The sequence below is a fragment of the Streptosporangium sp. NPDC051022 genome, from assembly GCF_040683035.1.
GTDB lineage: Bacteria > Actinomycetota > Actinomycetes > Streptosporangiales > Streptosporangiaceae > Streptosporangium.
The window spans coordinates 223799-280921 of sequence record NZ_JBFBCF010000004.1; the positions used below are offsets into that span (position 1 = coordinate 223799).

The 57123-nt window shown below is 71.8% G+C and carries 52 protein-coding genes and 1 riboswitch (2 of these 53 only partly in view); of the genes, 28 read left to right on the forward strand and 24 right to left on the reverse strand.

Features of this window, described 5'->3' with window-relative positions:
• The 3 genes in view from AB0N02_RS10240 to AB0N02_RS10250 are tightly spaced (at most 45 nt apart) and all read left to right on the forward strand, a layout consistent with a single transcriptional unit that may run on beyond the window.
• Positions 1 to 1016: the 3' portion of an N-acetylneuraminate synthase family protein gene (locus AB0N02_RS10240; protein WP_363944594.1), read on the forward strand. Its footprint begins 1042 nt before the window's first position; 1016 of the gene's 2058 nt are visible here — the last part of the coding sequence; the start codon falls outside the window, past its left edge; the stop codon is at positions 1014 to 1016.
• Between the two features lie 45 nt (positions 1017 to 1061).
• Positions 1062 to 1991 carry a glycosyltransferase family 2 protein gene (locus tag AB0N02_RS10245; protein WP_363944595.1) on the forward strand — a complete coding sequence of 310 codons (930 nt, stop codon included), beginning with the start codon at positions 1062 to 1064 and terminating at the stop codon, positions 1989 to 1991.
• Positions 1988 to 3274: a polysialyltransferase family glycosyltransferase gene (locus AB0N02_RS10250; RefSeq protein ID WP_363944597.1), complete on the forward strand. Its 1287-nt coding sequence runs from the start codon at positions 1988 to 1990 to the stop codon at positions 3272 to 3274. Before AB0N02_RS10245 ends, AB0N02_RS10250 begins: the two co-directional genes overlap by 4 nt.
• A gap of 110 nt (positions 3275 to 3384) precedes the next feature.
• On the opposite strand, the gene AB0N02_RS10255 is transcribed toward AB0N02_RS10250, so the two are convergent.
• Both AB0N02_RS10255 and AB0N02_RS10260 read right to left on the reverse strand, forming a co-directional pair.
• Positions 3385 to 4569, reverse strand: a complete 1185-nt coding sequence (locus AB0N02_RS10255; protein WP_363944599.1) for a DUF6716 putative glycosyltransferase — start codon at positions 4567 to 4569, stop codon at positions 3385 to 3387.
• 11 nt (positions 4570 to 4580) lie between these two features.
• Positions 4581 to 5618 carry a hypothetical protein gene (locus AB0N02_RS10260; protein WP_363944600.1) on the reverse strand — a complete coding sequence of 346 codons (1038 nt, stop codon included), beginning with the start codon at positions 5616 to 5618 and terminating at the stop codon, positions 4581 to 4583.
• A 151-nt stretch (positions 5619 to 5769) separates the two neighbouring features.
• On the opposite strand from AB0N02_RS10260, the gene AB0N02_RS10265 reads away from it, so the two are divergent.
• From AB0N02_RS10265 to AB0N02_RS10300, 8 genes are all read left to right on the forward strand, one after another.
• Positions 5770 to 5910, forward strand: coding sequence for a hypothetical protein (locus AB0N02_RS10265; protein WP_363944601.1), 141 nt, complete (start codon positions 5770 to 5772; stop codon positions 5908 to 5910).
• A gap of 366 nt (positions 5911 to 6276) precedes the next feature.
• A riboswitch (cyclic di-AMP (ydaO/yuaA leader) is annotated at positions 6277 to 6436 on the forward strand.
• Positions 6437 to 6452: 16 nt separating this feature from the next.
• Entirely contained in the window at positions 6453 to 7172 is a 720-nt protein-coding gene (locus AB0N02_RS10270) for a CHAP domain-containing protein (RefSeq protein ID WP_363944602.1), read from the forward strand.
• Between the two features lie 350 nt (positions 7173 to 7522).
• Positions 7523 to 8875: an ABC transporter substrate-binding protein gene (locus AB0N02_RS10275; RefSeq protein ID WP_363944603.1), complete on the forward strand. Its 1353-nt coding sequence runs from the start codon at positions 7523 to 7525 to the stop codon at positions 8873 to 8875.
• Between the two features lie 77 nt (positions 8876 to 8952).
• Complete coding sequence (locus AB0N02_RS10280) at positions 8953 to 9942, forward strand: sugar ABC transporter permease (protein ID WP_363944605.1); 990 nt, start codon at positions 8953 to 8955, stop codon at positions 9940 to 9942.
• Positions 9939 to 10814, forward strand: coding sequence for a carbohydrate ABC transporter permease (locus AB0N02_RS10285; protein ID WP_363944607.1), 876 nt, complete (start codon positions 9939 to 9941; stop codon positions 10812 to 10814). The genes AB0N02_RS10280 and AB0N02_RS10285 overlap by 4 nt, the downstream gene beginning before the upstream one ends.
• A complete protein-coding gene (locus AB0N02_RS10290) occupies positions 10811 to 12235 on the forward strand; it encodes a GH1 family beta-glucosidase (RefSeq protein ID WP_363944609.1) in 1425 nt (474 codons plus the stop codon). Before AB0N02_RS10285 ends, AB0N02_RS10290 begins: the two co-directional genes overlap by 4 nt.
• A gap of 31 nt (positions 12236 to 12266) precedes the next feature.
• Positions 12267 to 13274 (forward strand): LacI family DNA-binding transcriptional regulator, encoded by a 1008-nt coding sequence (locus AB0N02_RS10295; RefSeq protein ID WP_363944611.1) that lies wholly within the window; start codon positions 12267 to 12269, stop codon positions 13272 to 13274.
• A gap of 144 nt (positions 13275 to 13418) precedes the next feature.
• Positions 13419 to 14315 carry an aldose 1-epimerase family protein gene (locus AB0N02_RS10300; protein ID WP_363944612.1) on the forward strand — a complete coding sequence of 299 codons (897 nt, stop codon included), beginning with the start codon at positions 13419 to 13421 and terminating at the stop codon, positions 14313 to 14315.
• Positions 14316 to 14419: 104 nt separating this feature from the next.
• Here the strand turns inward: AB0N02_RS10300 and AB0N02_RS10305 are convergent, their stop codons facing one another.
• Entirely contained in the window at positions 14420 to 15289 is an 870-nt protein-coding gene (locus AB0N02_RS10305; protein WP_363944613.1) for an anti-sigma factor, read from the reverse strand.
• Complete coding sequence (gene sigK, locus AB0N02_RS10310) at positions 15286 to 15843, reverse strand: ECF RNA polymerase sigma factor SigK (protein WP_363944893.1); 558 nt, start codon at positions 15841 to 15843, stop codon at positions 15286 to 15288. Before sigK ends, AB0N02_RS10305 begins: the two co-directional genes overlap by 4 nt.
• Positions 15844 to 15969: 126 nt before the next feature.
• Between sigK and AB0N02_RS10315 the strand changes: the two genes are divergently transcribed.
• Complete coding sequence (locus tag AB0N02_RS10315) at positions 15970 to 17172, forward strand: FAD-dependent oxidoreductase (RefSeq protein WP_363944615.1); 1203 nt, start codon at positions 15970 to 15972, stop codon at positions 17170 to 17172.
• A gap of 73 nt (positions 17173 to 17245) precedes the next feature.
• Positions 17246 to 18619 carry a class II 3-deoxy-7-phosphoheptulonate synthase gene (locus AB0N02_RS10320; protein WP_363944616.1) on the forward strand — a complete coding sequence of 458 codons (1374 nt, stop codon included), beginning with the start codon at positions 17246 to 17248 and terminating at the stop codon, positions 18617 to 18619.
• Between the two features lie 74 nt (positions 18620 to 18693).
• Here the strand turns inward: AB0N02_RS10320 and trxA are convergent, their stop codons facing one another.
• Complete coding sequence (trxA, locus tag AB0N02_RS10325; RefSeq protein ID WP_363944617.1) at positions 18694 to 19065, reverse strand: thioredoxin; 372 nt, start codon at positions 19063 to 19065, stop codon at positions 18694 to 18696.
• 246 nt (positions 19066 to 19311) lie between these two features.
• Positions 19312 to 21759 carry an ExeM/NucH family extracellular endonuclease gene (locus AB0N02_RS10330; protein ID WP_363944618.1) on the reverse strand — a complete coding sequence of 816 codons (2448 nt, stop codon included), beginning with the start codon at positions 21757 to 21759 and terminating at the stop codon, positions 19312 to 19314.
• A 246-nt stretch (positions 21760 to 22005) separates the two neighbouring features.
• Between AB0N02_RS10330 and AB0N02_RS10335 the strand changes: the two genes are divergently transcribed.
• Positions 22006 to 23430, forward strand: a complete 1425-nt coding sequence (locus tag AB0N02_RS10335) for a pentapeptide repeat-containing protein (RefSeq protein WP_363944619.1) — start codon at positions 22006 to 22008, stop codon at positions 23428 to 23430.
• Between the two features lie 298 nt (positions 23431 to 23728).
• Positions 23729 to 24412: a permease prefix domain 1-containing protein gene (locus AB0N02_RS10340; protein ID WP_363944620.1), complete on the forward strand. Its 684-nt coding sequence runs from the start codon at positions 23729 to 23731 to the stop codon at positions 24410 to 24412.
• Here the strand turns inward: AB0N02_RS10340 and AB0N02_RS10345 are convergent.
• Positions 24384 to 24803: a helix-turn-helix transcriptional regulator gene (locus AB0N02_RS10345; protein WP_363944621.1), complete on the reverse strand. Its 420-nt coding sequence runs from the start codon at positions 24801 to 24803 to the stop codon at positions 24384 to 24386. The two genes, AB0N02_RS10340 and AB0N02_RS10345, sit on opposite strands and share 29 nt — an antisense overlap.
• Positions 24804 to 24897: 94 nt before the next feature.
• Between AB0N02_RS10345 and AB0N02_RS10350 the strand changes: the two genes are divergently transcribed.
• The 4 genes from AB0N02_RS10350 to cydC are packed head-to-tail and all read left to right on the forward strand — an operon-like array spanning position 24898 to position 30358.
• Positions 24898 to 26079, forward strand: coding sequence for a cytochrome ubiquinol oxidase subunit I (locus AB0N02_RS10350; protein WP_363944623.1), 1182 nt, complete (start codon positions 24898 to 24900; stop codon positions 26077 to 26079).
• 49 nt (positions 26080 to 26128) lie between these two features.
• Positions 26129 to 26896 carry a cytochrome d ubiquinol oxidase subunit II gene (locus tag AB0N02_RS10355; RefSeq protein WP_363944625.1) on the forward strand — a complete coding sequence of 256 codons (768 nt, stop codon included), beginning with the start codon at positions 26129 to 26131 and terminating at the stop codon, positions 26894 to 26896.
• A gap of 7 nt (positions 26897 to 26903) precedes the next feature.
• Positions 26904 to 28682, forward strand: a complete 1779-nt coding sequence (gene cydD / locus AB0N02_RS10360) for a thiol reductant ABC exporter subunit CydD (RefSeq protein WP_363944627.1) — start codon at positions 26904 to 26906, stop codon at positions 28680 to 28682.
• Positions 28679 to 30358: a thiol reductant ABC exporter subunit CydC gene (cydC, locus tag AB0N02_RS10365; RefSeq protein WP_363944629.1), complete on the forward strand. Its 1680-nt coding sequence runs from the start codon at positions 28679 to 28681 to the stop codon at positions 30356 to 30358. Before cydD ends, cydC begins: the two co-directional genes overlap by 4 nt.
• A gap of 225 nt (positions 30359 to 30583) precedes the next feature.
• Here the strand turns inward: cydC and AB0N02_RS10370 are convergent, their stop codons facing one another.
• The gene (locus AB0N02_RS10370) at positions 30584 to 31903 is read right to left on the reverse strand and encodes a trypsin-like peptidase domain-containing protein (protein ID WP_363944630.1); all 1320 of its coding nucleotides are present in this window, start codon (positions 31901 to 31903) and stop codon (positions 30584 to 30586) included.
• A gap of 285 nt (positions 31904 to 32188) precedes the next feature.
• On the opposite strand from AB0N02_RS10370, the gene AB0N02_RS10375 reads away from it, so the two are divergent.
• Positions 32189 to 32497 (forward strand): hypothetical protein, encoded by a 309-nt coding sequence (locus AB0N02_RS10375; protein ID WP_363944632.1) that lies wholly within the window; start codon positions 32189 to 32191, stop codon positions 32495 to 32497.
• Between the two features lie 97 nt (positions 32498 to 32594).
• On the opposite strand, the gene AB0N02_RS10380 is transcribed toward AB0N02_RS10375, so the two are convergent.
• The 9 genes from AB0N02_RS10380 to lon form a co-directional block, all read right to left on the reverse strand.
• Positions 32595 to 33095, reverse strand: coding sequence for a hypothetical protein (locus tag AB0N02_RS10380; protein WP_363944634.1), 501 nt, complete (start codon positions 33093 to 33095; stop codon positions 32595 to 32597).
• Positions 33096 to 33177: 82 nt separating this feature from the next.
• The gene (locus tag AB0N02_RS10385; RefSeq protein ID WP_363944635.1) at positions 33178 to 33540 is read right to left on the reverse strand and encodes a hypothetical protein; all 363 of its coding nucleotides are present in this window, start codon (positions 33538 to 33540) and stop codon (positions 33178 to 33180) included.
• 268 nt (positions 33541 to 33808) lie between these two features.
• On the reverse strand, positions 33809 to 34606 hold the full coding sequence (locus AB0N02_RS10390) for a DUF732 domain-containing protein (RefSeq protein ID WP_363944637.1): 798 nt from the start codon (positions 34604 to 34606) through the stop codon (positions 33809 to 33811).
• Between the two features lie 563 nt (positions 34607 to 35169).
• Positions 35170 to 35433: a hypothetical protein gene (locus AB0N02_RS10395; RefSeq protein ID WP_363944639.1), complete on the reverse strand. Its 264-nt coding sequence runs from the start codon at positions 35431 to 35433 to the stop codon at positions 35170 to 35172.
• A gap of 127 nt (positions 35434 to 35560) precedes the next feature.
• Complete coding sequence (locus AB0N02_RS10400; RefSeq protein WP_363944641.1) at positions 35561 to 37081, reverse strand: acyl-CoA synthetase; 1521 nt, start codon at positions 37079 to 37081, stop codon at positions 35561 to 35563.
• Positions 37082 to 37325: 244 nt separating this feature from the next.
• Positions 37326 to 38165, reverse strand: a complete 840-nt coding sequence (locus AB0N02_RS10405; RefSeq protein ID WP_363944643.1) for a MetQ/NlpA family ABC transporter substrate-binding protein — start codon at positions 38163 to 38165, stop codon at positions 37326 to 37328.
• Positions 38166 to 38281: 116 nt separating this feature from the next.
• Complete coding sequence (locus AB0N02_RS10410) at positions 38282 to 38938, reverse strand: methionine ABC transporter permease (RefSeq protein ID WP_363944645.1); 657 nt, start codon at positions 38936 to 38938, stop codon at positions 38282 to 38284.
• A gap of 73 nt (positions 38939 to 39011) precedes the next feature.
• Positions 39012 to 39974, reverse strand: coding sequence for an ATP-binding cassette domain-containing protein (locus AB0N02_RS10415; protein WP_363944647.1), 963 nt, complete (start codon positions 39972 to 39974; stop codon positions 39012 to 39014).
• A gap of 498 nt (positions 39975 to 40472) precedes the next feature.
• Complete coding sequence (gene lon, locus AB0N02_RS10420) at positions 40473 to 42842, reverse strand: endopeptidase La (protein ID WP_363944649.1); 2370 nt, start codon at positions 42840 to 42842, stop codon at positions 40473 to 40475.
• A gap of 352 nt (positions 42843 to 43194) precedes the next feature.
• Between lon and AB0N02_RS10425 the strand changes: the two genes are divergently transcribed.
• The 4 genes from AB0N02_RS10425 to AB0N02_RS10440 all read left to right on the forward strand — a co-directional run bounded on the left by AB0N02_RS10425 (position 43195) and on the right by AB0N02_RS10440 (position 46523).
• Positions 43195 to 44091, forward strand: a complete 897-nt coding sequence (locus tag AB0N02_RS10425) for a DMT family transporter (RefSeq protein ID WP_363944651.1) — start codon at positions 43195 to 43197, stop codon at positions 44089 to 44091.
• Positions 44088 to 44966, forward strand: a complete 879-nt coding sequence (locus AB0N02_RS10430) for a DMT family transporter (RefSeq protein WP_363944653.1) — start codon at positions 44088 to 44090, stop codon at positions 44964 to 44966. The genes AB0N02_RS10425 and AB0N02_RS10430 overlap by 4 nt, the downstream gene beginning before the upstream one ends.
• 113 nt (positions 44967 to 45079) lie before the next feature.
• Positions 45080 to 45733 carry a biliverdin-producing heme oxygenase gene (locus tag AB0N02_RS10435; protein WP_363944655.1) on the forward strand — a complete coding sequence of 218 codons (654 nt, stop codon included), beginning with the start codon at positions 45080 to 45082 and terminating at the stop codon, positions 45731 to 45733.
• Positions 45734 to 45929: 196 nt separating this feature from the next.
• Positions 45930 to 46523, forward strand: coding sequence for a TetR/AcrR family transcriptional regulator (locus AB0N02_RS10440; protein WP_363944657.1), 594 nt, complete (start codon positions 45930 to 45932; stop codon positions 46521 to 46523).
• Positions 46524 to 46538: 15 nt separating this feature from the next.
• On the opposite strand, the gene AB0N02_RS10445 is transcribed toward AB0N02_RS10440, so the two are convergent.
• Together AB0N02_RS10445 and AB0N02_RS10450 are read right to left on the reverse strand one after the other, a co-directional pair.
• Positions 46539 to 47246 carry a hypothetical protein gene (locus AB0N02_RS10445; protein ID WP_363944658.1) on the reverse strand — a complete coding sequence of 236 codons (708 nt, stop codon included), beginning with the start codon at positions 47244 to 47246 and terminating at the stop codon, positions 46539 to 46541.
• 104 nt (positions 47247 to 47350) lie between these two features.
• The gene (locus AB0N02_RS10450) at positions 47351 to 47701 is read right to left on the reverse strand and encodes a hypothetical protein (protein ID WP_363944660.1); all 351 of its coding nucleotides are present in this window, start codon (positions 47699 to 47701) and stop codon (positions 47351 to 47353) included.
• Positions 47702 to 47846: 145 nt separating this feature from the next.
• Here AB0N02_RS10450 and AB0N02_RS10455 point away from each other — a divergent pair, with 145 nt between their 5' ends.
• From AB0N02_RS10455 to AB0N02_RS10470, 4 genes are all read left to right on the forward strand, one after another.
• Entirely contained in the window at positions 47847 to 49829 is a 1983-nt protein-coding gene (locus AB0N02_RS10455) for a histidine kinase (RefSeq protein ID WP_363944662.1), read from the forward strand.
• The gene (locus AB0N02_RS10460) at positions 49817 to 50458 is read left to right on the forward strand and encodes a response regulator transcription factor (RefSeq protein ID WP_363944664.1); all 642 of its coding nucleotides are present in this window, start codon (positions 49817 to 49819) and stop codon (positions 50456 to 50458) included. The genes AB0N02_RS10455 and AB0N02_RS10460 overlap by 13 nt, the downstream gene beginning before the upstream one ends.
• A 160-nt stretch (positions 50459 to 50618) precedes the next feature.
• A complete protein-coding gene (locus AB0N02_RS10465; protein WP_363944665.1) occupies positions 50619 to 50945 on the forward strand; it encodes a hypothetical protein in 327 nt (108 codons plus the stop codon).
• 114 nt (positions 50946 to 51059) lie between these two features.
• Entirely contained in the window at positions 51060 to 52148 is a 1089-nt protein-coding gene (locus AB0N02_RS10470) for a DUF6745 domain-containing protein (RefSeq protein WP_363944667.1), read from the forward strand.
• Here the strand turns inward: AB0N02_RS10470 and AB0N02_RS10475 are convergent.
• The 5 genes from AB0N02_RS10475 to AB0N02_RS10495 form a co-directional block, all read right to left on the reverse strand.
• Positions 52124 to 53020: an STM4011 family radical SAM protein gene (locus tag AB0N02_RS10475; RefSeq protein ID WP_363944668.1), complete on the reverse strand. Its 897-nt coding sequence runs from the start codon at positions 53018 to 53020 to the stop codon at positions 52124 to 52126. The genes AB0N02_RS10470 and AB0N02_RS10475 overlap by 25 nt on opposite strands.
• A 47-nt stretch (positions 53021 to 53067) precedes the next feature.
• On the reverse strand, positions 53068 to 54585 hold the full coding sequence (locus AB0N02_RS10480; RefSeq protein WP_363944669.1) for an STM4012 family radical SAM protein: 1518 nt from the start codon (positions 54583 to 54585) through the stop codon (positions 53068 to 53070).
• Positions 54586 to 54614: 29 nt separating this feature from the next.
• Entirely contained in the window at positions 54615 to 55421 is an 807-nt protein-coding gene (locus AB0N02_RS10485) for an STM4013/SEN3800 family hydrolase (protein ID WP_363944895.1), read from the reverse strand.
• A gap of 66 nt (positions 55422 to 55487) precedes the next feature.
• On the reverse strand, positions 55488 to 56690 hold the full coding sequence (locus AB0N02_RS10490) for an STM4014 family protein (protein WP_363944670.1): 1203 nt from the start codon (positions 56688 to 56690) through the stop codon (positions 55488 to 55490).
• Positions 56687 to 57123, reverse strand: the 3' end of a protein-coding gene (locus AB0N02_RS10495) for an STM4015 family protein (RefSeq protein ID WP_363944671.1). Its footprint extends 529 nt past the window's final position; 437 of the gene's 966 nt are visible here — the last part of the coding sequence; the start codon falls outside the window, past its right edge — the gene reads right to left on this strand; its stop codon occupies positions 56687 to 56689. Before AB0N02_RS10495 ends, AB0N02_RS10490 begins: the two co-directional genes overlap by 4 nt.

The window sequence follows — 57123 nt, forward strand, 5'->3', positions numbered from 1 at the left end:
GCGCCGTCGCCAGGACCGTGCTGACCAGGCCCGGCGGGGCGGGGGCCGTACGCGAGCTGTGCGACAGGGTCCTCGCGGCCCGTCCGGTGACCGAGACCGTGTCCGTGGCCGCCCCCAGGACCGAGCTGCGGCTCACCCCGGTCGCCAAGCCGGTCCAGATCGGCGACGCGCTGATCGGCGCGGGCCAGCCGGTCTACGTGATCGGTGAGATCGGCATCAACCACAACGGCGACCTGGACATCGCCCGCAGGCTCATCGACGTGGCCGCCGACGCGGGCTGCCAGGCGGTCAAGTTCCAGAAGCGCACGCCGGAGATCTGCGTGCCGCTGGAGCAGCGCGACCAGATCCGCCAGACGCCGTGGGGCGAGATGACCTACATGGAGTACAAGATCCGGACCGAGTTCGGCCTGGACGAGTACACCGAGATCGCCAAGTACTGCCAGGAGCGGGGCCTGCACTGGTTCGCCTCGCCCTGGGACGTGCCGTCGGTCGACTTCCTCGAGGCCATGGACGTGGTCACGCACAAGGTCGCCTCGGCCAGCGTGACCGACCTGGAGCTGCTGCGCGCCCTGGCCTCGACCGGCAAGCCGATCATCCTGTCGACCGGCATGTCCACGCTGGAGGAGATCGACCGCGCGGTGGAGATCCTCGGCACCTCCAGGCTGGTGCTGATGCACGCCACCTCCACCTACCCGCTCCCGCCCGAGGAGGCCAACCTCCGCACGATCGTCACCCTCCAGGAGCGGTACGGCGTGCCGGTCGGCTACTCCGGCCACGAGCGCGGCCTGCAGATCTCGCTGGCCGCGGTGACCCTGGGCGCGGTGACCGTGGAGCGTCACATCACACTGGACCGCACCATGTGGGGCTCCGACCACGCCGCCTCGCTGGAGCCCGCCGGGCTGGAGCACCTGGTCCGCGACATCCGCATCATCGAGACCGCTCTCGGCGACGGCGTCAAGCGGGTCTTCCCGGGCGAGGAGGCGCCGAAGTCCCGGCTGCGCCGCGTCACCGTATAGACGACGCCGCCGTCCACGACCACATCCGAACAGGGAAAGAGAAAGTTGATCAAACTGTCCGTCGTCGTCCCGGTCAGGGACGCCGAACTCTACATCTCCGACGCGCTCACCTCGCTGACCAGGAACGCGCGCAGGGACTTCGAGTTCATCGTGGTGGACGACGGATCGACGGACGCGACGGGGCAGATCATCGAGGACTTCCGCGGTGACCTGCCCGGTCTCGTCGTGCTGCGGAACGAGACGGCGGTCGGGCTGGCCGACGCCCGCAACCTCGGGACCTCGCTGGCCTCCGGCCGCTACCTGACGTTCATGGACGGTGACGACTGGCTGGCCCCCGGCTATCTCGGCGAGCTGGTCGAGGCGATCGAGCGGCTCGGCTGCGACTTCGTCCGGGTGGACCACATCCAGGTCGAGGGCCGCAAGCGGGTGATCCACCGGGCGCCGCTGGCCGTCCGCGAGACGGTGCTGAAGCCGCGCGACCACATCCTGCCCGCCGACGTGAAGACGATGGTCGACTACCCCTACGCCTGGGCCGGGATCTACCGCCGTGACCTGGGCGAGCTGCTGACCTTCCCCGGGCACCTGCACACCGCGGAGGACCGGCCGTGGATCTGGCGGCTGCACCGGCAGGCGGGCTCGTTCGCGGTGGTCTCGCTGGCGGGGCTGTTCTACCGGAGGATGGTCTCGGGCTCGCTGACCCAGATCGGCGACGCCAGGCAGCTGCACTTCTTCGACGCCTTCGACCTGGTCCTCGCGGACCTGGAGGAGGAGTTCACCCCCAAGGCGGTGCGCACCTTCTGCGCCCTCCTCGCCCATCACCTGGAGCTGGGCGACCGCTTCTCCCCAGAGTTGCGCGCCCGTTTCGAGAAACGCGGCGCCGACGCCCTCCGGCGGCTGCCCCCCGGCCTGCTCACCGCGGGCCGTCTGGAACCGGAACGCGACCAGATCCTGCAGAGGCTGTTGGAGGTCCGATGACACAGCTGTTCTACGCCTCGACCCTGTTCGGCGCGATGACGCTGGGAGCGGCGATCGACGACGGCCGGTTCGGGCCGCGCCGGGGACGCCGCATGCTGCTGGTCTCCAACAACGCGGCCATCCCGGAGATCACGCCGTCGCTGGACCAGGCCCCCGGCTTCGCCGCGCTGCGCTCGCACTTCGACGAGGTGTGGTCGTGGAACGACATCGTGGCCCCGCTGCACCCGTCCGACTGGAAGGCCCGGATCATCGAGGTCCCGATGCTGGGCCGGCTCCTGCGCTCCCACCTCTCCCTCCAGGAGGGGCCACAGGAGCTGATCCTGGAGTCCATCGCGGTACCGCCCGCCAGGACCATCGCCGGTCTGGTCAAGGACTGCCCGATCACGGTGTACTCCGACGGCCTGATGAGCTACGGACCGACCCGCGACCCGCTCCCCCAGGAGATCTCGGGGCGGATCACCCGCCTGCTCCACCTGGACCTGGTGCCCGGCCTGACGCCGCTGCTGCTGTCGGAGTACGGCGTGCCCGCCGAGACCCTCCCCGACCGGGCGTTCGTCGACGTGATCGCGCAGACCGAGAGGCTCACGCGGAGCACCGAGGGGCTTCCCCCCGGCCAGCCCATGATCCTCGGCCAGTACCTGTCCGCGCTCGACATCGTCACCCCCGAGGAGGAGGCCGGGCTCCACGCCGACATGTTGCGGGGCCTGGCCGCCCGGGGGTTCCGCGGCGTGCTGTTCAAACCCCACCCGGCGAGCGGGCGCGGGCACGCCCGGCAGCTGCGGGAGACGGCCGGGGAGCTGGGCGTGACGCTGACCGTCGTGGGAGAGACGGTTCCCGCGGAGTCGTGTTTCGCGGCGCTCCGGCCCGAGCTGGTCGTCGGATGCTTCTCCACCGCGTTGATCACCGCGAGGCGGTACTTCGGCCTGCCGGTGGCGACGGTGGGGAGCGGGACGGTCCTGGAGCGGCTGACGCCGTACGAGAACAGCAACCGGATCCCGGTCACGATCACCGACGCCCTGCTCCCGCGCCTGTCACCGGACGGATCGATCGAGGAGCCGCCGCGGGCGGACCTCCAGGCGCTGGTCGGCGCCGTCGGCTACTGCATGCAGAGCGGCTCCCACCCGGCTCTGCGCGAGCGGGCCGCGGCCTACCTGGACGCCCACGGCCCGGCCCGCTACTTCAAGCGGCAGCGTCTGGCCGCCCTCGAACTGATCTCCTCGTCCTCCCCGGAGGCCGGCACCCTGGGCAAGATCCGCCGCCGCCTCTCCAGGGCGCTCTCCTAGCCCTCCAGGTCCGCGGACAACCCTCCAGGTCCGCGGACAACCCTCCAGGTCCGCGGGCGACCGCGCCCCCTCGCGAGACCCACGTCGCGAGGGGGTTGCCGTTCCGGCGGCTACGTCGCCGTGAGCAGACGGCGTAGCCGCCGCTTGGCCCGGTAGCCGACGCGCAGCACGTTGGGCGGCACCTCGACGCGCAGGCGGGCGCGGCGCCGGGCCGCGGCGTACTGCGGGCCGTCGAGCAGGGACTTGGCGGGGACCAGGCGTCCGGAGCGGGCCTGGCCGACCAGGGCGACCATCCTGGAGACCCAGTCGCTGTCGCTTTCCGGGTGGAAGTAGTTCGCCCGGCACCAGTCCTCGTCCGGCGTCAGGAAACGGCCTTCGGACAGGTCGTCCAGGGTGCCGAGCAGGCCGCTGCCCTCGAAGACCAGGTTGATCATCTCGGCGCTGACGCCGAAGTCGGACAGCACCAGCTGGGGTACCGACTGGGCGATGGCCTCCAGCGCGGCGGTCGAGCTGACGGTGACGAATCCGGCGGCGTGGGCCAGGTGCTCGTGCATCGGGCCGACCGCGAAACGCACCGCGCCGGGGCGGACCTGCCCGCCGTCGGCCAGGGACTGCCACAGCCGCTGGTAGTGGTGGCGTTCGTTGTGGGTCTGGCGTTCGTTGTCCAGCGCGCGGAGCTTGACCACCACGTCCAGGTCGGGGCGGCGCTCGGCCAGCGTGGCGAGGGCGAGCAGGATCCGCTCGCGATCCTCCCTGCGCTTGGGCACCTTGGCCTGGGTGGCGAACACCACGCGGTTGCGCGGCCCCGTGACGGGGACCTCCGCGCCGTTGTGGAGGAAGGGCAGCCGGGTGAGGCCGATGACTCCGCCGCCGCCCAGCCGCTCGGCCACCGCCGAGAACTCCTCGACCTCACGCCCGCTGTGCAGGACGAACAGGTCGCATCCGCTGCGGAAGAGCCACGCCTTCTCGGTCGCCGGGATGGAGATGCCCGGCAGGCCCGACACGAAGACCGGCCTCGGCTCGAGTCCCGTCAGCACCTCGCCGACCAGCACGTCCACCACGGGCCCGGTGCAGGCGGCCAGCACCACGTCGGGCCTGAAGCGCTCCGCGGTCCGGCGCAGGGCCCGGGCGGACAGCACGGGCGGATCGGCGGCCGCGCCGGCCACGGCCGCGTGGATCTGGGCCGGGGAGGGCGTGATGGGGGTGCGGACCACCGTCAGCTCCGCCGTACAGCCGGAGGGCAGGCCCTCCAGCAGGTAGGCGGCCCACTTCAGGTAGGAATCCGAGTCGGCCACGGCCAGGACCTTCAACCTGTGACTCCAGTGTCGTGATGGGCGAACATCGAAAGGTGGGAACGGAGGGCGGGCGCCGCCTGGGCGGTCCACCACTCGTCGGGGACGTCCACGGTCTCCACGACGACGCCGCGGGCCGACAGCAGGACGCGCAGCGAGGTCACCGCGGTCGACGGCAGGCTCAGCACGCGCTGCTGCGCGCCCAGGCCCCGCAGGGTCATCTCGGCGGGGGCCCCGCCGTCGTAGACGGTGATCCCGGGCTGTTCCCCGACCCGGGCGAGGTCGTGGGGGTCCTCCCGGCGGTGCGGGAAGTAGGCCACCGGCCCGGCGGAGCCGAGTCCGGCCAGCCAGGTGAAGTAGCGGTCACGGTGGATGAGGCCGTTGCGGACCAGTGAGGTGCCGAGGACGACGGTGCGTTCCTCGGGACCCGGCTTGCGCATGGGCTGCGAGCGGAGCCAGCCGAAGTCGTGGGTGACCAGCTCGGCCCCCCTGTCGCGTACGGCCTGCGCCAGCTCGGCGGGGACCGGCAGCGCCGTGAAGATCGACAACCGGCCCGACCTCGCCGCGGCCCGCAGCCGCAGGCCGGCGGCGGCGCCGAGGGCGGTCCGGAGGAGGCCCGGAGTGGCCCTGGCACGCAGCAGGGGCGTCCAGGGGCGCCCGGTGAGCAGTTCCAGCAGCCTGATCGTGGCCAGCCCGTCGTCGACGATCACGATCCGTCCCGGGAGGGCGGTGAGCAGGGCGGCCTGGACCTTGCCGGAGAAGGCGTCGCCGACCGCCCAGCCGGCGCCCCGGCGGGGTCTGGGCATCTCGGGCTCCGGCGTGGTCACCTCGAGGCCGGCGGGCAGGCCGAGCCGGATGACCTCACGACGGGTGACGACCAGCGGGCGAAGCTTGGCCCGGGGCACCACCCGGGCGTGGGCGCCGAGCAGCCCGGCATGGTATGCCTCCACGGCGCAGAGCATCTGCAGCGGGGACTCCACCCATGCGACGGCCGAACCCTGCTCCCGCGCGTGGTCTCGACCGTCCTCCACGCCGGGCGATGACCCGTTCACGACTGCCTCACCGTAACCGGGATGTCTTACACGCCCGGGAACTCCGGGTGAACACCCGAATACACGCACTTGCGCGGTCGACTCTCGCCGATCCACGACGGCGTGCGAGACCGTTTCGCACACCACCCCCTCCCTCGGAGGAACCCAGGTCATGCGGACCGCCGACACCATCCCCGACCTCACCGGTTCCACCACGATGGTCACCGGCGCCGACAACGGGATCGGGCCGCCGACCGTCCTGCGCCCGGCCGGAGCCGGAATCCCGACCCCGCGGGACACCGACCGCGGGTAAAGGACGATCACTTTTACCCGGCGGAGAGCCGGGTCAGCCAAAAGATCTACGTTTACCTTGGGGCGGATCATCCGGGACGACGGTAACCACCCGTCCCGTTTCTGGTTGACCGCATGAAAAGCCCTGTGTCATAGGGATTTTCGGCGTCGAATCAAAGATCGGCGCGGGCGCGGGATCGGCACGGCCCGGCTGATCGTCCCGCTCGTTTCACACCTATTCCCAAGCCATGGCAATGTGTCGGACTTGTAATCGTCTGTCCGGTTCACGTACGTTCAACGAATTCGTGGTGAGCACCTAGACCTTCGCAGGTCAGCCCATTACGAGCACATTGCCCGACCGTGTTCGCCAGGCGGATCTTCCGCCCGATGAACACGGCCGCCGAATCCAGGAGCCTCACGGGAAAGCCCGCGAGTCTCAGGGAACCGGGGAACCACTTTTTTGGGGTGAATCAGCGCGATCACGCGCCGTAGGGCACTTCCCAGCCCGAACCCGTCAGCTAACCCGGTAGGCGGCATGGAAGCGAAGCAAGGAGTTAGTCTCTTATGGCCAAGCACCGCCTTACCACCACCCCCAAGACGCACTACCTGGCCCGAATCATCCTGGGAACTTCCATCGCCCTCGCGGGCGGAATCGTCGCGGGACCCGCAGCCCTGGCGGACGCCCCGGCCCACGGCCCCATCAGCGCCCCTCCCGCGGAGAGCGCCAACACCGCCCAGAACGTCAGTGTCGTCAAGACCGCCGCCGAGGCGAAGGCCGAGAAGCAGCCCAGGGTCACCGCACAGCAGGTCCTGGACCTCGCCTCGCAGCAGATCGGCATCAGCGAGAACGCCCAGGGCGGCGGGACCAAGTTCCAGTCCTGGTACATGTCCACCGAGCGCGCCAAGGAGACCACCGCCCGCGACGGCGGCCGCATCCGGGACTACGCCAACGCCCCCTGGTGCGCGATGTTCGTCTCCTGGGTCGGCGAGCACGCCGGCATCCGTCCCACCATGGGCTGGGACGCCTACACCGTCACCCACGCCAAGTGGTTCAAGGAGAACGGCCACTGGGGCACCACTCCCAAGCCCGGCGCGGTCGTCTACTTCGACTGGCAGCGCGGCAAGGACCTCGACGGGATCGACCACGTCGGCTTCCTGAAGAAGGACAACGGCGACGGCACGATCACCACGATCGAGGGCAACACCGGCAACGGCAAGGTCGAGCAGCGCGTCCGCCCGACCTCCCAGGTCGTCGGCTACGGCTACCCGGCCTACAGCGAGTGACCACCGCTCGCCGTACCGGCTGACCCCCGCATCCGGAAAAGGGGCACGACTCATCCGAGCCGTGCCCCTTTCGGCGTTCCGGTCGCCTGTTGCGCCTCATGTTATGGGAGCGCTCCCAAAGGTTCCCATGCCCCTTTTGTCGCTTATATGCTGCTACATCCCCCGGCGCGCCACAGGATATAACGGTTGAGTTTCGGCGTATTGACGTTTCGGTTGCCCGTCGTCCACTCTTCGTGGGAGCGCTCCCAAAACATTGAGGAACCACCCCGTCGCGGGGTCGCGGTCGTCGGGGACCCGCGCCGCGGCGGCACCTCCCACCGATTCGGGCGACCACCTGAGAGGGGTCCGGAATGTTGAACAAGAGGCGGCACGGCAGGCTCGCCGCGGTCACGGTGGTGGCGGCCACCGCACTGGCCGTGGCCTCGTGCAGTTCGGGCGGTTCGGGCGAATCCGCCGCCCCCGCGCCGAGCGGCTCCGCCGCGGCCGAGCCGGTGACCGTCACCGTGCACACCTTCGGCGGCGGCGAGAACTTCGGCTACGACAAGGCCGTCGAGACGTGGAACGCCGCGCATCCGAACATCCAGGTCAAGTACCAGAACCTGACCGACCGCTTCGAGGACGTCTACCTACCCCAGCTGCTCCAGCGCCTGCAGGCGGGCAGCGGCGCCGCCGACATCATCGCCCTGGACGAGGGCGCGATGGGACTGATGAAGGCCAGGCCGCAGTTCTTCACCGACCTCGGCGAGTACGGCCTCAACGACCGCAAGGCCGACTTCCCCGCGGCCAAGTGGGACAACGGCGTCAACGCCGAGGGCAAGCTGTTCGCCCTCGGCACCGACATCGGCGGCATGACCATGTGCTACCGGACGGACCTGTTCAAGAAGGCGGGCCTGCCGACGGACCGCGAGGAGGTCGGCAAGCTCTGGCCCGACTGGAACGCCTTCATGGAGGTCGGCAAGAAGTTCCAGGCCGCCAACCCCGGCAAGGACGACCCCAGGTTCCTCGACGGCCCGAACACGCTCTACAACGTGATCCTGTCGCAGGAGGCGCCGAAGAACGGCAACGTCTCCTACTTCGACAAGAACAACCAGCTCATCATCGAGAGCAACCCGGCCGTCAAGACCGCCTTCGACACGGTCAGGAGCTTCAGCGAGGCGGGCATGACCGCCAAGCTGGGCTCCTTCACCCCGCCGTGGAACGCCGCCATCAAGAAGGGCGGGTTCGCCACGATGGGGTGCCCCGCCTGGATGCTGGGCGTGGTCTCCGGCGCGGCGGGCGACTCGGGCAAGGGCAAGTGGGACGTCGCGGCGGTGCCCGGCGGCGCGGGCAACTGGGGCGGCTCCTACCTGGCGGTGCCCAAGCAGAGCAAGCACCCCAAGGAGGCCGCCGAGGTGCTGAACTACCTCACCGGCAAGGAGGGCCACATCATGGCCTTCCAGGAGGCGGCGGCCTTCCCCAGCTCCATCCCGGCCCAGCAGGACCCGGCGGTCAGCGAGCTGAAGAACGCCTTCTTCAACGACGCGCCCACCGGCCAGATCTTCGGCGCCTCGGTCAAGGACCTGCTGCCCACCTTCCTCGGTGAGAAGCACGCCCAGGTGAAGACCTCGGTCGAGAAGGTCCTCGAGGGCATGGACCAGGGCTCGGTCCCCTACGACCAGGCCTGGACGAAGTTCCTCGAGACCGGCGTCAAGGCCGCGGGCTGACCCCCGGGCCCCACGTGCACCGGCCCGGCGGCGACCCCGCCGGGCCGGTCGCCCGCCCCCCGTCGAAAGGCTGTTCGATGACCCTCCACGCCGACACCCCGGCTCCCGCCCGGCCAGGCCCGCGCCGGCCCGCGGGAGACGGGGGACGGGGACGGAGCACGGGACGCCTCAGGGCCGGACTGTCCAGGTTCGACCTCCGGGCGACCCCCTATCTCCTCGTCTCCCCCTACTTCCTCCTCTTCACCGTCTTCGGCGTCTTCCCGCTCGGCTACACCCTCTGGGTCTCGCTGCACGACTGGGAGCTCGCCGGGGACAAGACCTTCATCGGGATCGGCAACTACGTCTCGCTGGTCACCGACGAGGCCTTCTGGAACGCGGTGCTAAACACACTCGGGATGTTCCTCATCTCGACGGTCCCGCAGCTCGTCCTGTCCCTGCTCCTGGCCAACGCGCTCAACAAGCGCCTGCGGGGCAGGCTCCTGTTCCGCGTCGGCGTGCTACTGCCGCTGATCACCTCCGTCGTCGCGGTCGCCGTCGTCTTCACCCAGCTCTACGGGCGCGACTACGGCATGATCAACTGGTTCCTCGGCCTCTTCGGGGTCGACGCGATCAACTGGCAGAACGAGAAGTGGTCCTCGTGGATCGCGATCTCCACGATGATCGACTGGCGCTGGACCGGCTACAACTCGATCATCCTGCTCGCCGCGATGCAGACCATTCCCAAGGACCTGTACGAGGCGGCCTCCATCGACGGAGCCAGCGCCCGGCGGCAGTTCTGGCGGATCACCATCCCGATGCTGCGCCCGACGATCGTCTTCACGGTGTTCGTCTCGACCATCGGCGGCCTGACGCTGTTCACCGAGCCGGTCATGTTCGAGGGCAACCCGACGATGAGCGGCGGCACCACCGGCCAGTACCAGACCGTGGCGATGTTCGTCGTCAAGCAGGCCTTCCGCGACTTCGACTTCGGCTACGCCGCCGCCGCGGCCTGGCTGCTGTTCGCGCTGATCCTGCTGGGCACCCTCGTCAACCACTCCCTCACCCGCCGCATCGGGGGCACCACATGACCGCGATCCGCACCCGGGGCGGCGCCCTCCCCGAGCCCGGCGGCCGCATCTGGGACGCCGGCCCGCTCACGAAGGCCGTGCTCATCCTGGCCCTCGTGCTCTCGGCCTTCCCCATCTACTACATGTTCGTCATGGCCACCCGGACGAACGAGGAGGCCATCGACGTCCCCCCGCCGCTGCTGCCCGGCGGCCACCTCGGGGAGAACGTCTCCCGGCTGCTGGCGACCGAGGACGCCTACTTCCTCACCGGCCTGGTCAACTCCGCCATCGTCTCGGTCACCGTCACCGTCTCGGTCGTGCTCATCTCCACGCTGGCGGGCTTCGCCTTCGCCAAGCTGCGTTTCCGGGGCGGCAAGGTCCTGCTCGGCCTGATCCTGGTGACGATGATGGTCCCGCTCCAGCAGATGGGCGTGGTGCCGCTGTACGAGCTCATGGTCACCCTCGGGTGGACCGGCCAGCTCAAGGCGGTGATCCTGCCCTTCCTGGTCAACGGGTTCGGGGTCTTCATGATGACCCAGTACGCCACCCAGGCGGTGCCCGACGAACTCGTCGAGGCCGCCCGCGTCGACGGCGCCTCCACCATGCGCGTCTACGCCAGCGTCATCCTGCCCGCGCTCAGGCCGGGCATGGCGGTGCTGGCCCTGCTCGTCTTCATGCAGACCTGGAACGAGTTCATGTGGCCGCTGATCGTGCTGAACCCGGACAACCCAACGGTGCAGACCTCGATCGCCGCGCTCAACCAGGCCCACGGAACCGACTACGTCATGCTGTTCACCGGCACGGCGGCCTCGGTCCTGCCCCTCTTCGTCGTTTTCATCGCGTTCGGCCGGCAGATCGTCGGCGGCATCATGGAAGGTGCGGTCAAGGCGTGACCACGCAAGAGACACGGACTCAGACTCCGGACCTGCTGTTCCCCACCGGCTTCGCCTGGGGGGCGGCCACCTCCGCCTACCAGATCGAGGGCGCCGTCTCCGAGGACGGCCGCGGCAGGTCCATCTGGGACACCTTCGTCCGGCAGCCGGGGCGGGTGCTCGACGGCGACGACGCCGACGTCGCCGTCGACCACTACCACCGCTACCGCGCCGACGTCCGGATGATGGCCGACCTCAGCCTGGGCGCCTACCGCTTCTCCGTCTCCTGGCCCCGGGTCCAGCCCGACGGCAGCGGGCGGATCAACCCCCGGGGCCTCGACTTCTACCGCCGGCTGGTCGACGAGCTGCTCGTGCGGGGCATCGAGCCGTGGGTGACGCTCTACCACTGGGACCTGCCCCAGCCACTGGAGGACGCGGGCGGCTGGCCGGCGCGGGACACGGCCGAGCGGTTCGCCGACTACGCGGCTGCCGTGCACGACGCGCTCGGCGACCGGGTCCGCAACTGGAGCACGGTCAACGAGCCCTGGTGCGCGGCGTTCCTGGGGTACGCCTCCGGTGAGCACGCCCCCGGACGGCGTGAGCCGGCGCGGGCGGTGCAGGCCGCCCACCACCTGCTGCTGGCCCACGGCCTCGCCACCGCGGCCATGCGCGCCCAGCGGCCCGGCAGCAGGATCGGCGGCTGCGTCAACCTCTACGCGGTCTCGCCGCAGACCTCCTCGGCGGCCGACCTGGACGCGGCCCGCCGCATCGACGGCCTGCAGAACCGCTTCTTCCTCGACGCGCTCCTGCGGGGCGAGTATCCGGCCGACGTCCTGGAGGACCTGGGCGAGCCCGGCGGGTTCGCCCGGGAGGGGGACATGGAGATCATCTCGGCCCCGCTGGACATGCTGCTGATCAACTACTACAGCCGTTTCACCGTCTCGGGCGTGCCGGGCGGCGCGGCGTCGGCGGCCGCGGCGCCGACCGACACCGGATCGCCCTGGGTCGGCAGCGAGCACGTCTCGTTCGCCGGTGCCGGGCTGCCCGTCACGGCCATGGGGTGGGAGATCGACGCCGGCGGGCTGTACGAGATCCTGCTGCGGCTGGCCAGGGAGTACCCCCGGGTCCCGCTGGTCGTCTCGGAGAACGGCGCGGCCTTCGACGACGTCGCCGACGCCGACGGTGTCGTGCGCGACCCCGGCCGCCGCGACTACATCGAGGCCCACCTGCGCGCCTGCCACGCCGCCATCCGGGACGGGGTGCCGCTGGAGGGCTACTTCGCCTGGTCGCTGATGGACAACTTCGAGTGGGCGTGGGGGTACGGCAAGCGCTTCGGACTGGTCCGCGTGGACTACGAGACGCAGCGCAGGACCCCCAAGGAGAGCGCCCTGTGGTACGCCGAGACGATCAGGCGTGGCGGTCTGATCGGTCCGGCAGAATAGGGCCAGAGAATCCTTCATGGGGGCGAGGAACATGAACGGCGACCGTCGTCCGACCCTTGAGGCCGTCGCGGCCCTGGCCGGCGTCGGTCGCGGCACGGTCTCGCGGGTCATCAACGGCTCGCCGAAGGTGAGCGAGAAGGCCCGCGACGCCGTGCAGCGGGCGATCAGGGAGCTGGGATACGTCCCGAACCGCGCCGCCCGCGCGCTGGTGACCCGGCGCACCGACACCGTCGCGCTGGTGGTCTCCGAGTCCGAGCTGCGGGTCTTCGACGAGCCCTACTTCGCCGGGACCATCCGCGGCATCGGCTCGGCCCTGTCGGAGACGGGCCTGCAGCTGATCCTGGCGATGGCCCAGTCGCAGCAGGACCACGAGCGCCTCGAGCACTACCTGACCGGCCAGCACGTCGACGGGGTGCTGCTGATCTCACTGCACGGCGCCGATCCGCTGCCCGGCAGGCTGGAGGCGATGGGCGTGCCGACCGTCATCGGCGGCAGGCCCGTCGGGCTCGACCCCTACAGCTACGTCGACGTGGACAACAGGGCCGGGGCCAGGCAGGCGGTGAAGTACCTCCTGGGCCGGGGCCGCCGCCGGATCGCCACCATCGCGGGCCCGCAGGACATGGGGGTCGGCGTCGACCGGCTCGCCGGCTACCGCGACGCGCTGCTCGCCACGGGCGTGCCCGAGCTCGTGGCCTACGGCGACTTCAGCGAGGAGAGCGGGGTGGCCGCCATGCGCAAGCTCCTGGCCGACAGCCCCCACCTGGACGCGGTGTTCACCGCCTCGGACCCGATGGCGCTGGGCGCGATGCGGGTGCTGCGGGAGGAGGGCAGGGGCATCCCGGACGACGTGGCGGTGGTCGGGTTCGACGACTCGCCCGCCGGGGCGCACTCCTCGCCCGCCCTGACCACCGTGCACCAGCCGACCGAGGCGATGGGCCGCCAGATGGCCCACCTCCTGGTCGCCCGCATCAACGGCGAGCGTCTGGAGCAGCCCGTGGTGATACTGGATACGCACCTGGTCGAGCGGGCCTCCGCCTGACAGCGTCCGACAGTGCCCGACAGTGCCCGACAGCGCCCGACAGGGCCGGTCCCACCCGGCCCGGCGCCGGTTCCCGTCCGGCCCGTCCGCCATGGTGGCCGTGCCCGCCCGGCCGTACGGCTCCGTCCCAACGAAAGGATCACCGTGTCCCGGCAGTTCACCCTCCGCGGCGGCGGCATGCGCGCCGAGATCAGCGAGTGGGCCGCGGCCCTGCGCGTGCTCCGGCACGGTGAGCGCGACCTGGTGACCCCCTGGCCCGCGGACGGGCCCATCCCGCACCACAGCGGCACCCTGCTCGCCCCCTGGCCCAACCGGGTCGGCGGCGCGCGTTACACCTTCGGCGGCCGGACCCACCTGCTGCCGGTGAACGAGAAGGACCGGGGCAACGCCCTGCACGGACTGGTCGCCGACGCCGCCTGGGAGGCGGTCGAGTGGCTGGCCGTGGAGGACGAGCACGGTTTCGTACGGCTGGCGCACACCCTCGCCCCCTCCCCCGGCTATCCCTTCCCCCTCGCCCTGCAGGTCCTCTACTCCCTGACCGCTGACGGCCTGACCACCACGCTGACCGTGGAGAACACCGGCGAGGAGGCCGCCCCGTACGGCTGCGCGCCACACCCGTGGCTGCTGGCCGGCGACCGGGTCGAGGACTACGAGCTGCTGGTGCCCGCGGAGCGGGTGCTGCTGACCGACGACCGGCTGCTGCCACGCTCCCTGGAGGACGTCCCGGGCACGCCCTACGACTTCCGGGCCCCGCGGACGGTGGGCGGCACGGCCCTCGACCACGCCTTCACCGGACTCGTCCCCGGGGCGGACGGGCTGGTCCGGGTGCGGGTGCGCGGCCCCGAGGGCGGGGTCGAGATGCGCTGGGACGCCGCCGCGCTGCCCTGGGTGCAGGTGTGCACCGGCACCGGCCTCGGCCACCGGGGACTGGCCGTCGAGCCGATGACCTGCCCTCCCGACGCCTTCAACTCCGGCACCGACCTGATCGTGCTCCAGCCGGGCGACCGGGTCGAGACCTCTTGGACGATCTCCCCTCTCTGAGCGGAGAGCCGTCCGGGCCACGGGCCCGTCCGCACCTCCAGGTGCCTCCGGACGCCTTCTGGAGCCTCCGGACACCGTCTGCCGCCGGGCGCGTGGGCCGCGCGTCAGACGGACGGGAGGGCGGCGACCATGATGGGGGTGGTCGTCGGCCGCTCGGAGCCGCCCGCCGGTTCGACGGTCAGGCCGACGCGCCGGTCTCCCTTCAGCGGGCTGGTCACCAGCGGCACGGTGGCGTCGCCCTGGCCCCGTTCGAGCAGTCCGGCGGGGCGGGCGCCGTCGGCGCTCATCAGCCACAGTTCGTAGACCCGGGACTCGGGCAGCGGGGGAAGTCCTCTGGCGGTGAACACCATCCGCCCCTCGGAGCGCGACACCACCATGGTGCAGGTGCCTCCCGAGGGGACGGGATACTTGACGGTCCTGGCGTCGGGGGCGGCCATCACGGCGACGACCTGCTGGAGCGAGTCGCGTTCCCGCACGGCGTCCACGGTGACGACGCCGAGGGCGACGGCGGCGGCGCTCGCGGCCGCGGCCAGGCCGATCGCGACTCGCCTGCCCCGGGACTGCGGCCTGAGTCGTGCCACGTCACCGGACGGCGGGCCGGCGCGGCGCTCCCCCGCGTCCCCGATGTCCCCCGCACCCCCTGCATACCCGGTGTCCCCTGTGTCTCCGGTGTCCCCGCCCGGGCGGCCCTCCCCCGCGGACCGGTCGCCGGGACGGCGCTCCCCCTCGGGCCGGTCGAGGAGGGGCGGCTCCTGGCGGACCTCGGCGATCCGGGCCATGACGCGGCCGCGCAGCGCGGCGGGCGGCGTCTCGGCGGCGGCCACGGCCAGCCGGGCGGCCGTCTCCGACAGCCCCCGCACCTCGACGGCGCAGGCCTCGCACCTGGCCATGTGGGCCTCGAAGAGCGCCGCGTCCCGCTCCGGCAGCGCGTGCAGCGCGTAGGCGCCCGACAGGGTGTGGAGGTCCTCGTTCATCGTTCCACCCCCATGCAGTCGCGGAGCCTGACGAGCCCGTCGCGCATCCTGGTCTTGACGGTGCCCAGCGGCACCCGGAGCAGCCCGGCCACCTCCGGATAGCTGTAACCACCGTAATAAGCGAGTGTCACAGCTTGTCGCTGCAGATCGGTCAGGCCTCCCAGGCAGCGGCGCACCCGTTCGCCCTCGAGGCGGGTGGCGACCGTCTCGGAGACCTCGTCGTAGGGGATCTCGCCCGACATGCGGGAGACCCGCTCCTCCCGGGCGGTCGAGGCCTGGGCGGACCTGACCCGGTCGACGGAACGGCGGTGGGCCATGGTCATCACCCACGCCAGGGCACTGCCCCGCGTCCTGTCGTATCTGGACGCGGTGCGCCACACCTCGACCAGGACCTCCTGCGCCACCTCCTCGGCCTGCGCCCGGTCCCGCACGACACGCCTGGCGATCCCGAAGACCGGCCCGGCCAGCAGGTCGTAGACCCGGTTGAAGGCCTGCTCCTGCCCCAGCGCCACCTGAGCCAGGAGTTCTTCGAGCCCGGGTCCTCCCCCGGGCACCGGTTCTCCGGCCGGCTCGCGTTCTGTCCTCACACCGCCTATTCGACACCGGGTGACGGCCGGATTGCCGGGAAGACTGTTCTCTTCGGGGGCGACCTGTGCCAGAATTTCACTGGGTGATGAATTATGAGTCGTAACACATGCGTGATCGCCGGGGGCGGCCCGGCGGGAGCCGTGCTCGCGCTGCTGCTGGCCAGGGCCGGCGTGCGGGTGACGCTGCTGGAGAAGCACTCCGACTTCCTGCGCGACTTCAGGGGCGACACCATCCACCCCTCGACGCTGCAGGTCCTCGACGAGATCGGCCTGGCCGAGGAGTTCCTGCGGCTGCCGCACCACAAGGCCCGCGGCATGACGATGCGGACCGACGACGGCGCGGTGCAGATCGCGGACCTGTCCAAACTCCGCGGCGAATACCCCTACATCGCGTTCGTGCCGCAGTGGGACTTCCTCAACCTGGTGACCACCGCCGCCGCGCGGTACCCCACCTTCCGCCTCGTCATGAACGCCGAGGTGCACGACGTGATCCGCGAGGACGGCGCGGTGCGCGGGGTCCGCTACCGCGACCCCGACGGCGAGCACGAGCTGCGGGCGGCGCTCACCGTGGCCGCGGACGGCCGCCACTCCGACGTACGGCGGGCCGCCGGCCTCGTCCCGGTCGAGCACGGCGCGCCGATGGACGTGGTCTGGTTCCGGCTGCCGCGCGAGCCCACCGACTCCGACGAGGTGTTCCTGCGCCTGTCCGTGGGCCGGATCATGGTGGTGATCAACAGGGAGACCTACTGGCAGCTCGCCTACGTGATCCCCAAGGGCGGTTTCGAGGCCCTGCGCTCCCGGGGCATCGAGGCGCTCCGCGAGCCGGTGGCCACGTTGCTGCCCTTCCTGAGGGAGCGCACCGGGCTGCTGACGGGCTTCGACGACGTGAGCGTGCTGTCGGTCGCCCTCAACCGGCTGCGCCGCTGGCACCGTCCCGGGCTGCTGGTCATCGGAGACGCCGCGCACGCCATGTCACCAATCTTCGGCGTCGGCATCAACCTGGCCGTGCAGGACGCGGTCGCCGCCGCCAACCTGCTGGCCGCCCCGCTGGCCGCCGGCGCCGAGATCCCCGAGTCCCTGCTCGCCAGGGTGCAGCGCCGCCGTACCCCGCCGACGGTGGTGACCCAGTTCGCCCAGCGCGTGGTGCAGAACCGGCTGATCCGCCCGACCCTCGCCGGGCGTGACGGGCCGGTACGGCTGCCGCGCGACCTGGCCCGGCTACCGGTTATCGGCGCCCTGACCCGCCGTTTCATCGGTCTCGGCGTCCTGCCCGAGCACGTCAGGAGCCCGTCCTGAGCCCCTTCCCAGGATCCGCTGGGCGTACCGGCGTCTCATTCCGAGGACAAAGAGGTTCTCAATCCGTGGACACATGGGTGGGCTCGCCCCCCCGGTTGCAATAGCCTGGTATGTCGTGAGCATCAACCTCGATTCCTGGCGGCAGCTGCCCACGGCGCAGCAGCCCGAGTGGCCCGACCGCGGCGCACTGGACAAGGTCGTCGCCGAACTGGCAGGTCTTCCTCCCCTCGTGTTCGCAGGGGAATGTGACAACCTCAAGGCCGAGCTCGCAGCGGTGACACGGGGCGAGGCCTTCGTGCTGCAGGGCGGTGACTGCGCGGAGACCTTCTCCGGGGCCACCGCCGACGGCGTCCGCAACAAGCTGAAGACGCTGCTGCAGATGGCGATCGTGCTCACCTACGCGGCGAAAGTGCCGGTCGTGAAGATCGGCCGGATAGCCGGGCAGTTCGCCAAGCCCCGGTCCAAGGGCACGGAGGTGCGGGAGGGCGTCGAGCTGCCCGCCTACCGCGGCGACATGGTCAACGGCTTCGACTTCACCCCCGAGTCCCGCAACCCCGACCCCGGACGCCTGCTGCGCGCCTACCACTCCTCGGCCGTGACGCTGAACCTGGTCCGTGCCTTCACCAAGGGCGGCTACGCCGACCTGCGCCAGGTGCACGCCTGGAACCAGGACTTCGTGAGCGAGTCGCCCGCGGGCAAGCGCTACGAGCGGCTCGCCAGGGAGATCGACCAGGCCCTGGCGTTCATGCACGCCTGCGGGGCCGATCCGGAGGAGTTCCACAGCGTGGAGTTCTACTCCTCGCACGAGGCGCTCATCCTCGACTACGACCGGGCGCTCACCAGGATCGACTCGCGGACCGGCCGGCCGTACGACGTGTCGGCGCACATGGTCTGGATCGGCGAGCGCACCCGTCAGCTCGACAGCGCGCACGTGGAGTTCTTCTCCAAGATCAGCAACCCGATCGGCGTGAAGCTGGGCCCGACCACCACGGCCGAGGAGGCCCTGGCGCTGGTGGAGAAGCTGAACCCGGACAACGAGCCCGGCCGTCTGACGTTCATCACCCGGATGGGCGCGACGAAGATCCGCGAGCACCTGCCCTCGCTGGTGGAGAAGGTCACCGCGGACGGCGCCCAGGTCGCCTGGATCTGTGACCCGATGCACGGCAACACCTTCGAGGCCCCCAGCGGTCACAAGACCCGGCGCCTGGACGACGTGCTGGACGAGGTCGCGGGCTTCTTCGAGGTGCACCGCGCGCTGGGCACCCACCCCGGCGGCGTCCACATCGAGTTCACCGGCGACGACGTCACCGAGTGCGTGGGCGGCGGCACCGAGATCGTCGAGGACGACCTGGCGCTGCGCTACGAGACGGCCTGCGACCCGCGTCTCAACCGCAGCCAGTCGCTGGACATGGCCTTCCGGGTCGCGGAGCTGTACCGCTCGGCCTGACCCCGGCCACGCCGGACCCATGCGAAAGCCCCGCGCCTGCGCTCACAGGCCGCGGGGCTTTTCGAACTCGCTCGTCAGTTGTTCTGAACGCCGAGCTCGTTCGCCAGCTCCGCACGGATCGCGTCCATGTCGAGCGCGCGGACCTGGCCGATGAGGTCCTCGAGAGCGGGCTCGGGCAGCGCTCCGGGCTGGGCGAAGACGACGATGCCGTCACGGATCGCCATGATCGTCGGAATCGACGTGATCTCAAAGCCCTGGGCCAGCCCCTGCTCCGCCTCGGTGTCGATCTTGCCGAACTTGATGTCGCCGTGCTTCTCCGACGACTTCTCGAAAATCGGCCCGAACGTACGGCACGGTCCGCACCAGGCCGCCCAGAAGTCCAGCAGGACGATCCCCTCGTCGGCGATTTCGTTGAAGTTCTGCTCGGTTACCTCAATGGTCGCCACCGGTGGCTCCTCTTGTCGTCATGTCTGTCTGGCTGGCATAACCACTTCCCTCCCATGAGCATTCCATCCCGTCAAGCCCCTTGTGAACGGGGGGCCGGTGACGGACGGCGCCCGGCCCCGTCATCGGCCCCGATCAGTCCCGATCAGTCCAGATCGGCCCCGATGGGCCCCGATGGGCACCGTCACGACACCGTCGTCGGCTCCGTCGGCTCCGTCACCGGCCCCCCGCTCCGGGATCCGGTACGGCTACCGCCCGCCGGGCAGGGTGAGCCCGACGACGAGGGGGTCGTGGTCGGAGGAGCGGAACGCGTCCGGCCGGTAGAGGCCCGGCGGGTTGTACTCGGTGTTGTAGTCGAGGATCCGGCTCTCGTCGGAGTTGATGTGCCAGATCGTCGCGCTGGTCACCCGCCTGAGCAGGTCCCTGGCAGCCAGCGCGTGGTCGAGCTCGCCGCTGCGGCCGTCGAAGAGGTAGCTGTAGCGCAGCGGCGCGGGGACGAACCTCTTGGTCAGGCTGGTCAGCCCGCCCGCCTCCAGCGTGTCGATCGGGTCCTCCTCGCCGTAGGCGTTGAGGTCGCCCAGCACCAGCGCGTTGGGCAGCCTCAGGCTCTCGACGAGGGCCAGCGTCGCCTTCGCCTGGCGGACGCGCTCGCCGTTGTAGCAGCTCTGGCCGTCGCCCTGGTCGGCGTCGGGGCCGGTGGCGGCGGTGTCGCAGCCCTTCGACTTGAAGTGGTTGACGACCAGCGTGAACGGCTCACCGCCCTGGACCCGGCGGAAGGTCTGGATCAGCGGCGGCCGGCGGAAGACCGGGTCGGTCGAGGAACGGGCCGGGCCGACGAGCTGGAGCCGGGCCGGCTTGTAGATCAGCGCCACGTGGATCTGGTCGGTACCGGGGTAGGGGTGGCTCAGGGCCGCGTAGGTGCCCGCGCCGACCTCGGCGTTGAGCGCGTCGACCAGCGCCTGGAGCGCGCTCTGCCCGTTGTTCTGGACCTCCATGAGGCCGACCGCGTCGGCGTTCATGCCCTTCAGCGCGGCGACCAGCTTGGCCAGCTGCCGCCGCTGCTCCTCGGCGTTGCTCGCGCCGCGCGAGCCCAGGGTGGTGAACCAGTTGAGGGTGTTGAAGCTGGCCACCTTGACGTTGCCGAGCACCGGGAACGGCGCGGGCAGGCGCGGGTTGGTCCGCAGGAAGCCGATCGGCTTGGTCGGCTGGAGCCGGTACCGGCCGAAGCCGTAGCCCAGCACCCCGGTGACGCCGAGCGTCGTGTCACCGAGGCGGACGGCGCGCGGGTCGGTGTAGGGGATCGCCGGAGGGTTCTCCCTGGTCGAGCCGTCGTCCACGAGCAGGCTGCGGCGCTCGTTCGCGGCCTCGCTCACCCCGGGCCTGTCGGTCGCCTGGAACAGGCGCCCCTCGGAGGAGAGGGTGACCTCGCCGTAGCGGCCCAGGTTGTAGTGGTCGGTGACGGTGAGCGGCTCGGGGAAGGTGACGAGCATGCTCTCGACGGGTTCGAAGGTCGAGCCCTCCGCGCGCGGCAGGCTCTGCCTGACCGGGGCGACGGTGCCCGTGCCGCAGACGTCGACGACGGTGACCGGCGACAGCTCGGTCCAGCCGTTGTACTCCACGACCTTGCCGGTGACCAGCACCCGGTCACCCACCTTGACGTCCTTGAAGGAGCTGCGGGCGTAGGCGAACAGCCCCTCGGAGGTCGCCGGGTCGGCGTCCGGGGTCGGATCCTGCAGGAAGAACCCGCCGAGCTGGTCCGGCTCCTGGAAGTCGCCGGTCACGACGCCCTCGACGCGGACCGTCTGACCCGCCAGCGGGCTGACGTCGCCGCTGCCCTGCACCTGTGCGATCTGGTGGGTGGGCGGGGTCCAGCACGGATCTTCCGTCGGGGTGGAGCTCGGCGTGGAGCTCGGGGTGGAGGTCGGCGTGGAGGTGGGGTCCACGGTCGGCGTGGGGGTGGGCGTCGACGTCGGCTCGGCCGTCGGGGTGGGGGTCGCGCTGGGCTCCCCGGTCGGCGTCGGCGTCGGCTCGCCGCCGCAGGGTGCCGGGGTGGTGGCCCGGTTGCGCGGCGCGGGGGCCGCGGCCTGCAGGTCCGTGCCGTTGACGTCGGTGTCGGCGCAGCCGTGGTCCCCGCGCAGGGCCGCCGTGGTCGCGGACAGGGCCGGGGCCGCGGTTCCCTCGAAGTAGTTCGCGTTGCCGTACCCGACGAGGTCGGCGATCAGCGCCGTCTGCTCCGGGGCGCAGGGGGTGGAGCCGCCGTTGCAGGCCAGGCCCTGCGCGGAGCGGGCCAGGACGACCTTGCCCGCGGTCGCGCTCATGTTGGTCGCGCCGGTGGTGTCCGGCGCCGGAAGCGGGACGCCGTTGGTTCCGCCGCCGAGCTGGACGAGGTGGTACTGGCCGGGGGCCAGCGTGCCGGACAGCGGCACGACGGGGTTGGCGGCGAAGGTGCCGGTGCCGGTGGCGCTGCCGTACTGGACGGACCAGCCGTCCAGGGCGACCGGCGCGGAGCCGCGGTTGAACAGTTCGACGAAGTCGTTGGTGAGCGGTGCGCCGGTGTTGCCGCCACCGCCGTATACCTGGCTGATGACGACGGTTCCCGGTTCCGCCTGGGCGGGGACCGAGGTGAGGGCCGTGACTCCGGTGGCGGCGACGCCGAAGGCCGCTAGGGCGGCGAGCGCCCGGGATAAAGCACGCATGACCGGGAGCGTAGAGCTCGGTCGATCTACCGACACTTACTTGAAAGTGGATAGATAGTGAAATCGGCGAATCTTGACACTTCATGTCGACCAAAGGACATCAGTTATAGCTTGCCTTGACCTAGATCTCGCTTAACCCTTCGTCTGGGGTATCACTGATTTATGAGAACTCTGGACGTGGGTTGGGTAACCTGCGCCGCCTCCCCTGAGTGCGCCGGGTCGGCGCGGCAACCCTACGGACGCTGCTTGACCCATCTGGACCGTGACGAGCTCGACGAGGTCGTTCACGGGCTGTTCCCCGGCTCCGCCGTCGATCTGCGGGGCACCGTCGTCGGCAGGGATCTGCTGGAGCGGATCCTCGCCGCCACTCACGCCCGTATGGGCCGGGCCAGGTTCGACCTGGCCTCCTTCCCCGAGGACGCCCGCTTCGGCGACGTCGTGTTCGACGGGGACGTCTCCTTCGACCAGGCGCGCTTCCAGCGCCTGGCCTCGTTCGTCGGCGCACGCTTCGCCGGGAACGTCTCCTTCAGGGAGGTCAGGTTCGCCAGGGAGCTGTCGTTGCACGGCGTCACGGTCACCGGCCACGCGGCCTTCGACCGGGTGTCCGTCGGCAGGGACGCGCTGTTCGGCGAGGCCAGGTTCGGGCGGACCGTGTCCTTCGAGGCCGCCGAGTTCCACGACTTCGCCACCTTCGACGGCGCCCGCTTCGACGGTGACGCGACCTTCCGCGGCTGCCGGTTCAGCCGGGCGGTCTCGTTCAGGAAGGCGGAGTTCGGCGGGCTGGCCGGGTTCGAGGCGACGCGGTTCTGGGCCGGCGGCTACCTGGCGCCGGTCACGGTCGGCCGCCGCCTCAGCCTCGCGGGGGCGTGGGCGGGCAACGGCCTCGACCTGACCGCCCGTGACTGCCCGGTCGACCTGCGGCAGGTGCGGGTGACCGGCCGTCTGAGCGTGCGCCTGGACTGCGCGACCGCCGACCTCGAGGGCGCGACGCTGCGCGGCCCGGCGACGGTCAGCGGCAACGGCACGGCCAGGGTGACCTCCCTGCGCGGGGTCGACGCCGAGGCGCTGGAGCTGAGCGCCGTCGACCTGAGTGTCTGCCGTTTCACCGGGATCCGCACCCCCGAACGGCTCAGACTGACCGGGTGCCTCTTCGCCACCACGCCGCGCGGCGTGCGGTTCGCGCCGCACTGGCCGCCGCTGCGCTGGTGGACCCCGCGCCGCACCCTGGCCGACGAGCACGCCTGGCGCGGCTGGTCCCGTCCGGAGACGGACGGGACGGCGCTCCAGCCGCTCCCCCGGACGACTTCGCAACCGGCTCCTCGACAGGCCTCACAACCGGCCTCGCAGTCGGCACCGCAGCCGACGCCGCACCGGCTCGCCCACCTCTACGCCCGGCTCAGGGCCGGGGTCGACGACAAGGCGACCGCGGCCGACTTCGCCTTCGGCGCCATGGAGATGCGCCGTGCCACCAGCCGTTCGTCGGGGCGCTGGCTGCTGTCGCTCCACTGGATCCTCAGCGGGTACGGCCTGCGGATGGGGCGGGTGCTGGGCTGGTTCGTCCTGCTCGCGGCGATCACGGCCGGCAGCCTGCTGATGGGCTCGACCTCCCACGCCGCCCGCCGTTCGACCGCTCCCCGGCCGCCTTCGGCACCGATCCAGATCTCGCCGTAAGGCCGGGCGGCTTCCGGGAACGCCCCTCTCAGAAACCGGTCATTTTCCAGAAACCAGTCGATTTCCGGAAAATAACCGGTTCCCGGAAATTTGCCGACTTATGGGATAAAGAGGTTTCTCCGGAAAGGTGCTCTCGGGACACCGTACGGCATCCCCGGATCTCCCCACGGGTTCCGGGCCTCCCACCCGATTCCGGGACCTCTCAGGGTTGTTCCCGATGCGCCGCCCCCACCCCGACGGCGACAATGTGACGATGTACGGTGAAGATCTCGCAACGGGCCGTGCGACGGAGGTGTGCATGACCGGCACCGGAGTCATCGACGACTACGTGGCGGGGCTCAGCCGTACGCTCAGGGGGCCCAGGAGGCCGAAGCTCGACCTGGTCACCGAGGCCCGCGACAGCCTGCTCGACACCGCGGAGGCGCTGGAGCACGACGGGCTGCCGAGGGCCGAGGCCGAGCTGGCCGCGGTCGAGGAGTTCGGCTCGATCGAGGAGATCGCACCGGGCTACCAGGAGGAGCTGTCGATCTCGGCCGGGCGCAGGCTGGCCGCCCTGCTGTTCGTCAGCGTGCCGCTGACCACCCTCGCCTGGAGCATGGTCTGGCGGTTCTACCCCGACGACCCGACGGCCTACACGCGCTGGCCCGACTGGTTCCTGCCGGTCTCCCGTGGCCTGGACGTGCTCCAGCTGCTCGTCGGCCTGCTCGGCGGGGTCGCGCTGTTCGCGCTGGGCCGGGGGCTGCGCAGGATCCGGCGCCCCCGGCTCGTCACCCGGGCACTGGCGATGCTGGTCTGGGTCATGCTGCCGGTCACGATCGGGCTGGGCATGACGCTGATGTACGGCTCCAACCACCCATCGGGCCTGGCCACCTATCCGCTGAGCCTCGGCGCCGAGCTGCTCAGCTCGGTGTTCGCGTGCGTACAGCTGTACGGCGCGACCCGCTGCCTGAGGATCACCCGCCGGTTCCCCGTTCCGGCGTAGCCCGGGGCTCCAGCACGCCGCCGATCGCGCCGGTGAACTCCCGCCAGGCCGTGCGCTCCCCGGCGAGCGCCCTGTGGCCCGAGGAGGTCAGCCGGTAGGTCCGCCGCTTGCGCCCGCCGACGACGGCCCACTCGCCCGCCAGGTATCCCGCCTGCTCGAGGCGGCGCAGCGCCGGATAGACGGTGCCGGTCGGCACGTTCAGCGCACCGCCGCTGCGCGCCTGAAGCGCCTCGATGATCGCGTAACCGTGCAGGGGCTCGTGCTCCAGCACGGACAGCAGCAGGGCGTCCATGTGCCCTCGGAGCGCGTCGGTGTTCACTCCGCTCCCCCGCCGCCCGTCGCGGAGTGCCGGCTCCGCGTGATCACTGTGGCCGTCGGCTCGCTCGCTCACGTCACCACCTTACCTCTGCGCAGACAGTCTACATATAGGCTGCCTACATGTAGAGTGTCTACATGTAGGCAGACACAACAACGGAGGTGAACCCGTGGACGTGCTCGACCTGGCCCGGACGCAGTTCGCGGTGACGGGAAGTCTTCACTTCCTGTTCGTCGTGCTGACCCTGGGCCTGGCCCCCCTCGTCGCGATCATGCACACCCGCCACGCCGTGACCGGCAGACCGGCCCACGAGCGGGCGACCCGTTTCTGGGGTCAGATCTACGTGACCAACTACGCGCTCGGCATCTTCACCGGCCTGGTGATGGAGTTCCAGTTCGGCCTGAGCTGGAGCGGCCTGTCGGAGTACGCGGGGGACGTCTTCGGCGCGCCCCTGGCGATCGAGACACTCGGGGCGTTCTTCCTGGAGTCCACGTTCCTGGGGCTGTGGATCTTCGGCTGGCACCGGCTGCCCAGATGGCTCCACCTGGCGTGCATCTGGCTGGTGACGCTGACCGCCTACGCCTCGGCCTTCTGGATCATGGTGGCCAACTCGTTCCTGCAGAACCCGGCGGGGGCCGTCGAGCGGAACGGCCGTCTGGCCCTGACCGACTTCGGCGCGTTGCTCACCAACCCCACGCTGACCATGGCGCTCCCCCACGTGATCGGCGCGGGCCTGTGGGCCGGCGGCTTCACCGTGATGGGCGCCAGCGCCTACCAGCTGTTCAGGCGGACCTCCGAACGGGAGTTCTTCACCTCCTCGCTCCGCGCCGGCGTGCTCGCCGCGTTCGCCGGCTCACTGATCACGGTCGGCTTCGGCTACGCGCAGTTCGGGGTGGTCTCGGCGTTCCAGCCGGACAAGTTCGCCCAGCCACTGGCCGGCCCGGGACTCGGGATCATGATCGGGATCGGGCAGCTGCTCCAGCTCCTCATCATGTTCGTGCTGATGCCCGTGCTGTACTGGCTGCCCCGCTGGCGGTGGGCGCAGCCGATCCTGATGTTCCTCACCCCGATGCCGTTCGTCGCCGCGATCAGCGGCTGGCTGGTCCGCGAGAACGGCCGCCAGCCGTGGCTGATCAACGGAAGGCTCACCGTCGCCGACGCGATGTCCCCCGGCCTCACCTCCGGAATGGTCACCGCCTCGCTCATCGGCTTCGCCGGAGTGCTCGGCCTGCTCGCGATCGTCGACTACCTCCTGATCGCCAGGACGGTACGGCGCGGCCCCGCCACCGTCGCCCTCGGCGCGGACGCCCCCGTCGACCCGGCCGAGCGCGCCCCCGCGCTCAGCCTCTGACGCGCGCGCCCGGCCGTCCCCGCCGCCAAGAACCGCTAGGAGAACAACCGTGGACATCCTCTGGCTCGGCGTGTTCGCCGTGCTGCTGCTCGGCTACTTCGCCCTGGAGGGCTTCGACATCGGCCTGGGCATGCTGCTGCCCGTGCTCGGCCGCACCCAGCGGGACCGGGACCGCCTCGTGGCCGCCATGGCGCCGTTCGTCCTGGCCAACGAGGTGTGGCTGGTGGCCGTGGCGGGCGTGCTGTTCGGCGTCTTCCCCACCCTGGAGGGCCGGGTGCTGTTCGCTCTGTACCCGCTGGTGGTCGCCCTGCTGGTCTCGTGGATCCTGCGGGACGCGGGCCTGTGGTTCCGCCGCCGTCTGGACGGACACGCCTGGCGGGCGGGCTGGGACCGGGTGATCTGCGCGGGCTCCTGGGGGCTGGCGCTGAGCTGGGGCATGATCCTGGCCGCCGTCGCCGGCGGCCTGTCGGGGTCGCCGATCGGGCCGGCGGGAGCCGCCTGCGCGATCCTGGTCGCCGCGGCGCTGGCCTTCCACGGCTGGACCTTCGCCTCCTGGCTGCTGCCCGGTGAGATGACCGGCGCGCGGCGCGGCGGCGGGGCGCTGCTGGCCTCGGCGTTCGTGGCCGCCCTACCGGCGGGGGTGCCACTGGCGGTGCTCGCCCCGTGGCTGCTCGGGCATGCCGCGCCCGCCGGGACACTCGGTGTGCTCAGTCTCATAATCGTGCCGTTCACACCCCTGCTGGTAGGTGCGCAAGTATGGACATGGCGCACGTTCGGTCCCAAGCGTGCGGCCGGTCGGATGCCGTCGTTCTTCTAAGGTTCGTATGCACAAGGATCTCCTGCGGCTCGCACTGAGCGAGCGGGCCGTCCGCCGCCACCTGGCACTGTGCCTGGCCGCCGCGGTCCTGGCCGGGCTGCTCGTCCTCGCGCAGGCCGAACTGCTGTCCGGGGTGCTGTCCGGGCGGTTCGCGACCCCGGCGCTGGCCCTCCTGGCACTGGTCGTCGGTGTCCGGGCGCTGCTGGGGCTGACGCAGGGATCCGCGGCCGGGCGCACGAGCACCGGCGTGAAGTCGGCGCTGCGCCGCCGGCTGCTGTCGCGGCTGCGGGAGCTGGGCCCGGCCGGGCTGACCTCGCACCGGTCCGGCGAGCTGGTGACGCTGACCGGCCGGGGCCTGGACGCCCTCGACCCCTACCTGTCGGGCTACCTGCCGGCGGCGGCGGTCGCCGCCGTGGTGCCGGTCGCCGTGCTCGTCCGGCTGTTCACCGCCGACCTGGCCAGCGCGGTGATCGTGCTCGTCACGCTGCCCCTCATCCCCGTCTTCGGCGCGCTGGTCGGCATGCGCACCAAGGAGGTCACCGAACGGCAGTGGCGGGCCCTGTCCCGCCTCGGCGGCCACTTCCTGGACGTGGTCAGGGGCCTGCCCACGCTGCGCGCCTTCGGGCGGGCGCGCTATCAGGCCGAGGTGATACGGCAGGTGGCCGAGGCGCACCGGAACGCCACGATGCGCACGCTGCGGGTGGCCTTCCTGTCGTCGCTGGTGCTCGAACTGGCCGCGTCGCTGTCGCTGGCGCTGGTCGCGGTGCCCGTGGGCCTGCGGCTGCTGTCCGGGTCGCTGGAGCTGCCCACCGCGCTGCTCGTGCTGCTGCTCGCGCCCGAGGCCTATCTCCCGCTGCGCAACATGGGCAACAAGTTCCACGCCGCCATGGAGGGGGTCGCCGCGGCCGACGAGGCGTTCGCCGTACTGGACGGGCAGGCCGAGCGGCCGGCGGCGGGCACCGGCGGCACCGCGCGGGAGGCCGCGCCGGAGACGGCCGAGGGCACACCGACGGCGGCGGGCACCGGGGACGGCCGGACCGGCACCCGGGCCGCTCCCCAGGCCACCCCCCGAGCCACCTCCCGAGCCGGCACCCGGGCCGGGACAGCGCCGGAGATCCGGCTGGAGAACGTCACCGTGCGCTATCCGGGGCGGCGGGAGGCCGCGCTGGAGGACGTCTCGCTGGTGATCTCGCCGGGTGAACGGGTCGCGCTGGTCGGTGAGAGCGGCGCGGGCAAGAGCACCCTGCTCCACCTGCTGCTCGGCTTCGTCACCCCGGACAGCGGCCGGATCCTGATCGACGGCGCCGAGTTCACCGGAGACGACTCCTGGCGGGAACGGCTGGCGTTCGTACCGCAGCGGCCGCACCTGTTCGCCACGTCGGTCGCCGACAACATCCGCCTCGGCGCCCCCGCCGCGACGACCGAGGAGGTGCGGGCCGCGGCGCGGGCCGCGCACGCCGACGAGTTCGTCACGGCACTGCCCGAGGGCTACGAGACCGTCATCGGCGAGCGGGGCGCGAACCTGTCGGCCGGGCAGCGGCAGCGGGTCGCGCTGGCCCGCGCCTTCTGCCGTCCCCGCGCCGACCTGCTGCTCCTCGACGAGCCGACCGCACGGCTCGACGGCCGGAGCGAGGGGGCGATCGTGACCGCGACCCGCGAGCTCGCCGAGGGCCGCACCGCCGTGATCGTGGCCCACCGGCCCGCGATGATCGACCTGGCGGACCGGGTGATCCGGATCGCCGACGGCCGCGTGGTGTCGGCCGAGCTGATCGGAGGATCCCGATGACGGGCATGCGCGGGCGGGCGGCCCTGGCCGTGGCGGCGGGGGCGGCGGCCGAGCTGGCCGGGCTCGGGCTGATCGGGGCGGCGGCGTGGCTGATCACCAGGGCCGCCGAGCAGCCGCAGCTGGCCGCGCTGAGCGTGGCGATCGTCGGGGTCAGGGCCTTCGCGACGACCAAGGGCGTCTTCCGGTACGGCGAGCGCCTGGCCGGCCACGACGTCGCGCTGCGCGCCCAGGCGACGACCAGGGAGCGGCTGTACCGGTCGCTCATTCCGGCCGGGCCGCTGAACCACCGGGGAGCCGACCTGCTCAGCCGGATGGTCGACGACACCGACGCGGTGCAGGACCTGCTGGTTCGCTGCCTGCTCCCGGCGGTCGCGGCGCTGGTCACCGGGGTCGCCGTGGTCGTGCTCGGCCTGTTCCTGCTGCCCGCGGCGGCGCTGGCGCTGCTGGCCGGGCTGCTGGTCGCCGGGGTGCTGATCCCGGCGGGGACGGCCGCCGCCGCGCGGCGCTGGTCGGCGCGGATCGCGCCCGCGCGGGCGGAGCTGGCGGCCCGGGTCGCCGACCTGGTGCACGGCTCCGCCGACCTGGCCGCCTACGGCGCGGGCGAGCGGGCGCTGGACGCCTGCGCGGAGGCCGACGCCCGGCTGGTCGTGCTGGAACGCCGCCAGGCCAGGGCCAACGCGGTGGCCAACGGCCTGGGCGTGCTCACCCAGGGCCTGACGGTGCTGTCGGTCGTCTGGATCGCGGAGGGCTCGGGAACGAGCCGGGTGGCCACGGCGGTGCTCGCGCTGACCTCCCTGGTGTCGTTCGAACCCGTGCTGCCGATGGCCGCGGCCGCGGAGCGGCTGACCGGGGTGCTCGCCGCCCTGCGCCGCCTGCGAGAGGTCCGCGCCACCCCGCCCGCCGTGACCGAACCGGCGCGTCCCGTCCCCGTCCCCGAGGGGCCGCCGACCGTCGAGGTCGACAACCTGGTGGTACGGCACGCCCCCGGCCGCCCTCCCGCGCTCGACGGCGTCAGCCTCACCCTCACCCCCGGCCGTCGCGTCGCCCTGGTCGGTCCCAGCGGCGCGGGCAAGAGCACGCTGCTCGCGGCCCTGATGCGGCTGGTCGAGCCCGAGTCCGGCACGATCCGGCTGAACGGGGTGGAGCTCGGGGAACTGTCCTCCGACGACGTCAGGCGGGTGATGACGGGCCTGACCCAGGATCCCTACGTGTTCCAGGCGTCGCTGCGGGACAACCTGCGACTGGCCGGGCCCGAGGCGGGCGAGGAGGAGCTGGCGCGGGCCGTACGGCGGGCCCGCCTCGACCGCTGGGTCGAGCGGACCGGCTGGGACACCACGCTCGGGGAGGACGGGCGGACGGTGTCCGGAGGGCAGCTCCAGCGGCTGGCGCTGGCCAGGGCGCTGCTGAACGACCCCCCGGTGCTGCTGCTGGACGAGCCGGCCGAGTCGCTGGACGAGGAGACCGCGGACGCGCTCATGACCGACCTGCTGGACGCGACGCACGGCCACACGACGTTGCTGGTCACGCATCGCCTGCGCGGGCTGGAGCGGGTGGACGAGATCGTCGTGCTGGAGGACGGCGCGGTCGCGCAGCGGGGCACCCACGAGGAACTGGTGGGCGTTCCCGGCTACTACCGCGACCTGTGGAGCTCCGAGGCGCTGGTATCCGGACGCTGACCGGGCCCCGGAGCGACCCCCGTGCCACGGGAGGCCGGTCCGGGGCCCGTGATCCCGCTCCCCGCGGGGAGCGCGCGGGGACCGCTCCTCCGTCTCGTCGGCCGGAGGGCGGCCCCCACCGGCCCCGCGTCACGGGAGGCGCCTCCCCCCATGAGAGGCCGCCCGGGTCGCGGGGACGGACGTGCCGTGGGAGCGAGGTGCTCCGGCGGCGCATCCGGCGTGGAACTACTGCTGGTCCGTCTTCTCCGCGAGGGTCACCTCGGCGGTCTGGGACTGCCCGTTGCGGAGGTAGACGATGGTCGCCTTGTCGCCGGGCTTGAAGCCCCGGACCGCGCCGATCACTGTGGCGGCGCTCTCGACCGGAGTGTTGTTGATCTTGGTGATCAGGTCGCCCTGCCTGATCCCGGCCTGGGCGGCCGGGCTGCCCTCGGTGACCTGACCGACCAGGGCGCCCGCCGTGTCGCCGGTGGCGTCGGCGAGGCTCACGCCCAGGAAGGCGTGGGTGACCTTGCCCGTCTCGATGAGCTGCTTGGCGACCTGCTTGGCGGTGTTGATCGGGATGGCGAAGCCGACGCCGATGCTGCCCTCGCCGCCGTTGGTGGCGATGGCGCTGTTGATGCCGATCACCTCTCCGGCCGCGTTGACCAGGGCGCCGCCCGAGTTGCCCGGGTTGATCGCCGCGTCGGTCTGGATGGCCCCGCCGATGGTGGTCGGCCCGCTGCCCTGCTGCTGCAGGCTGCCGCCCCAGCCGGGGGGCAGCTGTTGCTGCTGCTGCTCGCCGACGGTCAGCGTGCGGTTCAGCGCGCTGACGATCCCGGCGGTGACCGAGCCGGACAGGCCGAGCGGGCTGCCGATGGCGAGTACGGAGTCGCCGACCTTGATCTTGTCGCTGTCGCCGATCGTGGCCTTGGTGAGGTCGGAGACGTTCTCCGCCCGGATGACGGCGAGGTCGGTCGCCGGGTCGGTGCCGACGACCTTCGCGGCGGCGGACTTGCCGTCGCTGAACTTGACGGTCACCTGGCCGCCCTGCCCGCCGGCCGCGACCACGTGGTTGTTGGTCAGGATCAGGCCGTCCGCCGACAGCACCACACCGGATCCCTCACCGCCGCCGCTGGGGGTCTTGACCTCGATGGAGACCACCGCGGGCTGGACGGCCCTGGCGACGTCGGCGACCGTGGTCAGGTTGCCGGCCGGCTGCACGGCCGGCGCCGATGCCGAGGTGGACGAGGAGGCGAGGGTGGCACCGGCGCCGAACGACGTCGCGACGAACGCCCCCGTCACTCCGCCGCCGACGGCCATCGCGGCCAGCGCCAGCCCGACGCCCAGCTTCTGCCTGGCACTGAGCGAGCCCCGCTGGGCGGGCACCTGGGCGGAGGCCGCCGAGAGGTCCGGCATCGGGTGGATCATCGTCGGCTCCGGTCCGGCGTTCCCGTCCGCCGGATAGCCGCCCGCGGTCGGCGGCACCTTGCCGAACTGGCTCCAGCCCTCGTTCCCGTGAATCGGCTCGTCCGGGGTGTGCTCCTGCTCATTCTTGTCCGGGTCCATGTCTTCCCCCAACGTCCTCGATCCGCTCGTGGGTTGCCGGAGCGGCCACCGGTGGTTCCGGTACACCAAAACCATGCCTGACGGCGTGTAAGCGCAGCTTAAGAGGATGATCGAGGCCGGCCGATTCCCCTGACGACGGCTTTATCAGCCGTGTTCAGGGGGCTTCGGGGCCCGGAGAGAGCGGTGAAATTCCTCTTGGCGGCTCGTATGTAGCTCATTGGGCTGACAACCGGCTTCCTCCCCCGAGGTCCGGCTCACGGCGGCGCCCCGAGAAATGATGGCACCGTGGACATCAGAGACATCACGGATACCTTGCTCGCTTTCCTTCGTGCTCGCATTGACGACGACGAGCAAGAATGGCGGGATCCCCCCCACTCCCTCAGATCGATCGCCGCAACCATGCTCGGCGACGTCGAGAACAGGCGACAGATCATCGGCCGCATCTCCAGCGGCGACCGGACCCCCGAAGAACTGTTGACCTTACTGGGACTCGCCACCCGGTATTTCGACCATCCCGACTATCAGCCGGAGTGGTGGCACCCAGACGAGATCCCCGGCTTCCAACCGGAGTGGTGGTCTTCCAACGGGCGGTAGCCCGAGGAGGTCCTCCTCGTGGCTGTCGGACAGGACCTTCTCGACGCTTCCGGACCACTCGACCCGATCCTGTACGCCCCACGCACGAGCTCCGGCCCTAACCGATCTCGCACCAACCCGCTTGCAAGATCACATACATGATCTTTCGAGCATCCGCCGTGCCGATGCCGGCGTCCCCGCCATCGAAACGGATCTTCGCGTTCTTGATCACTTGATCTCGGTCCTTGCCGTTGAGCAGGTCCGAGCAGATGTTCCTCGCCCGCTCGACCGACCGAGGCTCATCGAGCGCGGGGTCGATCTTCCGTAGCCCGACCAGGAGCCCCTCGGTCTGCTCCGCGGTGAGCTTCGGGACCGCCGGCAGGAACGGAGACGGCCTGCCCGGCGACGAACTCGCGCCCGCGCCGGTCGTCGTCGGCTTTCCGCCCCGCTCCCCGCCGAGGGCGGTGACCAGGCCGACCAGAAGAGCGACGGCGCCACCGAGCACGGCCAGGCCGACGAGGCGCGTGCCGCCCTTCTTCGGCGGCGGGCCCCATCGATGGCCAGGCGGACGGGCCGTACCGCGGAGTCGGAGCCTGAGGCCGCCGCGGGGAGGGTGCATACCACGCACCATACGCCCCACCTGCACCGGCATCGCCGCCGTACGGGTGCGGCGACGCCGGAAGACAGGGGAAGCGCGTGGATCAGACCGAGAACTTGCAGATCAGAGCCTTGCTGCCGCCCTCGGCGTAGCCCACGTAGGTGTAGGTGGGGTGGAAGTAGGTGCACGCGCTCTGGGGGGTTCCGCTGCCCGCGCGGACGATGTTGCCGTTGCTGCCCCAGCGGTAGCAGGCCACGCTGCCGTACTCGTAGAAGCCGACGGTGCTCGAGGAGTTGACCTTGGCCACGCAGTACTCACCGAGCGACAGCGGGCTGTACACGATTTCGAGGGTGCCCAGGGAACGGGTGGCCTGCGCGGGGGCGGCCTGTGCGGGGGCGGCGGAGACGGCGAGTGCGCCCAGGCAGGCGAGCGTGGCGGTGGCGAGCGCGACGACACGACGGGACATGGGACCTCCAGGATCCGGGGGGTGGCACCGAGAAGGACCGGCGGGGCGTGTTCGAGCCCGCCGCCGGGCGAGGTGAGGCTCCGCGCGGCAGGGATACGCTGCGCTGATCACAGTATTAAATAGGAAACCTTCCTATGCAATGGGTGATCGCGCGCGTTTCGGCCGCCCGTTTCCCGTCGTGAAATGCCTGGTCGGCGTGGGGTGTGGCGACGCGTCGGCGGCCGGTCGACGGCCACGGACGGTCGCCCGTGGCCGTCGGGCCGCGTTCTCAGCTGGGAACCTTGTCCCGGTGTTCCGGGCACAGGCCGACGGCGGCCGCGCCCGCCACGTATCCGGCCCGCTCCGCGCCGAGCTCGTCGGCGTGGTCCAGCGCCGCCTGGATGAGGCTCCTGCCGTTGTCCATCGCGCGGCATATGTCGCGGCCGAGCTTCAGCAGCTCGGCCTCCGACTTGTCCTTGAGGTCGTACCGCTGCCGCATGGTGGTCAGGAACAGGGCCTCGCCGCCGTCACGCGCCGGACTCGTCGAGGTCGGCTCCGGATCCTCGATCGACCCCGCCGCCGTCCTCGTCGGCTCCGCCTCGGCCGAGCGGGACGGCGTGATGCTCGCCGACGTGGTCGGCGAGGAGGCGATCGGCTTGTTCTCCCCGTTCAGCAGGACGACCAGTCCGCCCAGCAGGGCCAGCACGCCCACGACTCCGACGACCGCCGCGATCGCCACTCCCTTTCCGCTCTTTCGCGGAGGCGGTCCGGGGCTCCAGCCCGGCTGTCCTATGGGCGTGGTCTGCTGCCATCCGAGGGGCTGGCCGGACTGCGGGTACGGTGCTGTCGGCTGCGGGCCGTACCCCGGGCCCTGCTGGGGCGGGTACGGCTGGGCGGGCGGCCACTGCTGGGGCTGGGCGGGCGGCGCCGGAGGCCACTGCTGGGGCTGGGGCTGGGGCTGACCCTGCGGCCCCGGCTGCCACGAGTGAGGCTGACCCTGCTGGGGCTGCCCCGGCCACTGCTGTCCCGGCTGGCCCGGCTGCCACTGCGGCTGGCCCGGCGGATACGGCTGCTGCGGAGGATGCACTCGCGCACTTTACGCCCCAACCCTGACACTCCATCCGAAAACACCGGGATGGATGCTCGAAAGAGACCATCTGGAGCGTTTCGAAACCCCGACGGCCCCTCGCCCCCAGCGGTGATCCGGGCCGGCGGGGCCGGGCGCGTCAGAACGTGAAGCCCTCTTCGGACCTGCCGGTCCCCCGCCCTCTGTCCAGTTCGGCCCCCAGACCGGGCACCAGGCGTTCGAGAGCCTCGTGCCACTCCCGGTGGCGTCCCGGGTGTTCCACCATGGATCCGCACGTCCGGCACGTGGGGGGCTGAGGCTGCGTCATGTCGGAATCCCTCCGGGGTAGGCGATCGACGGCAGCGGGCCCCGACCCGGAGATCGCTCTCCCGTCCGGGCCTCGTCAATCTCCACTGCCCCGGAGACCGCTTCCAGAACCTCATTCCGCGAAGCGGTCTCCGCCGCCGAGGACCCGGCTCCCCGTCGTGCGGGAGCGAGGGCGCGCTCCGCCTCCGCGGCCGCCGTGCGGTGGCCGTGCGGTACCCATGCGGTGGCCGAGCGGTGGCCGTGGCGGAGAACGGAGTTCAGAGGTCGACGTCCTGGGAGGCGAGGACGGGCACGCCCGGTTCCTGCCCCGCCGGGGTCACCACCACGTGCCTGCCCGGCTCCTCGTATCCGTGCTCCGTCAGCCACAGCAGGATCGCGGGCCCCAGCTGGCTGAAGGTGATCGGGGAGTCCGGCGAGAAGAGGTCCTCACCCACGACCCGGCCCGGGTCCCCCTCGACGATCGACAAGGTGTAGGTGGCCATGGTGTCCCCCGTGCTGTAGTCGGTCTCCACCGGGTCCATACCCAGGTCGGAGGGGCCGTGCCCCAGGGCAAGGCCGTGGCAGACCGTGGCGGGCCGTCCCCGGCAAGGCGCCGGGCCACCGGGGCGCCGAAGCCGTCAGGGAGCCGGATCGTCAGGGGAAAGGGCGTCAGGGGGCGGCGGGCCAGTACTCGTCGCGCAGGAGCCGCTTGTAGAGCTTTCCCGTGGGGTGACGGGGAAGCTCCTCCCGGAAGTCGACGGACTTCGGGCACTTGTAGGCGGCGAGCCGGGAGCGGCAGTAGCCGATCAGCTCGCTCTCCAGCGCCGGACCCGCCAGATCCATGGACAGCGGCTGGACGACGGCCTTGACCTGCTCGCCCATCTCCTCGTCCGGGACGCCGAAGACCGCCGCGTCCGCGACCTTCGGGTGGAGCGCCAGGAGGTTCTCCACCTCCTGCGGGTAGATGTTCACCCCGCCGGAGATGATCGTGTACGAGCGGCGGTCGGTGAGATAGAGGAAGCCCTCCTCGTCGAGATAGCCGATGTCGCCGAGGGTGGTCCATCCCCGGCCCAGCGGGTCCCGCGACGCCTTCGTCCTCTCCTCGTCGCCGTGGTAGACGAAGCCGGGCCCGTCGGAGAAGTAGACCGTGCCCTGCTCGCGCGGCGGCAGTTCGTCGCCCTCCTCGTCGCAGACGTGCACGCTGCCGAGCAGCGGGCGCCCGACGGTGCCCCGGTGCGCCGGCCAGTCCTCGGGGCCGGCGTAGAGGAACCCGTTGCCCTCGGTCCCCGCGTAGTACTCGTGGATGATCGGCCCCCACCACTCGATCATCCGCTCCTTGACGGGGACCGGGCAGGGAGCGGCGGCGTGGATCGCGCACACCAGCGACGACAGGTCGTAGCGCGTCCTGACCTGTTCGGGCAGCCTGAGCATCTTGATGAACATGGTCGGCACCCACTGCGCGTGCGTGACGCCGTACTTCTCGATCAGCGCGAGTGCCTGCTCGGGGTCGAACCTCTCCATCACCACGAGCGTCGCGCCCAGGCGCTGGAAGCTCATGCAGTACCGCAGCGGGGCGGCATGGTACAGCGGCGCCGGGGAGAGGTAGACGCTGTCGGCCGAGGGGGCGAACAGCAGGCGGATGAGCTGGACCAGCGGCCAGGGCCTGTCCAGCGGCGCCCTGGACAGGGCGGGTTTGACGCCCTTCGGCCTGCCGGTGGTGCCGGAGGAGTAGAGCATGTCGGCGCCCTGGCACTCGTCCGCGATGGGGGTGACCGGCTGGGAGGCCACGGCCTCCTCGTAGGAGCCGAACCCCGGGGCGACGCCGTCCAGCATGAGCCTGAGCTCGACGCCGGGCGTCATCCCGGCGACCGAGGTCGCCACGTCCGCCAGGGCGGCGCAGGAGATGAAGACCCGTGCCCCGCAGTTGTCCACGATATAGGCGAGCTCGTCGGTCTTCAGCCGGGAGCCGATCGCGGTGTAGTACAGGCCGGACCGGTGCGCGGCCCAGGCGATCGCCAGGAACAGCGGGTGGTTGTCCAGCATGAAGGCGACGTGGTCGCCCGCCGTGAGCCCGGCGGCGCGGAACAGGTGGGCCAGCCGGTTGGACTCCTCCTCCAGCTCGCGGTAGGTGACGACGCGTCCGGAGCTCGCCATGATCACGGCGGGCTTGTCCGGTGAGACTGCTGCCACGGCTCCCGGGTGCATGGAACCGCACGTTACCCGGCGCGACGCGCGGTGAGAAGGGACGGTGAAAGCCGCGGTCCCGAGGGACGGAACCGCGGCTTTCGCGGGGTTTTCCGGGAGGTCGGCGGCGCGGAAGCGCCGCAGGCCGCGTTCAGGTTGCGCTCAGACGGAACTCAGACGGAGCTCAGATGAAGCTCAGACAGTGCTCAGACAGTGCTCAGACAGTGCTCAGACGGCGCTCAGACGGCGCTCAGGCGGCGGGGATGACCGCGCCCTTGTAGGTCTGCTCGATGAACTGCTTCACCTCGGGACCGGCGAGGAGCTTGGCGAGCTTGACCACGCGCGGGTCCTGCTCGTGACCGGCGGCCACGACCAGGCCGTTGACGTAGGGGTTGCCCTCGGCCTTCTCCAGCACCAGCGCGTTCTCGGCGGGCTTGAGACCGGCCTCGATCGCGTAGTTGCCGTTGATGACGGCGGCGTCCACGTCCTCCAGGGAGCGGGGCAGCTGGGCGGCCTCCAGCGGCTGGAACTTCAGTCCCTTGGGGTTGGCGGCGACGTCGCGTTCCGTGGCGGTGGTGCCGACGCCCTCCTTGAGGGTGACCAGGCCGTTGTCGGCCAGCAGCTTCAGCGCCCTGCCCAAGTTGGTCGCGTCGTTCGGCACGGCCACGGTGGCGCCGGACGGCAGGGCGCCGGCCTCGGTGATCTTCTTGGAGTACAGGCCCAGCGGCTCCAGGTGGACGGGCTGGACGAAGGTCAGCTTGGTGCCCTTGGAGGCGTTGAAGTCGTCCAGGTAGGGCTTGTGCTGGAAGAAGTTGGCGCCGAGCTGGCCGTCGTTGAGCTGCACGTTCGGCTGGACGTAGTCGGTGAACTCGACGATCTCCAGGTTCAGGCCCTCCTTCGCGGCGAGCTTGTCCTTGACGAACTTCAGGATCTGCGCGTGCGGGACGGGGCTCGCGCCGACCTTGAGCACCTCGGCGGCGGAGTCCTTGCCCTCGCCGGTGGGGGCCGCGGCCGTCCCGGCCGAGCCGCAGGCGGCCAGCGACACCACCAGTGCGGTGACGGCGGAGGCGATTCCTATGAGTTTGCGCATGACGTGCTTCCTTATGGGTGTGGAAAAACCGGAGTCCCGCTCGTGACGGGGTCCCGGAGGAGTTGTGACGGGACCGCGGCGGACCGCGGCGGGCTTTCCGGCCGAGGCCGGACGGGTCAGTGACGTGCGAGGCGGCGGGCGACGACGTCGCCCAGGGTCTGCACGAGCTGGACGATGACGACCAGCACGACGACCGTGATCACCATGAGCGTGGTCTCGAACCGCTGGTAGCCGTAGCGGATGGCCACGTCGCCGAGCCCGCCCCCGCCGATCGCCCCGGCCATCGCCGAGTAGGAGATCAGCGCGACCACGGTCACCGTGAGCCCGGCGACCAGGCCGGACATCGCCTCGGGGAGCAGGACCTTGCCGATGATGGTCGCGCGCCCCGCGCCCATGGCCTGGGCCGCCTGCACCTTGTCGTCGCCCACCTCGCGCAGCGCGGTCTCCACCAGCCGGGCGAAGAACGGCGCGGCGCCGAGGGTGAGGGGGACGACGGCGGCGGCGGTGCCGATGCTGACGCCCACGATCAGCCGGGTCAGCGGGATCACCGCGATCATCAGGATGATGAAGGGCAGGGAGCGGCCGACGTTGACGACCAGCCCGAGCACCCGGTTCAGCGGCCAGGAGGGGAACAGCCCGTTCCGGTCGGTGACGACCAGGGCCACGCCGAGCGGCAGCCCGAGCAGCACGGTGAACAGGGTGGACCAGATGACCATCTGGGCGGTCTGCCCGGTGTTCTCCCACAGCAGCGGGACCATCTCGTCCCAGGTCATGCGATCTCCTTCGTCGGCCGAGGGGGCGGGGTGCGGTGGGTGCACTGGGTGCAGTGGGTGCGGTCCTGCTCGCTCACCGGCTCTCCTCGACCAGCAGGCCGCGATCGGCCAGGTGGGCGAGGGCGGCCGCGCGCTCGGTACCGGTGACGCGCAGGCGCAGGCGACCGGCGGAGACGCCTGCCACCTCCTCCAGCGCCCCGCCGAGGATGTTGACGTCCACGTCGAACCCGCGCACCACCTGCGAGACCACGGGCTCGTCGGCCTGCCCGGTGAAGGTGATCGTGACGCTGCCCGGCTCGGGGGCGGGGAGGGGGAACAGCTCGGCGGCGAGCCGGGATCCCGGCCTGGCGAGCAGTTCGGGAATGGTGCCGGACTCCTCGATCCTGCCGTCGCGCATGATGGCGACCGAGTCGCAGATCGCCTTGACGACGTTCATCTCGTGGGTGATCAGCAGGATGGTCAGGCCGAGTTCGCGGTTGAGCCGCTTGAGCAGGGCCAGGATCGACTGCGTCGTGCCCGGGTCGAGCGCCGAGGTGGCCTCGTCCGACAGCAGCACCGCGGGGTTGCCCGCCAGCGCGCGGGCGATGCCGACCCGCTGCTTCTGCCCGCCGGACAGCTGCCCCGGGTGCGCCCCGGCCTTGTCGGCCAGCCCGACCAGCTCCAGCAGCTCGGCGACACGCCTGGCACGCTCGGCCCTGCCCAGTCCCATGACCTCCAGCGGGAACGCCACGTTGCCCGCGACCGTCCGGGAGGACAGCAGCGCGAAGTGCTGGTGGATCATCCCGATCCGCTGCCTGGCCCTGCGTAGCGGGGCCTCCCCCAGCGCGGTCAGCTCCTGTCCCGCCACGGTGACGGTGCCCTCGGTCGGGCGTTCGAGGAGGTTCACGCAGCGCAGCAGCGTGCTCTTGCCCGCGCCGCTCCGTCCGAGCACACCGAAGATCTCGCCCTCGCGGACGTGGAGGTCGACGCGGTCGACGGCGGTCACCTCACGGCCCCGGTCTCGATAGACCTTCCGCAGGCCTGACACATCAATCAAAGCTGTTCCCCAACATGAGCGGTTCGCATGAGCGGTTCGTCGGAAGGCTTCCCTGCGGGAGGCGCTAGCGCATGCCGGGGTGGAAGGGCAGGTGGCTCAGGCGGCGCAGGACAAGACGGTCCGCGGGGCAGGTCATGGTTTCGGGCCTCAGTGAGAGAACGGGCGGAGTCGGGACTCGGTACGTCAGCGCGTACAGCTCATGGCACGCATGCCGGTCATCTCGCGCATGCGCTCGCCACGACACATGACCCGGCCCTGCGGGGTCATGCCGACCTGGTTCGCCACGTTCACGTTTGCCTCAACACGGGTCTGACCTGTTCCGATTCCCATATTTCCTGTGATTCCCATCACTCCGATAGGGAAATCCGCCGCCGGGTGGCCTTCCCCGGCCACCGGCCGTACGGCGGCCCGCCGGCCCCGTGAAACGGCGAGCGGCCCGCCCTCCGCGACGGGAGGACGGGCCGCTCCGCGGGCGTCCCGAGGACGCCTGGGAGGGGGTCAGGCCGCGGCGTGCTCGGCGACCTTGGCCGGGGTGAGGGCGATCTCCAGGACCTCCCGCACGTCGCTGACCGTGTGGACGGTGAGCTCGTCGCGGACCGCCTGGGGGACGTCGTCCAGGTCCGGCTCGTTGCGGGCCGGGATCAGCACGGTGGTGATGCCCGCCCGGTGGGCGGCCAGCAGCTTCTGCTTGACCCCGCCGATCGGGAGCACCCGCCCGGTGAGGGAGATCTCACCGGTCATGGCCACGTCGCTCCTGACCGTACGGCCCGACAGCAGCGAGGCCAGGGCCGTGGTGAGGGTGACGCCCGCCGACGGGCCGTCCTTGGGAACCGCCCCCGCGGGGAAGTGGACGTGCACCGAGCGGTCCTTCAGGGACCCCACGGGCAGCTCCAGCTCCGCGCCGCGCGAGCGCAGGTAGGACAGCGCGATCCTGGCCGACTCCTTCATCACGTCGCCGAGCTGGCCGGTCAGGGTCAGCCCGGTGTCGCCGGTCTCCGGGTCGGCCAGCGACGCCTCGACGTACAGGACGTCGCCGCCCGCTCCGGTGACCGCCAGGCCGGTGGCCACGCCGGGCACCGCCGTACGCTGGCTGGACTCCGGAAGCGAGGACTCCGGCACGTGGCGGGGGCGGCCGAGGTAGGGAACCAGGTCGCCGACCGTCACGGGCAGCTCGGCCTGACCGAGCGCGACGTTGGCGGTCACCTTGCGCAGGATCCTGGCGATCGAGCGCTCCAGGGACCGGACACCGGCCTCCCGGGTGTACTCGCCCGCGAGCCCGCGCAGCGCGTCCTCGCCAACGGTGACGTCGTCGGCGGTGAGGCCCGCCTTGTCGAGCTGGCGCGGGAGCAGGTGGTCGCGGGCGATGGCGACCTTCTCGTCCTCGGTGTAGCCGTCGAGCGTCACGACCTCCATGCGGTCCAGCAGCGGCCCGGGGATGGCCTCGAGCACGTTGGCGGTCGCCAGGAAGAGCACGTCGGACAGGTCGAGCTCGACCTCCAGGTAGTGGTCGCGGAAGGTGTGGTTCTGCGCGGGGTCGAGCACCTCCAGCAGCGCGGCGGTCGGGTCGCCCCGGTAGTCGGAGCCGACCTTGTCCACCTCGTCGAGCAGCACGACCGGGTTCATCGAGCCCGCCTCGCGGATCGCGCGGACGATCCGGCCGGACTGGGCGCCGACGTAGGTGCGCCGGTGACCGCGGATCTCGGCCTCGTCGCGGACGCCGCCGAGGGCGACGCGGACGAACTTGCGGCCCATCGCCCGCGCGACGGACTCCCCGAGGGAGGTCTTGCCGACCCCGGGAGGACCGGCCAGCGCGAGCACGGCGCCGCTGCGGCGGCCGCCGACCACGCCGAGGCCCTTCTCGGCCCTGCGCCCGCGCACCGCGAGGTACTCGACGATGCGGTCCTTGACGTCGTCGAGGCCGGTGTGGTCGGCGTCGAGGACGGCTCGGGCGGCGGCGATGTCGTAGGAGTCCTCGGTCCGCACGTTCCACGGGATGTCGAGGACGGTGTCGAGCCAGGTGCGGATCCAGCCGGTCTCGGGAGACTGGTCGGAGGTCCGCTCCAGCTTGTCGACCTCCTTGAGCGCGGCCTCGCGCACCTTCTCCGGCAGGTCGGCGGCCTCGACGCGGGCGCGGTAGTCCTCCTCCTCGGTCTCCGGGGAGGTGCCGTTGAGCTCGGCCAGCTCCTTGCGGACCGCCGCCAGCTGCTGGCGCAGCAGGAACTCGCGCTGCTGCTTCTCCATGCCCTCCTGGACGTCCTTGCGGATCGTCTCGGCCACGTCGAGCTCGGCGAGGTGCTCACGCGCCCACTCGACCAGCTTCTCCAGGCGGTCGGCGGGGTCGGCGGTCTGCAGGATCTCGACCTTGCGCTGGGTGCTCACCCAGGGGGCGTAGCCGGAGTTGTCGGCCAGGAGCGACGGGTCGTCCATCTTGTTGACCGCGTCGACGACCTGCCACGCGCCCCGCTTCTGCAGGATGGTGGTGGCCAGCGCCTTGTACTGCCTGGCCAGCTCCTCGGCGCGCTCCCCCGCCTTGACGACCTCCATCACGGTGGCCTGCACCCACAGAGCCGCGCCGGGACCGGTCGTGCCGGCCCCCACACGGACCCGGCTGACACCGCGCACCACCGCCGCCGGTTCGCCACCGGGCAGCCTGCCGACCTGCTCGACCACGGCCTTGACTCCGATGGGACCGTACTTGCCGTCGATCCGGGGAACGAGCAGCACCTCGGGCTTGTTGTCAGCGAGTGCCCGAGCCGCGTCGATCGCAGCCCGGACCTCGCTCTCGGACAGGTCCAGCGGGACGACCATGCCCGGCAGCACGACCTCGTCGTCGAGCGGCAGGACCGGGAGGATCAAGCTCTCACTCATCTGCACTCCAAGGGTTGAGTTATACCGACTCAATTAATGGGAGCCCTTGATTGTTCCCGTACTTGAGCGTGTTCGCTGTGAGCGATCGTAATCGTGTAATCACGTATGCCGCCCCGCCGCCTTTCCGATCATCATCACGAGAACGGGGGCGCCGGGGAGAACCGGCGACGTGCCGCCGGCGGCCCGGCGGGGAAGGCGCCGGAGGCGGCGGCGCGGCCACGGCAAGGCCCACACAACCCACCGGACGACGCATTAAAGAACAAGTGGGTATACCCCTCGTGTCCATGTGGGAGATTGCGTGGGGGCGAGCGATGCGGGACCGCCAGGGGAACGTCCGGCAGGCGTCGGTCCTTTGATCGTCACCGTGGTGCTGGGACTGGCGGCGGCGGCCCTGCTGGGGGCGGGGTTCGTCGCCCAGCAGCACGCGGCGTACACCGAGCCCCTCGGGGAGATGCTGCGGCTGCACCTGCTGCTGGATCTGGTCCGCAAGCCGCTCTGGCTGGCCGGCATCGGCGCGATGGTCGCCGGTCAGGTGCTCGGCGCACTGGTCCTGCAGCGTACCGACGTGTCGCGCGCCGAACCGCTCCTGGCGACCAACCTCATCTTCGCCCTGGCCCTGGCCTCGGTCCTGTACCGGGAGCGCCTGGGCCGCTGGGAGTGGCTGGGGGCGGTGCTGGTCAGCGGCGGGGTGGCCTCGTTCCTGGTGTTCGGGCAGCCGGAGGGCGGCACCCTCCCCGGCTCCACCTCGGCGGCCTGGCTGGCCCTGCCGGTCACGCTGCTGGTGGCCGGCGGGCTGGTCGCGGTGGCGATACGGGTGGCGCTGCCCATCAAGGCGATGCTCCTGGCGGCGGCCGCCGGCATCCTGTACGGAACCCAGGACGTGCTCACCCGCGACTCCCTGGTCAGGCTGGGGCAGTCGGGCCAGGGGCCGGGCATGCTGCTGACCGTCTGGCAGCCGTACACGCTGGTCGCGGTCGCGGCGGTGGGCATCTGGCTCAGCCAGAGCGCCTTCGACGCCGCACCTCTGCGCGTCTCACTGCCGGCCGCCACCGCGGCCGAGCCGATCGTCGGAATCGTGCTGGGCGTGGCGATCCTCGGCGAGCGCCTGCGCGTCGATCCCCCCGCCCTGGCGGGCGAGGTCGTGGGCCTGATCGCGCTGGTGGTGGGGATCGTCATCCTCGGCCACTCCCCCTCCCTGGCCAAATCCGAGCAGGGCGACTCCCGGCGCCCGGACGAGGAGCGGGAATGATCGCGGTCGTCTTCGCCCTGCTCTGCGCGGCGAGCAACGCCACGGGATCGATCCTGCAGCGGCGCGAGGCACGCAACATGCCGCAGAACATGGCCTTCCGGCCCGCGCTGATCTGGGCCCTGCTGCACCGTCCGGCCTGGCTCGGCGGCGTGGCCGCGCTCATCGCCGGATTCGTCTTCCAGGCCACGGCCCTGTCCTTCGGCGCGCTCGCGCTGGTCCAGCCGCTGCTGGCCGTCGAACTGCCGCTCACCATGATCGGGGTCTCGCTGGTGTTCAAGGTCACCGTGGACCGGCGGTCGTGGCTGGCGACCGCGGCCCTGACCGGGGGGCTGGCCCTGTTCCTGCTCACGGCCGCGCCCAGCGGCAACGGCCGGGCGGTCATCTCCGCCGGTCAGTGGGCACTGGCCGGCGGCGTGACCGTTCTCGCCATGGCCGCGCTGATCGCGACGGCCCGAGCCCTCCCCCCTGCCGCCCGCGCGGCCGTTCTCGGCACGGCCGCCGGCATCGGCTTCGCCTTCACCGCGACCTTCATGCGGAAAAGCACCGTCATCCTCCGGGACGACCCATCGGCCCTGCCGACCTCCTGGCAGTTGTACGCGATGGTGGCCACCGGCATATGCAGCTTCTTCCTCCTCCAGAACGCGTACCAGAGCGGCCCCCTGATCGCCGCCCAACCGGCGATCACCACCAGCGACCCGGTGGCCAGCGTCCTCTACGGCATCATGCTGTTCGACGAACAACTCCGCTCGGGCGTCTGGATCGTCCCCGAACTCGCCGGCATCGCCCTGGTGCTGTACGGCAGCGTCCTGCTCGCCAGGTCACCCGCGATCCAGCACATGGGAGCCGGCTCCCCCGCGCGCCCCTCGCCGAAGTGAGCACCCTCGCCGGCGGAGGACACTTTAATGACAGGGTGTCATCATCAGCTTGACGAGGGCACGCGCTCTTTGTGACACTGTGTCATTAAAGACCCCTTCAACGCGGAGTGATCATGAGTGAGCCGCCGTTCTCCGAAGTGCTCAGGAACGCCACCTGGAGCGACCACGAGTCCGCCGAGGACGAGAGCTACCTCAAAGCCCTCATGGAGGGGCGGCTCAGCCCCGAGGCGTACGGCGAGATGGTCGCCCAGCACTACTTCGCCTACGTCGCCCTGGACACCGCCTCCAGGTCGCTCGCCGACGACCCGGTGGCCGGGCCTTTCGTCTTCCCCGCGCTCTACCGCGAGGAGGCCCTGATCCGCGACCTGGAGACGATCTACGGCGCCTCCTGGAGGTCGAGGATCGAGCCCTCGAAGCCGACCAGGACGCTGGTAGCCAGGATCGAGCAGGTCGCCACCTGGCCGGGCGGCTACATCGCCCACCACTACACCCGCTACATGGGCGACCTGTCCGGCGGCCAGTTCATCCGGATGGAGCTGCAGAAGATCTACGGCTACCAGCCGGGCGGCGGCGTCGACTTCTACCTCTTCGACGAGATCGGCAGCCTGCCCCGGTTCAAGAACGAGTATCGCGCCAGGCTCGACGCGATCCCGGCCGACGAGGCGGAGAGGCAGCGGATCATCCGCGAGACCAAGCTCGCCTACCAGCTCAACACCGAGGTGCTGTCCGACCTCCGGCGGGTGGTGCGGGCCGAGCTGGCCGCCTGACCGGCGGCCGCCGCGGGAGCCCCGGTACGGCGTGCCGTACCGGGGCTCCCGGCCGTTCCCGGCTGAAATCGCCCGCCTGCCCGGTCCCCGGGCGCCCTGCCCCGGCCCGGTTCTCCGGCCGTCCGGATCAGGGCCGGGCGGTGGCCGGAGCGCCGGCGGCCGGGCCACGGCTCCGCCACTGTGCGACCATGGGACCATGCCCCGGATTTCGGCCGCGACGATCGGCGAGCACCGCGCCCAGACGCAGGACCGGATCCTGCAGGCGGTCTCGCGCCTCTCCCGCGACCAGGGCATCGACGCCATCTCGATGACCGACGTGGCGAGCGAGGCCGGGATCACCCGGACCGTCCTCTACAACTACTTCCCCGACAAGGCCGCGCTGCTGCTGGCCTTCACCGAACGGGTGACGCACTACTTCATCGACAGCTACGAGCGGGAGCTGTCGCAGGACGCGTCCCCGGCCGAGCGTCTGCGGGTGTTCGTCCGCCTTCAGCTGGCCGGGCTGCTGGCCCATCCCCACCCCGGCCCCGCCGACCTGTCCGCCGCGCTGGGGCCCGACGCCTACCAGCGTCTGGCCGACCACGTCGAGCCGATGCAGCGCATCCTGATCGAGATCATCGACGGCGGCGTGGCGTCGGGTGACTTCCACGTCTCCGACGTGACCGCCACCGCCCGGATCATCCTCGCCGTCATCGGCGCCGAGCGGGTACCGCTGCTCAGCGGCGAGATGACGCCGCAGGACGCCGAGACGATCGTCTGCGAGTTCGTGCTGCGCGCGCTGGGCGCCTGAACCCGCCGAACCGGCTCAGCGGGGCGAGGCCAGGAGGCGCAGGCCCGTGACGACCAGACCGGCCGCCTGCAGGAGGGCGCCCGCGACCTCGAACCACTCGCTGCCGACCACCAGCCCCGTCACGTGCAGCGGAGGCCACGCGAGGACGGCGGCGGCCGCCCAGGTCGGGACCGCGCGGCTACGCAGGAGGGCCAGGCCGAGCAGCAGCGTGCCGACCAGGTTGCCCAGCACGAACAGGAGGAACACCCACAGGGTCGATGCGTCGCTCTGGCTGTTGTCGAGGACGATCGCGTAGTCCTGGAGGGGACCGCCGTGCTCGGCCATGGCGACCTCGGTGATTCCGCTGAGGGCGACCCCGAAGTAGCAGATGTATCCACCGGCCGTCAGCACCGCGCCGAGGAAACCGAGTTTGGGACTCCGGCCTGCCAGGAGCCGCCTGACGCCGAGAACCGCCGGGACCATGAGCAGGCTCCCCAGCATCGCGGCGACGGTGCCGAGGCGATACAGGCCGGGGTGGGCCGCGGCCAGGGCGAGCGCCTCCGCACCGGTGCCGTCGCCTCCCCCGGCGCGGGTGGCCCACGCGTAGGCGCCGTTGGCGACGACGAATCCCCATGGCGCGGCGAACAGCGCCAGGGCGAGCGGGAGGCTGCGGGCAGGCGACGGAGCGAACGGCGCGGGCACGCCGCCGGAGGGCGGTACGGAGGACGGGACGGACGTTTCCATGATTCTCCTGGGGGCTGAAGCCACATGCCTCGCCGGATACGGGATGGATGCGGGCGCCGCCCCGGCCGCACTCAAGGCGGACGTGGTGAGCGGCGCCGGCGGGATCAGCTGTGAGACCGCAGAGCCGGCGCGACCAGCGCGACGCCGCAGAGGGTGAGCACGACGCCGGCCGCCGCCGCGGCCATCGCCTCGGCGGGCACCCCCTCGAAGAAGAACGCGGGCACGGCGGTCAGCCCCGACAGCAGTCTGGTGACGATCACGGCGACCACGCCGGCCCGGCTGCCGCGCCAGGCCAGCACGACGCCGGCCAAGGTGATCAGCCCGAGGACGGCTCCCGCGGCGGCCACCGCGAACGGAGGATGCTCGCCGTCGCCGAACGGCAGCGTGACCACGTCGATGAGGCCGAGCAGGCCGCTCAGGATCAGCCCGACGACGAGGAGACGGGAACGCTTCATGGGGTTCTCCCGGTGAATGGAGCGGGGAAATGTGCTGTTCCGAAGTCTCGGCCGCCCGCCCGGCCGGCGGATCCGGGCAGGTACGGGACCGATCTCCGTACTGGCACGTATTCACCGGGCGATCCCGGGGCCCTAGCGTGTAGGCGTGACCACCTCCCGTCTGCTCGCGTTCGCCCTGGCGGCCCTGACGAGCGTGCTCGCGGGCGCCGGGGTGGTGCTGGCGGTGATCGGCGGCGACGGAGGCACCGCGGCGAGGTTCGCGATCGGTGCGACGCTGGCGCTCCCCTCCGCGGCGCTCGGGACACTGGTCGCCGTCCGGCGCCCCGGCAGTATGGTCGGCCCGCTGCTCATGCTGGTCGGCGCGACCGCGGTGTGGGTCACGGTCGACGATCTGTACGCCTCGGCCGTCACCCGGCGGCCGGACCTGCCGCTCCCGGAGCTGTACCTGGCCCTGTCACAGGGCGACTGGATGTTCCTTTACGTACCGGCGGCGCTCCTCATGCTGGTGTTTCCGGACGGACGGCTGCCGGGGCGGCGGTGGCGCTGGGCGGTCGTCGGACTGCTGGTCGTTCCGGTGCTTTTCATGCTGATCTCGATGTTCGACCCCGACCCCTACCGGCCGCCCTTCGAGGCCGTACCGCACCTCTTCCTGCTCCCCGCGCCCTACCTGCCGGTGCTGCGGGCGGCGGCGACGGCGCTGTTGCCGGTCTTCCTCGGACTGTTGATCGCCTCCGCGACGGCGATGGTGCTCCGCTACCGCAGGACGACCGAGGAGGTGAAGCGGGCACAGCTCAAGTGGCTCGCGCTCGGTGCCGCCTGCCTCCCGCTGACACTGCTGCTCTGCTGGGCGGGCTACCTGTTCCTCGACGGGCCGGAGCCAGCGCTCATCGGTCTGGCGGCGACGGCCCTGGCCATCCCGACGGCGACCACGATCGCCGTGCTGCGGCACGATCTCTACGACATCGACCGCGCCATCAGCGCCGCCGTCACCTACGGCCTGGTGACCACGCTTCTGCTCGGCTTCTACACGGCCGCCTCGTTCCTGGTGGGCCTCGGCACCGGCCGGAGCTCACCCGTCGCCGCGGCCGCGGGCACCGCCGTCTGCGCCGCCGCGCTGTCCCCCCTGCGCGTCCGGCTCCAGCACTGGGTCGATCGCCGGTTCTACCCGGCTCGGCAAGCCGTGCTGACCGCCGTCGAAGAACTGCGCGACCGTACGCACGCGGGTCAGGCACAGCCCGAGGAACTGGAGGCGACCCTGCGCACCGCGCTGCGCGACCCGGCGCTGCGGGTCGGCTACCGGCTGCCCGGCACGTCCGGACTCGTCGACGCGACCGGCGCCCCGGTCGACCCCGGCGACACCTTCGTCGCACGGGTACGGCTCGGCGGCCACGACATCGGCGCCATCGTGCGCGGTGGAGCCGGCACCCGGGAGCTGCTGCGGGAGGCGGCCGCCGCCGGCGCGCTGCTCATCGAGGTGGTCCGGCTGCGAATCGAGGTGAGCCGGGCGCTCGACGAGGCCGAGGCCAGCCGTACCCGGCTGCTGCACGCCGGATACGAGGAGCGGCGGCGGCTCGAACGCGACCTGCACGACGGGGCGCAGCAGCGCCTGGTCTCCCTCGGCATGGCGATCCGGCTGGCGCAACGCCATCTCGGTGACGGCACCGTCGACGTCGACGGCCTGTTCGACCAGTGGGTGGCGGAGCTGGCCGCCGCGGTCACCGAACTGCGGCAGATCGCGCACGGCCTGCGGCCGAGCAGTCTCGACGACGGGCTCGGCAACGCGCTGGTCATGCTGGCCGGCAAGGTGCCGGTCCCCGTGACGCTCGACGTGGTGGCCGACGACCTGCCCGATGACGTGGCCATGACCGCCTACTACGTCGCGAGCGAGGCGATGACCAACGCGGTCAAGCACGCCGGGCCCGCCGCGATCGGAGTCCGCGTCACCCGTGCCGGCGACCGGGTCACCGTACGGGTCAGCGACGACGGGCCGGGAGGGGCCGAGATGCGCCCGGGGGCCGGTCTGGCGGGCCTCGCCGACAGGGTGCAGGCGGCCGGTGGCGCGTTGCGGCTGTCCAGCCCCACCGGCGGTGGAACCCTGGTCGAGGCGGTGCTGCCGTGCGCATTGTGATCGGCGAGGACTCCGCCCTGTTCCGGGAGGGGCTGATCCGCCTGCTCTCCGACGCCGGGCACGAGGTCGTGGCCAAGGCCCAGGACGCCCCCGGGCTGATCGCCGCCGTCGCGTCCGCGAATCCCGATCTGGCGATCATCGATGTCCGGATGCCGCCCGATCTCACCGACGACGGCGTCCGAGCGGCCCGGCGGATCCGCGACACCCACCCGGAGCTCGGCATCGTCCTGCTCTCCCAGCACGTCGAGACCCGGCACTCCGTCGATCTGGTGTCCCGCGGAAGGTTCGGCTACATGCTCAAGGACCGGGTCTTCGATGTGGACGACTTCTTCGACTCGCTGCAGCGGGTGGCGGACGGCGGCTCCGCCCTCGACCCCGAGGTCGTCTCGCGCCTCATCGGCGCGCGCCGGACCGCCGACCCTCTGGCGTCGCTGAGCGCGCGGGAGCGCGAGGTGCTGGCGCTGATGGCGGAGGGCCGTACGAACGTCGGCATCGCCCGGCGGCTCTGGCTGACCGACCGGACGGTGGAGACCCATGTCAGCTCGATCCTCGCCAAGCTCGGCCTGTCCGCCTCGGACGAGGACCACCGCCGCGTGCTGGCCGTTCTCCTCTACCTCAACCGCCCCTGACCCCGGCGCTCCCGAAGGCCCTCACGCGTGACGCGCCCGTGCCCACCGGCCGATCGGTGACGGGGCCCTCTCACATCGACGGCCCGTGGAGCGGGCGGCGGGCGGGAAATGTCGGTGGCGGCGGCTACTTTTCGATCACCCCGATCCGAGGAGCAGCGAAATGTACCGTCAGGGAGACGTCCTGATCATGCCCGTGGGAGAGGAGGCCGTTCCGGCCTCGGCCCTGACCTCCCCCTCCGCGCCGCGCGACGCGCGCGGCCGCCTGGTGCTGGCCCTGGGCGAGGCCACGGGACACGCCCACGCGGTGGTCGGCCCGGGCAGCCTGGTCTCCGGGGTGCGCCCGATGGACCCGAGTTTCCTCCACCTCCCCTCCGGCGGGCGCGTGGTCCACGAGGAGCACGCCGCGATCTCCCTGCCCAAGGGGTGGTATCTCGTACGGCGCCAGCGTGAGTACGTCCCGGGCGCCTTCCGCGTCGTCGCCGACTGACACCCCCTCCCCCGGCCCCGCCACCGTTCTCCGAAGAACGCCCCAGGACGCCCTCCGGGGACGCCCCCGGGGCACCCGCCCCCTCATCTCATTCACCCTCAGGAGCACCCGAGCATGACCGTCACCACCGAACTCGCCGACGCGCTGACCGCGGCCACGCTCCGCTGGGAGGAGGTGGCCCTCCGGACGGATCCCGCCGACCGCGACCGCGCCGAGGAGGGGATACGCCTGGCCTACCGGATCGGCGGGCTGGCCGAGCCCGAGCGGATCGTCTGGGTCGGCTCCCCCGCCGAGGGCGCGAGGATCGCCGTCCGGCTCGCCGCCGGAGAGCGCGACGGTGTGCGCGGCGTCGAGGTACCGGGCGTCGGCGTGCTCGACGCCGGCCGCTCCGTCCGCCACGAGGTGCGGACCGCGCCGTGGGAGCGCGCCAGGGCCGACGTGCACGTCCGGCTCGGCTCCACGGGCTGGCCGGTGGCCTGGTCCCTGACCGGAGGCGCGCTGTGGAACCGGGTGGGCAGGCTGACCGATCGCGTCCGCGGCGCCGTCGCCGCGACCGGGGAGTCGGAGGAGGCCGGCGCCGAGCTGCGCGCCTCGACCCTGGACGCGGTGCTGGGCCAGCACGACGCGCCCTGGCTGTCGCTGTTCGACGCGCTGGGCAGGCCGGAGGTCGAGGGGCTGGTCCGGGTCGCCGAGTCCGCCGGGTGGTGGTGGCCGTTCGAGCGGGTCGCGCTGGTCTGCGAGCGCCCCGCCGAGCTGCACCTCGACGACTCCGGCCGCCTGCACCGCGCCGGCGACCCGGCCCTCTCCTTCCCCGACGGCTTCGCCCTGCACGCCTGGCACGGCATGCCGGTGCCCGCCGACTTCGCCGCCTCCCTGGCGGCCCTGACCCCGGAGCGCATCCGCGCCGAGGAGAACGCCGAGCTGCGCCGGGTCATGCTGGAGCACTTCGGTTACGAGCGCTACCTCGCCGAGTCGAACGCCACCCCGGTGCACCGCGACGAGACGGGCGTGCTGTGGCGCATCGACCTGCCCGAGGACGAATCGGTGGCGATGGTCGAGGTGGTCAACTCGACCGCCGAGCCCGACGGCACTTTCCGCACGTACTGGCTGCGCGTCCCGCCCTTCACCGGCACCGCGCGGGAAGGGGTGGCCTGGACCTTCGGCCTGCGAGAGGCCGACTACCAGCCGGTCAAGGAGACCTGAGGGATCCTCTCCAGGACACCCCCGGCGAACACGTCGTAGAGGCCGGTCGGCTCCAGGTGGACGTAACCGATGTGGCAGTCGCACAGCGCCGCCGGGCATGCCCGGGGGCGCAGGGCCTCGCGGAAGGAGCCGTCGTAGAGGTTGCCGAGGACGGCCGGAACGAAGTGGCAGCGCCGTACGGTGCCGTCGCCCGCCACGGAGATCACGCTCTCCCCGGTACGGCACGGCTGCCCGGCGCTGCGGTGCGGCGTCCTGCTGTAGTGGAACAGCGGGTCGATCGCGGCCCAGCCGGCCGCCTCCCGATCGGTGTACAGGTGTCCCTCTGCCGCGTTCACCCACAGATACACCTCGGCGGGCAGGTCGGCGCGGAGCCGCCGGGCGGCCTCCAGATGCTCGGGCAGGCCGACGACGCCGACGCTGAAGCGGACCCCGCGGCCGGCGAGGTCACGGCATCTGCCGAGGAAGCGCTCGTGGCCGACCTGCCCGGGGTGGTAGGTCGCCCAGAGGGCGAGCGTATCCAGGTCGGCCTCGGCCAGCCAGTCGGGGCGGCAGCTGAGGTTGGTCTGGATGGCGACCCTGCGTACGTGCGGCAGACGGCTGAGCTCGACCATCGCCTTCCGGTACCACGAGCGGACCAGCCCCTCGCCCCACGGCGTGAACAGCACCGACACCGGGTGCCCGCACCCGGCCGTCCACTCCGTGAACCGCTCGAGCGCCGCCCGGTCCTCACGCAGCTGGGCGGGACTGTCGCGGCGCTTGCCGAAGGGGCAGTAGGGGCAGTCGTAGTCACAGCTGGCCAGCGGTCCCCGATACAGGATCGTCAGATGGCCGGGGTCGTCCACGGCGGCGGCCGGGCTCTCGTGCGCGTTCAAGCGGGCACCTCCAGGAAGATCTCCGGATCTTTCGCTCCGGAGGGACGTCAACGCTGCTCGTATCCGGCCATCAGCTCGCGCGCCCGCTCCGAGAACAGCCACGGGCCGATCGCGTCGGAGTGGGCCAGGCCCTCGGGGGTGAGCCGGGGGCGGCGCTCGCCCCCGGACGCGGTACCGGACGGGCCGCCGGACGGCTCTCCGTTCCCGGCCTCAAGGTTCTCCGCCTCGGGGTTCTCCACCTCAAGGTTTTCCGCCTCGAGCCAGCCCCGGCCTTCCAGCAGGCGCAGCTCGGTGCCGAAGTCGGCCCACACCCCGGTGCCGAAACGTTCCCGGTAGGCGCCGGGATCCAGCCCCTCGGCCTGGAGCAGCGACTGGATCAGGTGGCGGCGGCGCCGTTCGGCGTCGTCCAGGCGGAAGCCCACGTTGGCGAACGCGAACTCCCGCGGCGCGAGCCGTACGTAGTCGTCGATGATCCCGCGCACCTGGCGGGCGCCGACCGCGTACTCGTAGGAGTAGTGCAGGCCCGCGGTGTAGGAGCGGGCGCCACAGCCGAGACCGACCATGCCGTCGTTCTGGCAGCTGTACTCGGCCGGGCCGCGGGCCCCGGGCAGCCGGAACATCCGCATCGACACCTGTTCGTACCCGGCGGCCAGCAGGTGGTCGCGGCCCTGCCGGTAGAGACCGAGCCGGTGGTCGTCCCAGTCGCGCGCCCGGCGGCCGAGGCCGGTCAGCGGGCGGACGTACAGCGGGTAGAGGTAGATCTCCTCGGGCCGCCAGGCGAGCGTCGCCTCCAGTGAGTGCTTCCAGGAGCGTTCGTCCTGGCCGTCGATCCCGTAGATCAGGTCGATGTTGAGCGTCTCGAACCCGGTCTCCCTGATCCGGCCGAGCGCCGCCTCCACCTCCTGCCGCCGCTGCGGCCTGACCGCGGCGCGGGCCTCGGCGTCGACGAAGCTCTGCACACCGATCGAGATCCGGGTGGTGCCCCGTTCGGCCAGGACGGCGAGCCTGTCGGCCGTCGCGGTCGCCGGCGAGGTCTCCACCGACAACGGTACGGCGCGCAGGTCGGCGCCCATGATCCGCTCGGTGAGGTCGAACATCCGGGTGAGCTCCGCCGCGCTCAGGTAGGTCGGCGTGCCGCCCCCGACGGCCGCCGAGACGAAGACCGGACCGTCCAGCGCCTCCCGTACGGCGCGCGCCTGGTGTTCCAGCGCGTCGAGGTAGGCGGCGACGAGTTCCTCGGGGGCTCCGGTCCTGGTGAACAGGTTGCAGAACCCGCAGCGCATCTCGCAGAACGGGATGTGCAGGTAGAGGAAGAGGCTGCCGAGCGGCTCGCCGGCCCACGTCTCCCGGAGCGTGGGCCGGGGGTCCAGCGGCCGGTAGGCCGTCTTGTGCGGATAGGCGTAGACGTATCCCTGGTAGGGACCGTCACCCGGCCCCTCACGGAGACCCTCCGCCCCCTCGTGGAGACCGTCCGGTCCGTCCGGTCCGTCCGGCTCCCGGCGAAGGAGATCCCGCCCCCGGCGGAGACCGTCCCGCTCGCCTCGGAGAGCGTCCTGCCCCGTCACCGGGCCGTTTTCCCGTCCGGGGATCCCGTTCACCGCCACTGCCCTCGCTCCATCGTGAACTCCCCGTAGGGAACGGTCCAGACGACCTCGTGGCCGATCCGGTGCCCGACGTGCCCGTCCTCGCCGTAGGCCGTGCCGTGGTCGGAGCAGACGATCGCGAACCCGGGCCGCCGGGCGCTCATCAGGGCGAAGAGGCGGCCGATGTGCCGGTCCACGTACTCCAGGGCGGCGGCGTGGCTGCGCCGGTCGTCGCCGTGCTCACGGGTGGCGCCCGGCAGGTGGAACCAGTTCGGCTGGTGCAGCGCCGACACGTTGACGAACAGGAACACCGGGCCGTCCGCCCCGGCGACCGCCCGCTCCGCGCACGCGATCTGCGCCTCGAACGAGGTCGGCGAGGTCACCCCGAACGCCGGATCCCAGTGGCTCTCGGCGAACAGCCCCGGCAGTACGGATCCGAGCGGGGTCGCCTTGTTGAAGAACCCCACCCCGCCGACGCAGATCGTGTGGTAGCCCGCTTTGGCCAGCCCGGCGGGCAGGTCCGGCCCGTCGAACACCCAGGTGCCCCCGGCCGTCGTCTCGCTGCCGGGGAAGGCCGCGGCGAACAGCCGGGGGTGCGGCCCCGGAGCGGCGGGGGTCGGCAGGAAGCCCGCGAGCATCGCGGCGTGCGCGGCGTAGGTGAAGCTTCCCGGGCTGTGCCGCCGTTCCCACCGCCCGCCGGGCAGCGCCCTGGCCAGGGTGGGCAGTCGTCCGGCCGCCAGCGCCTCCTCGGCCACGTCGTAGCGGAGCGTGTCGAGCGTCACCAGCAGCAGGTCGTGACCGCCCACGATCTCGTTCATGTCCCGCACGGCGCCCACCGTCCCGTCGTCCACCGGTTCCCGTCCATCCGCCTCGTCCCCGACGCCTCAGTCACCCGCTCCTCCCCCGACCGGCACCGGTACGGCCGGGCGAGGCGCGATGGCCCCGGCGCCGGACCCGGGCGCGTGAGGCACGGCGCCGAACCCGGGCGCGTGAGGCACGGCGCCGGACCCGGGCGAGTACCGGCCGAGGATGGCGGCGACCTGGGCCTGGTAGGTGTCCAGCCCCTCGGCGGCGCCGCCGGGCAGGCCGGTGAGGCGGGGCAGCAGGTCGCCGAAGGCGTTGACCTCGGCCACCGCGACGTCGCGCCAGGTGGTGTCGATCATGACGTCCACCCCGGCGGTCAGGCTGCCGGGAAAGCACGCCGCCGCCCGCGCGCAGACGTCGAGGAGCCGCCGCCATCCGCCGGGTCCGAGCCTGGCCCGCACCGCGCCGAGGTCGCCGCGCTCCCCGCCGAGGTGCAGGTTCGTCATGGGGCCGCGGGCGGCGCGCACCACCGCGTGGGTCGGCGTGCCGCCGACCACGACCACCCGCAGGTCGATCACCCGGCCGCCGACACTCGCCTTGGGAAACCAGCGCTCCACGTGGAGGCCGTCCGGGGCCAGCCGGTCGACGATCGCCGCGACCTCGGTCTCGTTCTCGTAGGAGCGCGTCCGCAGCGAGTTGTACAGCCCGCCGCCGGTCAGCTCGGCCGACGTCACCGCCCTGACCCGGCCCGCCGAGGTCTGCAGGGCGACGACGCCGGAGGCCGAGGAACCGTGGGCGGGCTTGACGAACACCCGGGCCCACCCGGCCTCGGCCATCCGCTCGCGCAGCTCGGCGTAGCCGCCCACTGGTCCCGGCAGCGCGGACGGCACCGGCACCCCGGCGGCCGACAGCCGCGCGTGGCACAGCCGTTTGTCGAACATCACCGCGATCTCGCCGGGCTCGGCCAGCAGCCTGGCGCCCGGCGTGCTCTCCACGGCCAGGCGGACACGCTCCATCCCGGCGGTGAAGGCGGCGTGCCATGCGGCGCCTCCCCCGGTCCTCGCGGGATCGCCCGGGCCGCGCAGCAGCGCGTCGGTCTCGGCGTCCTCCCCCGGGGACTCGATCCGCACGAGCGTGCCCGGCTCCAGGTGGATCTCTCCGCCCCGCAGGACCCGGGTCCAGGGCACGACCCGGGGTTCGCGCAGGCCGTACCCGGCGCAGGCCCGCGCGAACATGATCACCCGGCGTTCACCGGGAGTGCCGACGACCGTCAGCACGGTCATTCGGCGACCGCCACGTAGCGCCAGTCGTCGTCCGCCTCCTCCTGCTCGGACAGGTCGACTTCGACGCCGGAGCCGTCGAAGGCGGCCCGGACCTTTTCGATCATGGGGTCGGTGAGGTAGTGGTGGTGCAGGTCCAGGCGCTTCAGATGGGTCAGCGGCTGTCCCGTCAGCAGCGCCTCGGCCCCCTCGTCGGTCAGGGTCCCCAGCGACAGCGCCAGCGACTCCAGGCGGGCCACGACCGGCGCGGACGCCACCGCGGCGGCGACCTCGTCCTGGATCTCGCTGTCCTGCAGGCCCAGGTGCCGCAGCGCGGGCAGCCGCTCGCCGCTCAGGATGTCCTCCAGGTCGGCCACGGTCGCGTCGCCGCCGTAGTTGTCCGTGCCGAGCCAGAGCTCCAGGTATTCGAGGGCGGGGAACTCACTGCCGGAGACCC

Excerpts from the sequence above, each read along its gene's own strand:
- AB0N02_RS10250 (WP_363944597.1), top strand. The coding sequence starts at position 1,988 with ATGACACAGCTGTTCTACGCCTCGACCCTGTTCGGCGCGATGACGCTG.
- AB0N02_RS10265 (WP_363944601.1), top strand. The coding sequence starts at position 5,770 with ATGCGGACCGCCGACACCATCCCCGACCTCACCGGTTCCACCACGATG.
- AB0N02_RS10270 (WP_363944602.1), top strand. The coding sequence starts at position 6,453 with ATGGCCAAGCACCGCCTTACCACCACCCCCAAGACGCACTACCTGGCC.
- AB0N02_RS10275 (WP_363944603.1), top strand. The coding sequence starts at position 7,523 with ATGTTGAACAAGAGGCGGCACGGCAGGCTCGCCGCGGTCACGGTGGTG.
- AB0N02_RS10280 (WP_363944605.1), top strand. The coding sequence starts at position 8,953 with ATGACCCTCCACGCCGACACCCCGGCTCCCGCCCGGCCAGGCCCGCGC.
- AB0N02_RS10285 (WP_363944607.1), top strand. The coding sequence starts at position 9,939 with ATGACCGCGATCCGCACCCGGGGCGGCGCCCTCCCCGAGCCCGGCGGC.
- AB0N02_RS10295 (WP_363944611.1), top strand. The coding sequence starts at position 12,267 with ATGAACGGCGACCGTCGTCCGACCCTTGAGGCCGTCGCGGCCCTGGCC.
- AB0N02_RS10305 (WP_363944613.1), bottom strand. The coding sequence starts at position 15,289 with ATGAACGAGGACCTCCACACCCTGTCGGGCGCCTACGCGCTGCACGCG.
- AB0N02_RS10315 (WP_363944615.1), top strand. The coding sequence starts at position 15,970 with ATGAGTCGTAACACATGCGTGATCGCCGGGGGCGGCCCGGCGGGAGCC.
- AB0N02_RS10320 (WP_363944616.1), top strand. The coding sequence starts at position 17,246 with ATGGGTGGGCTCGCCCCCCCGGTTGCAATAGCCTGGTATGTCGTGAGC.
- AB0N02_RS10330 (WP_363944618.1), bottom strand. The coding sequence starts at position 21,759 with ATGCGTGCTTTATCCCGGGCGCTCGCCGCCCTAGCGGCCTTCGGCGTC.
- AB0N02_RS10340 (WP_363944620.1), top strand. The coding sequence starts at position 23,729 with ATGACCGGCACCGGAGTCATCGACGACTACGTGGCGGGGCTCAGCCGT.
- cydD (WP_363944627.1), top strand. The coding sequence starts at position 26,904 with ATGCACAAGGATCTCCTGCGGCTCGCACTGAGCGAGCGGGCCGTCCGC.
- cydC (WP_363944629.1), top strand. The coding sequence starts at position 28,679 with ATGACGGGCATGCGCGGGCGGGCGGCCCTGGCCGTGGCGGCGGGGGCG.
- AB0N02_RS10370 (WP_363944630.1), bottom strand. The coding sequence starts at position 31,903 with ATGGACCCGGACAAGAATGAGCAGGAGCACACCCCGGACGAGCCGATT.
- AB0N02_RS10380 (WP_363944634.1), bottom strand. The coding sequence starts at position 33,095 with ATGCACCCTCCCCGCGGCGGCCTCAGGCTCCGACTCCGCGGTACGGCC.
- AB0N02_RS10385 (WP_363944635.1), bottom strand. The coding sequence starts at position 33,540 with ATGTCCCGTCGTGTCGTCGCGCTCGCCACCGCCACGCTCGCCTGCCTG.
- AB0N02_RS10395 (WP_363944639.1), bottom strand. The coding sequence starts at position 35,433 with ATGGACCCGGTGGAGACCGACTACAGCACGGGGGACACCATGGCCACC.
- AB0N02_RS10405 (WP_363944643.1), bottom strand. The coding sequence starts at position 38,165 with ATGCGCAAACTCATAGGAATCGCCTCCGCCGTCACCGCACTGGTGGTG.
- AB0N02_RS10410 (WP_363944645.1), bottom strand. The coding sequence starts at position 38,938 with ATGACCTGGGACGAGATGGTCCCGCTGCTGTGGGAGAACACCGGGCAG.
- lon (WP_363944649.1), bottom strand. The coding sequence starts at position 42,842 with ATGAGTGAGAGCTTGATCCTCCCGGTCCTGCCGCTCGACGACGAGGTC.
- AB0N02_RS10430 (WP_363944653.1), top strand. The coding sequence starts at position 44,088 with ATGATCGCGGTCGTCTTCGCCCTGCTCTGCGCGGCGAGCAACGCCACG.
- AB0N02_RS10435 (WP_363944655.1), top strand. The coding sequence starts at position 45,080 with ATGAGTGAGCCGCCGTTCTCCGAAGTGCTCAGGAACGCCACCTGGAGC.
- AB0N02_RS10440 (WP_363944657.1), top strand. The coding sequence starts at position 45,930 with ATGCCCCGGATTTCGGCCGCGACGATCGGCGAGCACCGCGCCCAGACG.
- AB0N02_RS10445 (WP_363944658.1), bottom strand. The coding sequence starts at position 47,246 with ATGGAAACGTCCGTCCCGTCCTCCGTACCGCCCTCCGGCGGCGTGCCC.
- AB0N02_RS10450 (WP_363944660.1), bottom strand. The coding sequence starts at position 47,701 with ATGAAGCGTTCCCGTCTCCTCGTCGTCGGGCTGATCCTGAGCGGCCTG.
- AB0N02_RS10465 (WP_363944665.1), top strand. The coding sequence starts at position 50,619 with ATGTACCGTCAGGGAGACGTCCTGATCATGCCCGTGGGAGAGGAGGCC.
- AB0N02_RS10470 (WP_363944667.1), top strand. The coding sequence starts at position 51,060 with ATGACCGTCACCACCGAACTCGCCGACGCGCTGACCGCGGCCACGCTC.
- AB0N02_RS10485 (WP_363944895.1), bottom strand. The coding sequence starts at position 55,421 with ATGAACGAGATCGTGGGCGGTCACGACCTGCTGCTGGTGACGCTCGAC.
- AB0N02_RS10490 (WP_363944670.1), bottom strand. The coding sequence starts at position 56,690 with ATGACCGTGCTGACGGTCGTCGGCACTCCCGGTGAACGCCGGGTGATC.